This window comes from Burkholderia sp. Bp8963 (assembly GCF_003854275.1).
In the GTDB taxonomy this organism is placed as follows: Bacteria; Pseudomonadota; Gammaproteobacteria; order Burkholderiales; family Burkholderiaceae; genus Burkholderia.
In genome coordinates this window covers 1-55663 of record NZ_QTQP01000015.1, presented here as the reverse complement: position 1 = coordinate 55663, position 55663 = coordinate 1, and the positions used below count along the sequence as shown (strand labels likewise).

The window sequence follows — 55663 nt, the reverse complement described above, 5'->3', positions numbered from 1 at the left end:
CGGGCGTCGCGTCTTCCGGCGCGGCGGGCATGTCGGGTGCCGCGAGCTGGCCGTGCCACAGCAGCTCGATCTGCGTGCCGTTCGGTTCGGTCTGCACGAGCCGCGCGGGCAGCCAGCCGAGCGACGGCGCGAGCCACATGTCGATGCGCCGCGTGTCGCCCTCGTGGCGCGGCAGGCGCATGAAGTGCCGCGTCGCGATGAAGCCCGCGGCGGTCTGCACCTGTTCGTCGCCGATCACCGCGATCGGCCAGGTCTCGCCGCTGTTGTTGTCGATGACGAAGAACTGCTGCGTGACGCCCGGCCTGTACTTGTCCGGGTTGCCGCGCAAGAGGCCCGCGAGCTGCATCAGCATGCTGAAGCGGTCCTGCGCGCCGTCGGGCAGCGGCACGTTGTTCGGCGTGCGCGTGAACACGACCTGCCGGATCTCGCGGTTGAAGATCGCGATGTCCTCGGGACGCTTGCCGCGCTGTTCGACGTAACGGTCGGGCGCAATGCCGAACGCGTCGATGCGGCCCTGGCTCCGGTAGCGGAACGGGCCGACGAACGGCACGGGCATCGTCACCGACAGTTCGTACGTCTGCCCGTCGGTGCGCCAGTGGATCGTGCCCGTCGAGTTCTGCATGCCGTTGTAGAACGTGTCGTATTGCAGGTCGCCGGATGGCGGCACCGCATATTTGACGCCGTTCGACGCGGGGCCTGCCGTCGCGGCGCCGCTCGCGCCGCCGGCGGAGGCCGCCGACGTGCCGGATGCGCCGGATGCGCCGGATGTGCCGGATGCACCGGATGTGCCCGATGCGGCACCGGGTGCGGACGCGGCCGGCGGTTCGCCTTCCGCGGCGGTCTGCGTCGACGTGAGGACCGGTTCCTGCTGCGCCGGGCGCGATTGCGCGACCGGCTTCGCGGGTGCCGCCGCGGTCGGCTTTGCGACGGGGGGGGCGACCGGCTTTGCGGCCGGCTTCGGCGAGGGCGGCGAGGGCGGCGCCGGTTGCCGCTCGATCGCCTGCGGTTTCAGCAGCTCGATCTGCACGGGCACCTCGGCGGGCGCGGGTAGCGTGAACGGTTCGCGATGACGCGTGAACCAGAACGCGGCGAGCACGTGCAGCACAAGCACCACGACGAGCGCGACGCCCGCGCGCAGCCAGCGGCGGGGCACTGCGTAGCGGGGGTGGGTGTCGGTGTGCGGCATCGGCTGGCGGCGAAGGGTTGGGGCGGTCGGCGCGCTTGCGGCGCGCAGCGTGCGTGCCGGGGCGCGGGTCTCGTCAGGATTCCGACCGTCGGATGCGCCGCGCGTTCGCGACGCGTGGTGCGCGGGTGCGCGGGTGCACGTCAGGCGTCGCGCGCGTCCGGACTATAGCCGAGTTCGTACGACAGTTTCTGCGCGCACTCGCGCAGCGCGGTGTCGATCTCGCCGCCCCATGCAATGTCGAACGTGCCTTCGTGGCCGAGCGCGAGGATCGCGAGCGCGAGTTCGCCGACCGCATCGAACACCGGCATGCAGAACGCATGGATCGTCGGCAGCAGCATTCCCTCGACGCGGGCGGCCTGGTGCGTGCGCACGTCCGCGAGCACCGCGTCGACCTCGGCGCGCGTGCGCGGCCCGCCGTGATGCGGCGAGCGGCGCGTATCGGCGAGCTCGCGCTCGATCATCGCGGCGGTCTTGCCGGGCGGCAGGTACGCGGCGAACAGCAGGCCCGTCGCGGAGCCGAGCAGCGGCATCACGTCGCCGAGCTTCAGCGACGCCTTCGCCGGATGGCTCGATTCCATCCAGTGCACGATTGTCGGTCCCTGGTTGCCCCACACCGCGATGCCGACCGTCTGGTCGAGCCGGTCGCGCAGTTCCGTGAGCGCGATCCGCGCGAGCTTCACGCCGTCGACGCGCGCGAGGCGCGCAAGGCCCATCTGCAGCGCGAAGCCGCCGAGCTCGTAGCGGCCCGACACGGGATCCTGCGACACGACGCCGAGCCGCGAGAAGCTGACGAGGTAGCGGTGCGCCTTCGCGGGGCTCATGCCCGCGCGCTGCGCGAGATCGCGCAGCATCATCGCGCGCGGCTCGCTCGTCAGCACGTCGAGCAGGCGAAAGCCGACCTCGATCGACTGGATGCCGGAGCGGACCTTCTCGCCGCCGTCGCCGGCAGCATCGTCGGCGGTGTCGGATTCGGCGAGATCGTCGTCTGGGAGCTGGCTGGCGGACATGGGGCAACGGCGCGCGGCGCGCGATCAGGAGGCAGGGTTCGATTTGGCCGCGGCGCACACGCTGGCGGCGCACCGCGCGGATTCACCATCGTAAAATAGATTCCTTCCATCGTCACTACAACGGCAGATTCCCCTTATGAAACTTGCTTCGCTGAAGGACGGCACGCGCGACGGCCAGCTGATCGTCGTGTCGCGCGACCTGCACACCGCGGTGATCGCCGACACGATCGCGCCGACGCTGCAGCGTGTCCTGGACGACTGGGCGTTCTACGCGCCGCAGCTGCGCGACCTGTATGACGCGCTGAATCATGGCCGCGCGCGCCACGCGTTCACGTTCGATCCGGCCAACTGCATGGCGCCGCTGCCGCGCGCGTTTCAGTGGGCGGACGGCTCCGCGTACGTGAACCACGTCGAGCTCGTGCGCCGCGCGCGCGGCGCGGAGATGCCGCCGGAATTCTGGACCGATCCGCTGATGTACCAGGGCGGCAGCGACGATTTTCTGGGGCCGCGCGACGACGTCGTGTGCCCGTCCGAGGAATGGGGCATCGACTTCGAGGCCGAAGTCGCGGTGATCACCGGCGACGTGCCGATGAGCGTGTCGCCCGACGACGCGCTGAAGGCCGTGCGGCTCGTCACGCTGGTGAACGACGTATCGTTGCGCAACCTGATCCCGGCCGAGCTCGCGAAGGGCTTCGGGTTCTTCCAGAGCAAGCCGGCGACCGCGTTCGCGCCGGTCGCGGTGACGCCGGACGAACTCGGCGAGCACTGGCGCGACGGCCGCGTGCACCGGTCGATGATCGTCCACTGGAACGGCAAGAAGGTCGGCCAGCCCGACGCGGGCACCGACATGGTGTTCCACTTCGGCCAGCTGGTCGCGCACGCGGCGAAGACGCGCAACCTGCGTGCCGGCTCGATCGTCGGCTCGGGCACGGTGTCGAACAAGGATGCGAAGCGCGGCTACTGCTGCATCGCCGAGAAGCGCTGCCTCGAGACGATCGAGCACGGCGCGCCGCAGACGCCGTTCATGCGCTATGGCGATAAGGTGAAGATCGAGATGTTCGACGACGCCGGCAAGTCGATCTTCGGCGCGATCGAGCAGTCGGTCGCGCCGCCCGACGGCGCCGCATGACGTAACGTGACGTCAAGCACCGCAACGCGCGCGGGCGCAACCCGGTTGCGGCCCGCGCGCCGGGTTTCGCCCGATGTTTGCCCGCGCGGGCTTGGCTACACTCGATCCATGGGTTTTCCGCAAGGAGCTTCGCATGTCCGATCTCGCCGTCTACAGCGGCTATGAAGCACTGAAGGTGCGGCGCCAGCCGCACGGCATCCTCGAAATCGTGATGAGCGGCGAAGGCGCGAACAAGAGCGGCCTCGCGACCGCGAACGAGCGCATGCACCGCGAACTGGCCGACATCTGGCGCGACGTCGATCGCGATCCCGACACGCGCGTCGTGGTGATCCGCGGCGAAGGCAAGGGTTTCTCGGCGGGCGGCGATCTCGGCCTCGTCGAGCAGATGGCGAACGATTTCGACGTGCGCGCGCGGGTCTGGCGCGAGGCGCGCGATCTCGTCTACAACGTGATCAACTGCAGCAAGCCGATCGTGTCCGCGATGCACGGGCCGGCCGTCGGCGCGGGCCTCGTCGCCGGGCTGCTCGCCGACATCTCGATCGCCGCGAAGAGCGCGCGCATCATCGACGGCCATACGCGGCTCGGCGTCGCGGCCGGCGACCACGCGGCGATCGTGTGGCCGCTGCTGTGCGGAATGGCGAAGGCGAAGTACTACCTGCTGCTGTGCGAGCCGGTGAGCGGCGAGGAGGCCGAGCGGATCGGCCTCGTGTCGCTCGCGGTCGACGACCACGACCTGCTGCCGAAGGCCTACGAGGTCGCGGAGCGTCTCGCGCACGGCTCGCAGACGGCGATCCGCTGGACCAAGTACGCGCTCAACAACTGGCTGCGTTCGGCCGGGCCGACGTTCGACGCGTCGCTCGCGCTCGAATTCATGGGCTTCGCGGGCCCCGACGTGCAGGAGGGCATCCGTTCGCTGCGCGAGCGCCGCCCGCCCGATTTCCCCGGCGGCGCGCCGTTCTGACGCGCGCTATGATCGATCCAGGGCGGTCGTGCGATATGGCCGCCACGCTCACCCAGTCAACCAGGATGCCCGCATGACCACCGATACCACCGGCTCCAATCCTTTCTCCGGCTTTGCCGGCTTCAAACCGGCCGACATGGTCGACCGGATGTGGGACATGATCCGGCTGTCGCCGTTCGGCGCGATGGCCTCGATTCCCGGCGCCACGCAAGGGCTGCCGCCGTCGCTGGCGAGCATGTCCGACATGATGGCGCCGCTCACGAGCGTCGAGGAACTCGACAAGCGCATCACCGACCTGCGTGCGGTCGAGCAGTGGCTGAAGCTGAACCTCGGGATGCTGCAGTCCGCAATCCAGGCGCTCGAGGTGCAGCGCGCGACGCTCGCGACGCTGCGCGCGTTCGGCGCGTTCGCGCAAAGCTCGATGTCGGCCGCCGAGGATGCGGCCGTCGCGGCGGCGAAGGCCGCGTCGGCGCCGCTCGCCGACGCACCGCGCGCGCCGCACGCGGGGCCCGCAGCCGCATCTGCGTCCGCAGACACCCCGCCCGGCGCGGATGCCGCCGAGCAGAACCCGACCTTCGATCCGACCGGATGGTGGAACCTGCTGCAGACGCAGTTCAACCAGCTCGCGAGCCTCGCGATGACGCAGCCGGGCGTGCAGCCCGCCGCCGCGCCGGGTGCGGCGCAGCCCGATCCCGCTGAACCGGCCGACCCGGCGGATCCGCCGGCAGCGCCGGCAGCGCCGGCAGCGCCGCGCAAGCCCGCCGCGAAGCGCGCGAAGCCGGCCGGCTCGGCCGCGGCGCGCGCGGCGGCCGCGTCGACGCCCGCGAGCCGTCCGCCGAAGCGCTCGACGTGACGGCGCGGCGATCCATGTAGCAGGTCGATCGATGCGGCTCGCGCTCGTACTGATGGGAGGCGGCGCGCGTGCCGCGTATCAGGTCGGCGTGCTGAAGGCGCTGGCCGAGATCGCGCTCGAGGCCGATCCGCAGCGGCGCACGCTGCCGTTCGCGGTCGTGTGCGGCTCGTCGGCCGGCGCGATCAACGCGACGTCGATCGCGAGCCACGCTGACGATTTCCCGCATGGCGTGAGTCGCCTGCTCGAATTCTGGGAGCACCTGCGTGCCGACTACGTGTACCGCACCGACTGGCTCGGCATCGCGGCCGCGGGCGGGCGCTGGCTCTCGACCGTGAGTTTCGGCTGGGCCGCGCGCCGCTCGCCGCGCGGGCTGCTCGACAACGCACCGCTCGCGCATCTGCTGCAGCGCGAGCTGAGCTTTCACCGGATCGAGCAGATGCTCGAGGCGCGCCTCCTGCACGCACTGTCGGTGACGGCGCTCAGCTATTCGAGCGGCCGGCATCTCACGTTCTACCAGGCGGCCGAACCGATCCAGGCGTGGCGGCGCGCGCAGCGCACCGCGCGGCTCGTCGACCTGTCCGCGTCGCATCTGCTCGCGTCGTCGGCGATTCCGTTCGTGTTTCCGGCCGTGCCGCTCGTGCTCGACGGCCAGATCGAATACTTCGGCGACGGCTCGATTCGCCAGATCGCGCCGCTGTCGCCGGCGATCCACTTCGGCTCGGACGCGATCGTCGTCGTCGGCGCGGCCGATCCGCGGCCCGAGATCCCCGCCGCAAACGGCGCGGGCCTCGTGCGCGGCTACCCGTCGCTCGCGCAGATCGGCCAGCAGGTGCTCGCGAGCGTGTTCCTCGACTCGATCGGCTCGGACATCGAGCGGATCGAGCACATCAACCGGATGATCACGCACCTGCCGCATCAGGTCGAAGTCGACAGCGGCTGGCGGCACGTCGACGTGCTCGCGATCGCGCCGTCCGAGCGCATCGAGCTGATCGCCGCGAAGCACCTGAAGCAGCTGCCGCTCTCCGTGCGCGGGCTGCTTGGCGCGGTCGGCGGCAGCCAGCCCGCGGGCGCGTCGTTCGCGAGCTACCTGCTGTTCGAGGCCTCGTTCGCGTGCGAGCTGATCGAGCTCGGCTACCGCGACGGCCGCGCGCAGCGCGACACGCTCGCCGGCTGGATCGCGCGTGCGGACGGCGCGAGCGCGTCGCCGGCCGACGGGCCGACGGCCGGGGAAATGCGGGTCTGACGTGTTCCGGTTGGGTTTCGGTTGCGTGTCGATTACGATTCGGTTTCGTGTCGGTTACGTGCGGGTTGCGTTTTCGCGACGTGTGGCCGCGACGCATCGCCGCACGGCGGCTGTCGGGAACCGACCGGGCGCCCGTCTCGGAACCGTCACGCACGCGTGCTATCATGGCCGCCGCCGAATACACCATATCGAGCAGCCCGCCGGCAGCGGCGCCCCGCACGGGGCCGCGGACGGGCTCGCCAATGAAGCCGGCCAGTGGCCGGCCCCCACTCAGGCACGCGCGGCCCGTTCCGTTCGAGCGGAGCATGGCACGCAGCTTGCCCCACGGCGGCTTACGCGCCGCGCGGCTGAACGGATGCGAATCGCGCATCCGGGGGCCGGTTTCATGCGTAAAATTAGAGTCTTGGTTGCAAAAAGCGCATCGGCATGCGCATTGGCTGCAACGGTCACATTTGAGAGAAGTCGCATTGCGCAGAACAGGGGTGGGACCATCATGAACACCATGCTTTATCCGGAACTTTACAAGTCGCTCGAAGCCGTCCGCTGGGACATGGAGAAGGACATTCCGTGGGACAAGTTCGACGCTTCGCTGCTCACCGACGAGCAGGCGAAGACGATCAAGATGAACGCGATCACCGAGTGGTCGGCGCTGCCCGCTACCGAGATGTTCCTGCGCGACAACCAGCACGACAGCGACTTCTCCGCCTTCATGAGCGTCTGGTTCTTCGAAGAGCAGAAGCACTCGCTCGTGCTGATGGAGTACCTGCGCCGCTTCCGGCCCGAGATGATGCCGACCGAGGAGGAGTTGCACGCGGTGCGCTTCCAGTTCGATCCGGCGCCGCCGCTCGAGACGCTGATGCTGCACTTCTGCGGCGAGATCCGCCTGAACCACTGGTACCGCTGCGCGGCCGAGTGGCACACCGAGCCGGTCATCAAGCAGATCTACGAAACGATCTCGCGCGATGAAGCCCGCCACGGCGGCGCGTACCTGCGCTACATGAAGAAGGCGCTGAACAATTGCGGCGACGTCGCACGCGCGGCATTCGCGAAGATCGGCGTGCTGATGGCGTCGGCGCGCCGCACCGAGAAGCCGCTGCACCCGACCAACCTGCACGTGAACCAGGCGCTGTTCCCGCGCGACACCGTGCAGTCGCGCCTGCCCGATCCGGAGTGGCTCGAGCGCTGGCTCGACGAGCAGATCCGCTTCGACGGCGAGTGGGAGAAGAAGGTCGTCGAACGCATCCTGCACAACCTGTCGATCCTGTTCGAGCGCACGTTCGCGACCGCGCAGGAACTGAACCGGTACCGTAAGGAAGTCACGGGCCGTCTGCAGTCCGAAGGCGGCCCGTCCGCCGCGCAGCCGGCCTGACGTCCGGTCGCGCGTGGCCGGGCCGGTGCCGGCCATGCGTCACAGGTCGTGCATCGCCGGCTGTGTATCACCGGCCGTGCATCACCGGACTCGTTCTGCGGCCGCATATCGCGCCGGCCGCTCCCCGGTCTGCATGACACGAAGCCCGTCCGGCCGGTCCGACGGGCTTTTTCTTGGGTGTGCGCGCCGCGCACGCCGTTCGTTTCCGCCTTTCGCCCCATCATGCCCGCTACCTTCGAACGTAAGCTGATCACCCGCGACGCGCTCGCCGCCCTGCGTGCGTCGCTGCCGTCGCCCGTCGTGTTCACGAACGGCGTGTTCGACATCCTGCACCGCGGCCACGTCACCTATCTCGCCGACGCGAAGGCGCTCGGCGCTTGCCTGATCGTCGGCGTCAACAGCGACGCGTCGGTGCGGATGCTCGGCAAGGGCGACGACCGGCCGATCAACCGCGAGGACGACCGCATGGCGCTGCTCGCGGCGCTCGAGAGCGTCGACTTCGTCGTGAAGTTCGAGGAGCAGACGCCGGTGTCGCTGATCGAGGCCGTCCATCCGGACATCCTCGTCAAGGGCGGTGACTACGACATGGATACGCTTCCGGAATCCGCGCTGGTGCGCGGCTGGGGCGGCCGTGCGCTTGCGATCCCGTTCGAGCACGATCGCTCGACCACCGCGCTGCTGAAGAAGGTGCGCGCGCAGCAGCCGTAACGGGGCGGCGTGCGGCGATACGTGCCGATACGCGCAATGCACGGCAATCCGCAGTAATCCGCAGTAATCCGCAGTAATCCGCGCGGCGGTGCGCGGCAATATGCAGCGTTATGGCGCAGAGGCTCCGAGCGGCTCGGCCGCTACCGCCGGCGCTGCGATCGGCCCGCCGCTGACGGCCTGATCGGAAGCTTGCGCGAGCGGCGTCACGCGCAGCGCGTCGGGCCGCACCTGCCGCGACAGGATCCCCGGCTCGCGCGGACCGGCCGCGGGCTGCGGCCCGAGCACCTCGCGCGTCACCACGAGCGCGAGCATGTTGGCGAGAAAGAGAACAGCGATCAGCCAGCGCAGCATCGTCGATACTCCTTTCCGTCGTCCAGTCAGGCCAGCCGTAACGCCGGCCGTTCAGTTCGCGCGGTCCGCGGCGCATCAGGCGGCGCGCGTCCCGTTTCAGCCAGTCGCAACCGTTTCCGCGGCGATCAGCGCCAGTCCGGAGAGGATCAGCGCATCGTGGCGCGTATATGGCACCGTCAGCGCACGCGCGACCTCGTCTGCCGCGCCGCCCGCGAGCACGAGCCGCACCGGCGCCTGCCACGCGTCGTTCAGATCGCGCCACGCGCGTTCGATCAGCCCCGCTTGCGCGTACAGGCAGCCGGCCGATAGCGAGCGCGGCGTATCGACCTGGAACGGTTCCGACTGTGCGCCGGCAAGCAGGCCGCTTGCGATGTCGGTCGTCAGCGTCGGCAACTGCGCGGTGTGCGTGCCGAGCGAGCGCATCATCAGCGCCCAGCCGGGCGCGATCAGCCCGCCCGTGAAGCGTCCGTCCGCGCGCAGCGCCTCGAGTGTCGTCGCGGTGCCGAACGTCGCGATCAGCAGGTGCTCCCCCGGAAACGCCGCGTGCGCGCCGATCAGGCCGGCCCAGCGGTCGCTGCCGAGCTGGTCGGGCGTCGTGTAGCCGTTGGTCACGCCGCCCTGCGCGGCGCACGCGCGGATCGTCGTGCGCGGCAGGCCCGGCCAGTACGTGTCGAGCAGCGCGTCGAGCCGCGCGGCGACGTCCGCGCCGGCGACATTCGAGATCCACGCGCCGCGCGGGCGCGGCATGTGCGCCCAGTCCGGATCGGCGCCGCCGTCGCGCGCATGGCCGAACGCGCCCGTTTCGACCAGCGTGCGTTGCGCGTCCGCGAGCGCCCACTTGATCCGGCTGTTGCCGGCATCGATCAGCAGGTGCGATGCGCTCATCGCGCGTCGCGCAGCGACACGTCGCCGGCCGCGATCGCCTGGATGCCGGCGGGCGTGTCGAGCAGCAGCTGGCCTGTCGCGTCGACGCCGGTCGCGATGCCGCGCGCACGCTCGACACCTTGCTCGATCAGCACCACTTCGCGGCCCGCGTAAGCGTGCAGCGCGTGCCAGCGCGGCAGGAACGGCGCGAGCCCGTCGCTCGCGAACTGTGCGAGCGCGGGCGTGAGCGCGTTCAGCGCTGCGGCGAGTGTCTCGGTGAGGTTCGCCGACGCCCATGCGGACGACAGCGCGGCGGGCGGCAGCGCGCCTGCCTGCGACGCTTCGCGCGCGCGCTGCGCGTCGACCTGCGCGGCGACGGCCTCCGCGCCGCGCACGTTGATGCCGAAGCCGATCACGACGGCCGTCGCGTCGGCGGTCGTCCAGACCGTTTCGATCAGGATCCCCGCGAGCTTGCCGACGAGCTGCGTCGAGCCGGCATCGGTGGCCGTCAGCAGCACGTCGTTCGGCCACTTGAGCGCGATGCTGGAGCGCCCGTCGAGCGGCAGCGCGGCGAGCCCTTCGGCGAGTGCGACGCCGATCGCGATGCTCAAGCCGCCGAGCGCGTCGACGGGGCGCGGCACGATGCAGCCGACCGAGCACAAGAGCGCGTTGCCCGGCTGCGCGAACCACGGCCGGCCCTGTCGGCCGCGGCCCGCCGTCTGCTCGAACGCGACTCGCACGAGCGGCGCGGGCAGCGCGCTCGCGGTGCGCGGCAGCGCCTTCAGGCGGGCGGCGAGGTCGGCGTTGGTCGAGCCGGTCGCGGCGACGATGTCGAGCGGCCACGCACGCGGCGTGGCGTCCAGGTGCGCCTCGAGGCGGCCGCGCGCGATCTGCGCGCCGTCGGTGTCGGGCGTGTCGGGGGAGGTCGGGGCGTTCATGGCGCCTATTGTAGCGACAGGGGGGCGGGGCTGCGTCGGGAAATACCGGGGAGTGCGGTGGCGCCGCAGCGTGCTCCTGAGTTGCGACAGGTCCGATCGATCTGGCCGCTTTAGCGCCGGGGCGGGGCGGGGCAAGTCATGCGCACCGGCGCGCCGCCGAGCCGGATGGCACCTGATCCGGCCCGTCATTTGCTGCACAAACGGGCTTAAACGAACATTATTGGTAAGGATTTCGAACTTGTCTGATTGATTCTCCTCTCTTGCTCGCGCAAATTGGCGCACGGGGATACTCACCCATCCATCGAGAAAGGAGATCCGGATGAATAGCGAGCAGAAGGCACAGACCCATCTCTTTGCCACTATCGGTTCACTTACGGCGCGCGGCGGTCGGGTGACCAAGGCCACCGGCGGCCTGACAGTCGTCGGGCTTGCCATTGCCCGTGTTGGCGATATCGTGACCTACGAGGATGGCAGCGAGGCCGTCATTACGGACGGTGCGGGAGCACATGCAGTCGGCGGCGGCAAGCCGTTTGCGTTGGTGGGAAGCCGATTGAGCAACGGCGACTGCATTGCCGAAACGCTCCAGCGCTCGTGGGGAATTCATGTGCCGGCGGGCAAAATCGTCGACGGTTTGTTCGACCCGACCTACGTGCCACCACCCGCTGCTCCGCGCTATCGACTGGCGGTGCGAGGGGCGACGACAGCGCGGGGCGGCGTGTTGCGCGAGGCGACCGGCACGTGGGAAACCGGTGTCCGGCTCGGCAAGGCCGGCGTTTTGGGCGATCTGGTCCACTATGCGGACGGCTCGACCGCGCGAATTTCAAGCGGCCTCGGGCTGGCCGATCACAGCAACTTCGAACCGCTGGCTTTCGTCGGAAGCGAACTGGATAACGGCGACACCATTACGGACAGCCCGGAGCGTGAAGGCATGGCGTTTGCCAATGTCTTCACGGTTGTGAAGCGTTCGGCAGTGACACGCAGAGGGGTGGCCGGATGATCCGCTATTTCCTTGCTAGAGGTGACCGGGGCGGCAGCGCGGTGATTACCGAAGGTCTCGAAAATGTGACCTGCTCGAACCCGCCGCCGAGCGTAAATATCGCCACGCTTTACATGAAAACCTACTGTACGGCCTGCAATCAGGCGGGGTTTATCGCCCCGAAGGGGCCGCGCTGGCCTGGCACCGGACCGAACGGCAAGCCGTGGGCGCTGAGTGGCGATATCAACGTCTGCGGCTGCAACCCACCGCCAGTCTTCTACGCTGAGCGTGGCATGACCATGTCCTTCACGGCCGAGCAAGCGACGGAGCTAATGGGGCGAAGCCGAAGCGAAGTCCACCCGTCACCGCCAATTGGTGCCGAACACGACGAGCAATACGTGTTGCGCAACGCCGATACCGGCCGACCATTGGCACGCATGCGGTATCGCATCCACGCCGAATCGGGGCAGGTGTTCAGTGGCGTCACCGACTCCACCGGCCACACCCAGCGCGTGACGACAAGCGGCGCAGAGAACCTGAGAATCGACATTATCGAGAACAACAATGCCTGAGCATGATTACGAATATGTAACCGTTCACGACTCGGCCGTGACGAACACCACACCGGGCTCGACAGTTGAAATCTTTCTGTCGCTCAGTGGGCCGCCGATCTGCGAAAATATGACCGATGCCGAATTTCGCAAAAAGGTTCTAACGTTGCGTGACGAGGCTTTGAAAATAATCGCGCAACGAATTCATGAACTGGTCGCCTGGGAGGCGCCAGCGCAAGCCAGAGTCAAGGAGTGGTTCGGGAAAACTGACGAGACAATTCGCACAACCCTGTTAAATGGTCTGGCGGAACTAGCAAAGGTAATGAAGGGGTAAACGGCCAGGAACTTTGTTCGCTCCGATCCGCGGCTCGACAGGGCATTAGGATGCATGCCTAACACCAAAAATCTGGCTGGCGAGGTCGCCCACGTTTGTGGCCCGGACACGGCAACACATACGATATCAATAAACCCGAAGTTCTGTGAGCTGCCAGAACGAAGCGCGGGTACACTTGATTCAATGCAACAGACGATTGTTCACGAGTGCACCCATTTTACCGATACGTTTGGCTCGCTTGACTACAAAAATACGTATGGACAGTTCCTCAGTAGGCGCCTTGCAAAAAATGAGCCGGAGATGGCGATCAGGAATGCGGACAATATTGCCTGGTATATTCTTTACGTTGATTAGTTTTGCTGCATTGTGCGTTTCGGGTAAGGCTTCCGCATGTAGTTTTGCGTTGCAGTATGGCGGCAAGATCCAGCATGGCATTACAACAATTTCGAACGCCGATCGAGTCGCACTTGCAGAACTGCTGGTGACGGTCCGTGATAGCGTGGCTAAAGACGGACCTGTCGTCATCTATGGATTCGCAGACGACAACGAACATCATGCGGAAACCATTGCGTATCGCCGGGCGGAAGCTGTCAGGGAATATCTGTTGAGTCTTGGAATTTTGCGGGATCGAATAAACATCGACACGAAAATCTGGCGAAGCGATTCGCTCGTTCCCCCGAGCGAACGTAACCAGATCGAAGTCGAGTTTGTCCCCGCGTGTTCGCCAAGCGGCTGCGAGAGCCCTTGTGACGCAACCGTGCCACGGCGATGAGTTGAAGACGAGGATCGCACATATGGCGCGGTCATTTGTTTCGGCGTCACGTCTTCGCTTTCGTCTGCTAAACGCAGCGCCATAACACGCCATCCCCCGTCCACATCTTGATATTCCCCACCGGCGAGACTACGTTCGATATATCCGCTCTGGCGGCGTGCTGCGCGGCGTGTGCCGGTTGCACACGCCGCGTTTCGACGGGGTTGCCCGCTGCAACGCAGGCGAACCGCCGCGCCAGTCCGTTCTCGTCGTTGCAGCATCGAGGGAAATGACGATGAGCAAGCTTCATTCGTGTTCGAACCTGTCCAGCCTGTTCGAGCGCTTCCACCGCAAGACGACCCAGATCTCCGAAGACGTCCGGCAGCCAATGATGCGGGCGTGCCGCCGGCTGTCGGCGGCGATCGCGTCGGGATGGTCGGCGGTTCGCTCCGTTACGTCGCATTCGCACCGGCACTGACGCGGCAGACCGTTTCAAAGGAGGTCGCCATGGAACTTCACATGCATTCGCACCATTACGAGCGCCGCATTCCGGTGTGGCGTGCAGCCGTGATCGGCGGGTGCGTAGCCGGCGCGGTCTTCCTCGTCATCCAGGTCGTCGCGGCGGGAATCATCGGACATGACGCGTGGGCGCCGCTGCGCATGATCGCGGCAATCTACTTCGGCGACGACGCGCTCGCGCCGTCGACCACGGTCGAGGTGTGGATCCTGCTGGCAGCGCTCGGCGTGCACTTCGCGTTGTCGATCGTCTTTGCACTGATCCTCGCCGTGATCATCGCGTGTTTCAGCCTGGATTCGAGTGTCGCGATGGCCAGCGTGACGGGGGCCGTATTCGGCGTGGCGCTGTACGTCGTCAACTACTACGGCATGACGCAACTGTTCCCGTGGTTCGCCGACGCGCGCGGCTGGGTGAGCGCACTGGATCACGTCGTGTTCGGGCTGATCGTGTCCGACGCATACCTGCGCCTGGAAAAGCACGAGGTGCCCCCGGGCGCGACGGACGGCAGCGTTTGAACGAAACCCGAAGCCTCGCATCCCGCCGACACCGCGCCGGATGCCGGCACTGCAACCGCGCAGAGCCGGCTCCTGCAGGCTGCTGAAAAACCGACCATCACGCGCTGCACGTCGCTCGCATTGCGGCATCTGCGCCGCGCACGCAGCACCCGTCACGGCGCGATGACCGGATGCTTCAGCGCGTGCGCGGTTTCGATCCACTGCGCGTGGAATTCGTCCGCATCCGGCTTGAGACCCAGTTCGCCGTTGCGATACGCCATCGCGAGCGTCTGCACCGCTTCGGGCAGTTCATGCTCGGCCGCGCGCCGGTACAGCGCGAGCGCACGTGCGTCGTCGCGCGGCACGCCGCTGCCGTCGCGATACGCGTTGGCGAGCATGAAGTCCGCGGCCGGAATGTCCGCGTGCGACGCGGCCTCGAACCAGCGCGCCGCCTGCACGGGATCGGCGGCGACGCCGTAGCCGCTGCGGTAGATCAGCCCGAGGTAATACGCGGCGGCAGGATCGCCATGTTCGGCGGCGGCGCCGAGCAATGTGCGGGCGCGCGCATAGTCCTTCGGCAGCCCGCCGCTGCCGAGCAGCAGTGCCTTGCCGAGCGCGAGTTGCGCGCGCCGCGCGGCCGGCGCCGCGATCGCGCCGTCCGCTTGCGCGGCGGTCTCGAGCCAGCCGCGCCCTTCGTCGCGCAAGCCGGGCTCGCGCGCGTCGACGAGCGCGACGCCGAGCGCCGCCTGGGCGTCGGCGGACCCGTCGCGCGCAAGGTCGCGCAGCCGCGCGAGCGCGCGCGGCTCGCCGGCCTGCGTGACCATCGCCTGCCATTCCTCCAGCTGCGCGGCGCTTGGCGCGGGGCCGGCGCCGCGCCAGCCGGTCGCCGCGGCGGCAGCGGCGACGATCGCCGCCGCCGCCGCCGCGAGCAGCACGGCGGGCGGCAGCTTCATGCGCAGCAGGCGCCGCGCGGCCGGCGCGAAGCCCGCCTCGGCGGGCCGCATCGTGCGGATCGGTTGCATCGCGTGTCTCATTGCGTCAGGTCGATCTCGTAGGTGGCGAGGTTCTTGCCCGAGCCGTCATCCGCCGCGACCTGCGTAATGCCGGCGACGCCCGCCGCTGCCGCGTCGGCGATGCGGTTCGGCGCGGACGCGAACTGCACGTGCGCGACCGAGCTCGCGAGCTTCGTGAAGCGCCAGCTGCGCGCCGCGCCGTCCGCGACGCGGGTGAGTGCGCCGTGCTTCTTGATGTACGCGATCAGCACGTCGCGGTTCGCGTCCGGCGACGCGAAGATCGTCTTGCTGCCGTCGAGGCCCGGGAAGTTGCCGCCGCCGCTCGCGCGATAGTTGTTGGTCGCGACGATGAACTGCGCGTTCGGGTCGAGCGGCGCGCCTTTGTACGTCAGGTGTTTGATCCGGCTGCCGACCGGCTGCGTGACGTCGATCTCGTACGCGAGGTCCGCCGACGTGAACATGTCGAAGTTGTAGCCGGGGAAGCTGCTGACGAGCTTCTGCACGGTCGCCTGGGTCGGGTCGATCGTGTTGAAGCGCTTCGCGGCGGTCTCGAGCCAGTTCTTCACGTCGCCGCCGCTCACCTTCACCGCGTAGACGGTGTTCGGGTACAGGTACAGGTCGGCCGCGTTGTTGATCGCGAGCGCGCCCGGCGCGACGTCGGTGAAGTCGTTGCCGCCGCCGAAGCCGCTCTTGAACGGCGCGCTGACCGACAGCACCGGCAGCGATGCGTACTGCGGCAGGTTCGCCTGCACGTAGGTGCGCACGTAGTCGGCCTGCGCCTCGTTGACGATCTGGATCGCGCCCGGATCGCCGACGTCGGCGAAATACGAGTTCATCCGGTAGTCGGTCGAGCCGATCGGCGTCTTCACATAGTTGATCGTCGCCTGGTGCTCGGCGGCGATCGCGGCTGCGACCGACGGGTCGGCGGCGACATAGCTCTTGTCCGCGTTCTGGATCGCGCGCGCCTCGACGGTCGTTTGCGACTTGTCGACGCGCCACGTCTTGCCGTCGAACGCGAGGCCGAGCTTGATCACGCCGAGGTGCTTGCCCCAGTAGTTCGCCATCACGGTCGGCACGCCGTTGACGGTGCCCTTCACCTTGTCGACGCCCGGCAGGTTGAACTGCGGCACCGTGCTGTTCGCATCCGGGAACACCTGGTGCGAGTGGCCGATCAGCATCGCGTCGATGCCCGGCACGGTCGACAGCCACCAGCTGCCGTTTTCCATCGTCGGCGAATAAGCCGAGTTGTCGAGGCCGCCGTGCGAGATCGCGACGACGAGGTCCGCGCCCTTCGCGCGCATCTCGGGGATGTACTTCTCGGCCGCTTCCTTCAGGCCGGTCGTGTACACCTTGCCGTCGAGCCAGCGCTTGTCCCAGCTCATGATCGCGGGCGGCGTGAAGCCGATGATGCCGATCTTCACAGGCGCGCTGACCGTCTTGCCGTCCGGCGTGGTCGCGGTCACGGTGCGCGTGAGGATCGTGTACGGCGTGAAGAGCGGTGCGTTGGTCTTCGCGCTGATCACGTTCGCGAGCACCTGCGGGAACGCCGGGCCCGCGCACTTCTTCTGCTGCGCGGGCGCGGGCAGGCCGTCGACGTCGAACGTGTTGCCGGTCACCTGCGACAGGTACGGCAGCCCGTAGTTGAATTCGTGGTTGCCGATCCCGCCGCCATCGAATTTCGCCGCGTTCATCACCTTGTAGATCGCGAGCGTCTGATCGCAGCCGATCGGGTTCACGAGCGCCTGGTAGTCGGCGAGCGCGGTGCCCTGGATCGTGTCGCCGTTGTCGAGCAGCAGCGTGTTCGTGTACTGCGCACGCGCCTGCGCGATCAGCGTCGCGACGCGCTCGAAGCCGAGCGAGTTGTCCGTAGCGAGCTTGAAATAGTCATACGACAGCACGTTCGTGTGCAGGTCGGTCGTCTCGAGCACGGCGAGGGTCGCCTTCGTGCCGGCAGGCGCTTGCGCCTGCGCCGGCGGGGCCGGCGGCGCGGTCACGTCGTCACCGCCGCAGGCGGCGAGGAAGGCGAGGCCCGCGAGCGCGACAGCGGCCGGCACGCGATGGCGGGGAAACGGGGGGAGACGCATCGGTTGTCCTGTTCGGTGTTCTGTTGTGTAGTTGTGATTCGTCCTGATCCGCACTGAAGACGGCACATGCGCCGACGGCCTGCTGTGCGGCGCGTGAGAGTATCGAAAGGAAACGTGACGGAGGAATGAAAGCAAGACGACGGCTTTCCGGAAGGTGCGCGGCCGTCCGGCGCCGCGGCCGCCGATCCGGCCCCGGCGGAAATCGTCACGTCGCGGCGGCGGACGGTTCGCTACAATGGCCGTTGTCATTCATTTGCAAACAAGCCGCCTTGGATTTCGACACTCCTCCCGGCCTGTCGGTCGATGCCGGCGGCCAGGGCCCGACCGTGCGCCTGTACGGACAGTGGACCGCGCTCGCGCTGGCGCGCAATCGCGGCGCCGTCGCGCGCCGCGTCGCGGGTCTCGCGAGGGAGCGCGTGCGCGAATGGGATCTGTCCGGCATCGAGCGGATCGACCACGTCGGCGGCCAGGCGCTGTGGCGCGTGTGGGGCCGCAAGCTGCCGGCCGGCATCGCGCTCTCCGACACGCAGCGCACGATCTTCGAGCGCATCGAGCGGCTCGACCGCCAGCGCGAGGCGCCCGAGCGCATCGTGCGGCTTGATCCCGTCACGCGTCTCGGCCGCGCGCTCTTCACGTTCGCCGAGCACCTGCAGGGCGGCATCTCGATGTTCGGCCGCGTGATCCTCGACGCGCTGTCCGTGCTGCGCCGGCCGAAGACGATGCCGTGGAAGGAAACCTCGGCGAACGTGTACAGCGCGGGCGCGCAGGCGCTGCCGATCACCGCGCTCGTCGCGTTCCTGATCGGCATCGTGCTCAGCTACCTGTCCGCGCAGCAGCTGCAGATGTTCGGCGCGAACCGGTATATCGTGAACATCCTCGGCCTGTCGGTGATTCGCGAGCTCGGGCCCGTGCTGTCGGCGATCCTCGTCGCCGGGCGCTCGGGTTCGGCGATCACCGCGCAGATCGGCGTGATGCGCGTGACCGAGGAGCTCGATGCGATGCGCGTGATGGGCATCCCGCACGGGCTGCGGCTGATCCTGCCGCGCGTGCTCGCGCTCGGCATCGCGATGCCGCTGCTCGTGATGTGGACCAACATCATCGCGCTCGCGGGCGGCGCGCTCGCCGCGAAGCTCGCGCTCGGCATCGATTTCAGCTTCTTCGTGCGCTCGCTGCCGGGCGTCGTACCGATCGCGAACCTGTACATCGGCCTCGGCAAGGGCGTCGTGTTCGGGATGCTGATCGCGCTCGTCGCGTGCCATTTCGGTTTCCGCATCAAGGCGAACTCGCAGAGCCTTGGCGAAGGCACGACGACGTCGGTCGTCACGTCGATCACGGTCGTGATCCTCGCGGATGCGGTGTTCGCGATGCTGTTCCAGAACGTGGGGCTCGGATGAACACGTTGAATCAACCGCCAGCGGGCCCTGCGGCAGCCGCTGCCGGGGCCGCCGCTGCCGCCGATGCCACGACGGGCGTTGCGCCGCCGGCCGACGAGTACGTGATCGAGGTACGCAACCTGACGAAGCGCTACGGGCGCAACATCGTCCACCAGAAGCTCGATTTCGACGTGCGGCGCGGCGAGATCGTGTCGATCGTCGGCGGCTCGGGCTCGGGCAAGACGACGCTCGTGCGGCAGATCCTCGGCCTCGAGCGGCCGACATCCGGCACGATCAAGGTGTTCGGCGAGGACACGTCGAAGATCGACGCGGCGACTGCGCGGACCATGCGCAGCCGCTCGGGCATGCTGTTCCAGCAGGGCGCGCTGTTCTCGTCGATGACGGTGTTCGACAACGTCGCGCAGCCGCTGCGCGAACTCGGCCGCGTGCCGGCCGACCTGCTGCACGACATCGTGATGCTGAAGCTCGAGATGGTCGGGCTGCCGTGCAAGCATGCGTCGAAGATGCCGGCCGCGCTGTCGGGCGGGATGGTGAAGCGGGTCGGCATCGCGCGCGCGATCGCGCTCGAGCCGGAGCTGCTGTTCCTCGACGAGCCGACGGCCGGGCTCGACCCGCAGGCGTCGGAAGAATTCGTCGAGCTGATCGCGACGCTGCACCGCACGCTCGGGCTGACCGTCGTGATGGTGACGCACGATCTCGACACGATGGTCGCGCTGTCGACGCGCGTCGCGGTGCTCGCCGACCGCAAGGTGCTCGTCGCGGCGCCGGTGGAAGAGGCCGCGAACGTCGACCATCCGTTCATCCACGAATACTTTCTGGGGCTGCGCGGACGGCGCGCGTTGCAGGCGTTGCCGCCCGAACGCCGCGCGAAGCTGCCGGCGGCGGCCCTCGAACCGGCGCCGGCGAGCGTCGAGCTGTAGCCTGAAGGAACCCGCGAATGGAAAACAAATCGCATGCATTCTGGGCCGGCCTGTTCACGATCGCGCTGACGCTCGCGATCGCGGGCGCCGTGTTCTGGTTCAACGTCGACCGCACCGTGCGGATCCCGTACGACCTGATCGCGCGCACCAACGTCACGGGCCTGTTCCCGGACGCGGCCGTGCGCTTTCGCGGCCTCGACGTCGGCAAGGTGCAGTCGATCGGCTTCGACCGGTCGCGCCCCGGGCAGATCCGGATCCGGATCATGGTCGACAAGGATGCGCCGATCACGCAGTCGACGTTCGGCAGCCTCGGCTTCCAGGGCGTGACGGGCATCGCGTTCGTGCAGCTCGACGACACGGGGCGCGACCTGTCGCCGCTGCCGTCGTCGCCGAAGGCGATCGCGCAGATCCCGATGCACCCGAGCCTGTTCGACCAGATCCAGCAGCGCGGCGACGTGCTGCTGCGGCAGCTCGAACTCGCGGCGAAGAGCGCGAACGAGCTGATGTCGCCGGAAATGCGCGACCAGCTGCGCGCGACCGCGGCAAGCCTGCAGCACGCGGCGGACGGCGTGACGACGCTGTCGAAGCAGCTCGGGCCGGCTGTGGCCGAGCTGCCCGGGACGATGCACGAGGTGAGCCGCACGATGGCGTCGGCGAACACGCTGCTGCAGCCGAACGGCCCGCTCGTCGCGAACCTGAACAAGGCCGGCACCGCGGCCGAGCAGATCGGCGTCGCGCTGAACGAGCTGAACGCGCGCGTGCAGTACGACACGCTGCCGCGCTTCAATGCGCTCGCGGTGAGCGTCGGCGATGCGTCGCGCCAGCTGAAGGACGTCGCCGGTGAACTCGGCCGCAACCCGCGCAGTCTGTTGTTCGGCTCGCCGGGTGCGGCGCCGGGGCCCGGCGAGGCGGGCTTCGTCTGGCCTGGCGCTGCGGCCGGCCACTGATCCATCGAATCCGGAAACCTCATGCAGGAACACGCCATGTCCCGAATCCTTGCCCGGACCCGAGCCCGGCGCCCGGCCGCGGCGGCCGCCGCCGTGCTGACGCTCGCGCTGGCTGCCGGCTGCGCGAGCGAGCGCGCGGCGCTGTCGAACATCCACTACGACCTCGGCCCGGCCGCGCCGGTCGCGACCGCCGGCACGGGCCCCGCGCTGAAGGTGCTCGACGTCGCCGCGCCGGACGCGCTCGATTCGGACAAGTTCGTCTACCGGCTCGCGTACGCGGATGCGCAGCGCACCGCCGTCTATCGCGACAGCCGCTGGACCGCGCCGCCCGCGCAACTGCTCACGCAGCGGCTGCGTGGCGCGCTGTCGTCGCGCGGCGCGGTGCTCGAAGGCTCCGACGGCGTGCGTGCGCCGACGCTCAAGATCGACCTGAACGAGTTCGAGCAGGTGTTCGACGGCGAGTCGCAGAGCCACGGCGCGGTCGCCGTGCGGGCGACGCTGACGCTGGACGGCAAGGTGCTCGGCCAGCGTACGTTCGTGTCGCGCGCGCCGTCGAGCACGCCCGACGCCGCCGGCGGCGCGCGCGCGCTCGCGATGGCGAGCGACGACCTCGTCGCGCAGATCGCCGCGTGGGTCGGCATGCAGGCGTACGCGGGCACCCCGTAATGCGCGGGCCGCGTCCGCGATGAGCGTGTCCGGCTCGCCCCGCGCGTCGTCGCTCGCGCGGCAGGCGTTCGGTGCGTATGCGGCGCTCGTCGTGTACGCGTCGCTGTATCCGTTCGAGGGCTGGACCGCGCTCGGCATCGGCCCGTTCGACTACCTGTTCGCGCCGATGCAGCGCTACGTGACTGCGTTCGACGTCGTCACGAACGTGCTCGGCTACATGCCGTTCGGCGGCCTCGCGGTGCTCGCGCTGCATCCGCGCTGGCGCGGCGTCGGCGCGACGCTGATCGCGGGCGCGCTCGGCATGCTGCTGTCGGGGTCGATGGAGGCGCTGCAGACCTATCTGCCGACGCGCGTCGCGTCGAATCTCGATCTCGCGGCCAATGCGCTCGGTGCGTTGCTCGGCGCGGCGCTCGTCGCACCGGCAACCGGCGCGCTGCTCGATCGCGGCGCGCTGCGGCGGCTGCGCTTCGCGTGGTTCGAGCCGGACGGCGCGACGCCGCTGCTACTCGCCGCGCTGTGGCCGTTCGCGATCCTCTTTCCTTCACCGTTCCTGTTCGGCATCGGCGACTGGCCGGCCGAACTGTGGGAGCGCGCGGACGCGTCGATGCAGGACGCGCTGCTCGCGTGGCTGCCGGCCGCGTGGCGCGTGACGGACTGGCCGCAGCGCGTCGACGGCTGGCTGTCCGACTCCGCGTGGGAGGCCGCGCTCGGCGGGCTGATGCTGTTCGCCGCGCTCGCGATCGCGTCGCTCGCGATGCGGCCGCGCGCGCCGCGCGTGCGGCTGCTGATCGCGCTCGTCGTCGCGACGCTCGTGCTGAAGGCCGGCGCGACCTACATGCAGTCGACGACCGGCCTCGTCGTCATGTGGGCGACGCCCGGCGCGCGGCTCGGCATCGAGCTCGGCTTCGCGGCCGCGCTCGTCGCGCTCCACGTGCCCGGCACGTGGCGGGCGGCGCTGGCCGCCGCCGCACTCGTCGCCGGCGTCGCGCTCGTCAACCTGCTGCCCGTCAATCCGTTCTTCGACTTCACGCTGTCGGGCTGGCGGCAGGGCCGCTACGTGCACTTCAACAGCCTCGCGCGCTGGCTCGCATGGATCTGGCCCTATGCGGCGCTGATCTGGCTCGGGCTGCGCGTCGAGCGCGCGTGGCTGCCGGTCGCGCCGCGCCGCTGACGGGCAGCCGCGCGCGTCGCTCGCTATAATCGTCCGCACCATTCACCTGCCACTGCCGGTCCGGCATCGCCGCCGGGCCGCCTGCCGTCACCGATCATGGATTCCTACTACCAGCACCACGTCTTCTTCTGCCTGAACCAGCGCGAGCCTGGCGCCGAGCGCCCGAGCTGCGCGCAATGCGATGCGCAGACCATGCAGGAATACGCGAAAAAGCGCGTGAAGGAGCTCGGCCTCGCGGGGCCCGGCAAGGTCCGCATCAACAAGGCCGGCTGCCTCGACCGCTGCGAGGAGGGGCCCGTGATGGTCGTCTATCCGGAAGGCACCTGGTACACGTACGTCGATCGTGCGGACATCGACGAGATCGTCGAATCGCACCTGCGCGACGGCAAGGTCGTCGAGCGCCTGAAGATCTGAGCGAGCCGGCCCGAATGAACGTACATACGCAGAAATCGCTGATCGCCGGCCCCGTCGGGCAGATCGAGATCGCCGTCGACCTGCCGGACGCGGTGCGCGACGGCAGCATCGCGCCGCGCGGCATCGCGCTCGTCGCGCATCCGCACCCGCTGTTCGGCGGCACGATGGACAACAAGGTCGCGCAGACGCTCGCGCGCACGCTCGTGCAGCTCAACTACGTCGTGTACCGGTCGAACTTCCGCGGCGTCGGCGCGACCGAAGGCGCGCACGACAACGGTGCGGGCGAGGCCGACGACCTGCTCGCGGTGCTCGCGCACATGCGCGCGCAGCCGGCCTATGCGGACCTGCCGCTCGTGCTGGCCGGCTTCTCGTTCGGCACCTTCGTGCTGTCGCATGTCGCGAAGCGGCTGCGCGACGCGGGGCAGGCGATCGAGCGGATGGTGTTCGTCGGCACGGCCGCGAGCCGCTGGCAGGTTGCCGACGTGCCAGACAACACGCTCGTGATCCACGGCGAGACCGACGACACGGTGCCGATCGCGTCCGTCTACGACTGGGCGCGGCCGCAGGAACTGCCAGTCGTCGTGATTCCCGGCGCCGAGCATTTCTTCCACCGCAAGCTGCATGTGCTGAAGCGCATCGTGATCGACGCGTGGCGCTAGCCCAAGTGCCGGCGCGGCGCGACGGCGCGCAGTCCGGCCGCGTGCGCACCGGCGTCGCACCGGTCCGCTCGCTCCCCATTTCGCGTTCCGCCGCGTGGCGACTTGCACGTCGCCTGCACGCGCCTTTCGCGTTCCTTCGATAGTCGTCCTGCGCATCCTGGCCACGCTATCCTCGCGTCGCCGGCATGCAACGGCGCGGCGCCGCGTTCACGAAAACGCCTGCCGCGGCCACGTATAATGGCCGCATTTCGCGTCGCCCGCGGCCCGGCCGGGCCCATGCGGCGCTCGGTTGGCCGCTCGCGCGCACACGCCGCGCGGGCCGCGAACCGAACGCGTCCGCACGAGTCCAACCGGCGCGTTTCGCATCGCCTGACGGTCAGGCGCATGGCCGGAACGCCCGCCGCCTTGCCATTCAACCGTGCGCGTCCCGCGCCGCACTTTCTGCCATCAGCCTGAATCGATCATGCGTTTGTCTCCCCAAGGCCTCAAGTCCCTCGCATCCTCCACTGCCTTCAGCGCCGCCGCGCGCAACGTCGCGCTCGGCGTGATGCTGCCCGTCGCGCTCGCGTCGACGATCGTCGCCGCCGAGGCGAAGCCGGCCGCCAAGGCCAAGGCCGCGCATGCGGCGCCGGCCGCCGCGCCCGAAGCGACTGGCGCACCCGCGACCTACATGCCGGGCGCGGTGCCGCCGCCGGGCGTCAACGCGCGCTCGTGGGTGCTCGTCGACGCGACGAGCAACACGGTGCTCGCGTCGGGCAATGCGGACGAGCGTGTCGAGCCGGCGTCGCTGACGAAGCTGATGACGGCCTACCTCGTGTTCGAGGCGCTCGACAAGAAGAAGATCTCGATGGAGCAGATCGTCACGCCGAGCGTGGCTGTGCGCCGCGTCCGCACGGACGAGTCGCGGATGTTCATCGAAGCGGAGAAGCCCGTGTCGGTGCACGACCTCGTGTACGGGATGATCATCCAGTCGGGCAACGACGCCGCGATCGCGCTCGCCGAACTCGTCGGCGGCAGCGAAGGGCAGTTCGTCAACATGATGAACGACGAGGTCAAGCGCCTCGGCATGAAGGGCACGCACTTCGCCGACGTGAACGGCATGCCCGACCCGAACCACTACACGACGGCCGGCGACCTCGCGACGCTGTCCGCGCACCTGATCCGCGATTTTCCGCAGTACTACAGCATCTTCTCGGAGAAGGAATTCAAGTACAACAACATCCGCCAGGGCAACCGCAACCGCCTGCTGTGGCTCGACCCGTCGGTCGACGGCCTGAAGACGGGCCATACGCAGGCGGCGGGCTACTGCCTGATCTCGTCGGCGAAGCGGACGATGCCGGGCTCGGCGGATGCGCCGCGCCGCCTGGTGTCGGTGATGATGGGCGAGACGAAGGAAAGCGATCGCACGCAGGACAGCATGAAGATGCTGAACTACGGCTACAGCGCGTTCGATGCGGTGCGCCTGTTCAAGGGCGGCCAGGCGATCTCGACGCCGCGCATCTACAAGGGCAAGGAGAACGCCGTGCAGGTCGGCGTGCAGGCCGACCAGTGGGTGACGGTGCCGCGCGGCCTCGGCGACAAGGTCAAGCCGGAAGTCGAGGTGAACGCGCCGCTGATCGCGCCGCTCGCGCAAGGCCAGCAGGTCGGCACCGTGAAGATCGTCGCCGACGGCAAGACGCTGTCGCAGTTCCCGGTCGTCGCGCTGCAGGCGGTGCCGGAAGCGGGTATCTTCGGCCGTATCTGGGACTCGATCCTGCTGATGTTCAGCAAGAAGAAGTAAGCGGAAACAGGCGCTGGCCTTTGTTTCGACGACTTCATCCCCATCTGGTATCGCCATGAGCCAAGCCGAATTCGAACCGATCGTCTACCTGAGCGTCTCGTCGCAGGAAGAACTGGTGCCGCTGTCGCAAGCCCGTATCCCGGTGCTCGACCGCGGGTTCATTTTCGGCGACGGCGTGTATGAGGTCGTCCCCGTCTACGCGCACGACGGCGCGCACGTGCCGTTCCGGATCGCGCAGCATCTTGCGCGGCTCGAGCGCAGCCTGAAGAAGATCGGCATTGCCAGCCCGCACGACGACGCGGGCTGGCGAGCGCTGATCGAGCGCGTGGTCGCGGCGAACGCCGATGGCCTCGGCGCGGGCGACGCGCTCGTCTATATTCAGGTGACGCGCGGTGTCGCGAAGCGCGGCCACGCGTTCCCGGCCGGCGCGGTGCCGACGGTCTTCGCGATGACGAGCCCGCTGCGCGTGCCGTCCGCGGAAGAGCGCGCGAACGGCGTGCGCTGCGTGACCGCCGAGGACCGGCGCTGGCTGCATTGCGACATCAAGTCGACGTCGCTGCTCGGCAACGTGCTGATGGCGCAGCACGCGGTCGAGCACGACGCGTTCGAGACGCTGCAGCTGCGCGACGGCTACCTGACCGAAGGCTCGTCGTCGAACGTGTGGATCGTGAAGAACGGCGAGCTGCTCGCGCCGCCGCGCAGCAACAGGATCCTCGAGGGGATCCGCTACGCGCTGCTCGAGGAGCTGGCCGACGAATGCAACATCCCGTTCGTCGCGCGCGAAATCAGCGAAGTGGAGCTGCGCGCGGCCGACGAGATCATGATCACGTCGGCGACGAAGGAAGTGCTGCCCGTCACGTCGCTCGACGACCTGCCGGTGAATGGCGGCAAGCCCGGCCCGGTATTCGCGGCGTTGTATGAAGCGTACCAGCGCGCGAAGGCGCGCGAGTTTGAACAGTTTGACCTAACCCGGAGAAAGTGATGAGCGAACCGTCCAAAACCGTCGAGCTGACCGGCGCGATCGATACCCGGAAGGAATCGCTGCTGGAGTTCCCGTGCGATTTCCCGATCAAGATCATGGGCCGTGCGCACCCGGAGTTCAAGGACACGATCTTCAAGGTCGTGAGCGTCCACGACAACGAAATCGACCTCGAGAAGATCGAGGAGCGCGCGTCGAGCGGCGGCAACTACACGGGCCTGACGATCACCGTGCGCGCGACGAGCCAGGAGCAGCTCGACAACATCTACCGTGCGCTGACCGGCCATCCGATGGTCAAGGTCGTGCTCTGACCCCCTCCCTTCCCATTGCGCTCACGCGGCGGCGGATTTCTCCGCCGCGCGACGCGCGTCCAGTTCGTCGCACAGCAGTCGGAATTCGGCGACTTCCTGCAGGATCCACGTCCTGAACGCCTGCACGCGCGGCGCGCTCAACAGCGGCGGCGGACACACGAAGAAATAGTTCCACGGGCTCGGCCCGTCGATGTCGAACAGGCGCACGAGGCGCCCCAGCCGCAGTTCGTGCACCGCGAGCGAGCGCCGCACGAGCGCGATGCCCTGGCCGTCGATCGCCGCCTGCAGCAGGTTCGACGAATCCTGGTACAGGATCCCGCGCTTCGGCTCGGTCAGCGTGTCGAGGCCCGCCGCGTCGAACCACGGCCGCCACAGCTCGTCATCCGAGCGCAGCAGGTTGTAGTGGACGAGATCCGCAGGCGTTTGCGGCAGCTTGCCGCCGTTCAGCGTTGGCGAGCAGGCCGGGAAGAACATTTCGTCGAGCAGCGGCTCCACGTACAGCCCCGGGTAGGTGCCGAAGCCGAAGCGGATGGCGAGGTCGACGTCGTCGCGCGCGAAATCGGTGACGGCGTTCGTCGACTGCAGCTCGACGTCGATCTCCGGATGCCGCTCGATGAACGAGCCGATGCGCGGCGTCACGAAGCGCGCCGCGAACGACGACAGCATCGAGATCACGAGCCGCCGGTCGCGGTCGCTCGCGCGGACTTCGCGCGTCGCCTCGACGAGCATCATCAGCGCGGTGCGGACCTGCTGCGCATAGCGGATCCCGGCGTTGGTCAGGCACAGGCGCTTGCCGTTGCGGGTGAAGAGCGGCACGCCGAGCTCTTCCTCGAGCGCACGTACCTGGTGGCTGACGGCACCGTGCGTGACGAACAGTTCGTCGGCGGCGCGCGAGAAATTCTCGTGGCGGGCGGCGGCCTCGAACGCGCGAATGGCGTTCAGCGCGGGGAGCTGGCGCAAGTCCATTTGCTAATTTTCCTCACATCGTCGTGAAAATTGGTCGTTTGGTCAGACGCTTGGAGATGACTACGATTGTAGCCATCGAAGCGTTTTTTGGCGGAGCGGATCATGCAAGAAATTTCTTCAAGCATCACGTTTGAAATCCCCCCTGGCGAAACCGTCCCGATGAGGGTGCAGCGCAGCACCCGGCTGACGGTGCAGTGCGGACCGGTCTGGGCGACGCGCAGCAACGACGTCGAAGACTATTTCCTGATCGACGGCGAAACGCTGAAGCTGCGCCGCGGCGAGCGGCTGTGGCTGAGTGCGGAAGGCGGGCAGAGCGCGTGCGTCGCGTTCTCGGTCGCACGGCCGCCGAAGGAAGTCGCGCTGACGGGCCTCGCGCGCCTGCGCGACCGCGCGCTCGCGCTGCTCCAAGACGGCTGGCGCACCGTCTGAGCCGGTTGCGCCGGGCGGACCATCGATCCGTCCCTTTCCAATGCCGGCGAGACCCATGGGATTTCGGTAAACTACCGCCCATGTCCGTCTCGCCGGTTTTCATCGTGTCTACGCCTGCCGCCGTCCCCGATTCGCCTGCCGCCACTGCGGCCCAGCCGGTCACGATCCGCTGGCGCGGCGCGGAGCCTTACGACGCGAGCTTCGACGCGATGCGCGCGTTCACCGATGCGCGCACCGCGGACACCGCCGACGAGATCTGGCTGGTCGAGCATCCGCCCGTCTACACGCTTGGCCAGGCGGGCGATCCGGCCCACTTGCTGGTCGCCGACAGCGGCATCCCGCTCGTCAAGGTCGACCGCGGCGGGCAGATCACGTATCACGGCCCCGGCCAGATCGTCGCGTACCTGCTGCTCGATTTGCGCCGGCGCAAGCTGATGGTCCGCACGCTGGTGTCGCGGATCGAGGAGGCCGTGATCGAAACCCTCGCGGCGTATAATCTCGCTTCGGTCCGCAAGGCGGGTGCGCCGGGCATCTATGTGGCGTCCGGCCTGCACGAGGGGGCGAAGATCGCGGCCCTCGGCCTGAAGATCCGCAACGGTTGCAGCTATCACGGGCTGAGCCTGAACGTGAAGATGGATCTGCGCCCGTTTCTCGCAATCAATCCGTGCGGCTATGCCGGACTGGAAACCGTCGACATGGCGAGCCTCGAGGTCGCAGCCGACTGGAACGACGTCGCGCACACGCTGGTGCGTCGTCTGATCGCCAACCTCGACGGCCAAACCGCGGCTGCGAAAGCGCCGCAGGCACTGGAACAATCGAATGACTGACCTTACCGCTTCTCCCGCCCCGGCCGATCCGGCCTCGTCGAGCCCCGCCTACGATCCGACCGCCAAGCAGAAGGCGCAGGCGAAGACCGCGCGCATTCCGATCAAGGTCGTGCCGATCGAGAAGCTGAAGAAGCCGGAGTGGATCCGCGTGAAGGCGGCAACCGGCAGCTCGCGTTTCACCGAGATCAAGACGATCCTGCGCGAGCACAACCTGCACACCGTGTGCGAGGAAGCGAGCTGCCCGAACATCGGCGAATGCTTCGGCAAGGGTACCGCGACGTTCATGATCATGGGCGACAAGTGCACGCGCCGCTGCCCGTTCTGCGACGTCGGCCACGGCCGTCCCGATCCGCTCGACGCTGACGAGCCGAAGAACCTCGCGCGCACGATCGCCGCGCTGAAGCTCAAGTACGTGGTGATCACGAGCGTCGACCGCGACGACCTGCGCGATGGCGGCGCCGGCCACTTCGTCGAGTGCATCCGCGAAGTGCGCGAGCAGTCGCCCGAGACCCGCATCGAGATCCTGACGCCGGACTTCCGCGGCCGTCTCGACCGCGCGATCTCGATCCTGAACGCCGCGCCGCCCGACGTGATGAACCACAATCTCGAAACGGTGCCGCGCCTGTACAAGGAAGCGCGCCCGGGCTCGGACTACGCGCACTCGCTGAAGCTGCTGAAGGATTTCAAGGCGCTGCATCCGGACGTCGCGACGAAGTCGGGCCTGATGGTCGGCCTCGGCGAGACCGAAGAGGAAATCCTGCAGGTGATGCGCGACCTGCGCGCGCACGACGTCGACATGCTGACGATCGGCCAGTACCTGCAGCCGTCAGAGCACCACCTGCCGGTGCGCGCGTATGTGCATCCGGATACGTTCAAGATGTACGAGGAAGAGGCGTACAAGATGGGCTTCACGCACGCGGCCGTCGGCGCGATGGTGCGGTCGAGCTATCACGCGGATCTGCAGGCGCATGGGGCGGGCGTGGTCTGAACGCCTGAGCATCATCGCTTCGTCGTCGGACGAACCCGGTAGAGCCCGCAGCGATGCGGGCTTTTTATCGTTCAAACTTCATTTGGCCATTCGGCAACGGAAATGACCGCAGCCCCAGCGTGGGCAGCGTCATCGCACCGGTTGCGTCGATGTTGTAGTCGTACAGGCCCTTGCTCGGCGTGTCGATCGTCGCGTCGCCAGGGTGCTCGTCGCGGTGCGCGTTGGGCGCGTAGACCAGATGAAACGTCAGTTCGAACGTCGCGGTGTCTCTGCTGTTGCCGCTCGAAGTAAATACGCTCAGCGGCAGCCTTCCCGACACCTTCACGGATTCCGGCAATCGTCCGTCGCCGGCGGCCCCGACCGAAAGGTCGCATCGCCGTGACGAGCCGTAAGCGAACACCGATGAGCGTTTGCAGCTGTCGAATCGGTAGACGACGACCGAAGCCGTCGCGGTTGGCGCCGCTTCGAGGCTTTTGACGCCAAAGGTCGAGATGGTGACGGCTGTCTGGGTCACACCGCATGGATCGAGAACCGTACCGTACGCGTTTGCAGAAACCCGGCTGAACGAATGCTGGCTCGCCTGCGCATTCGCGCGAAGTGGCGAGGCCAACAGAATGACGACCCACGCCGCGGCAGCCGGCCGACCCACGGCATTCGCGAAATCGGCGCACAGCGAGGCACAAAGAGGACTTGTCACGACACACGCTTCCGGTTTCGCTGCTCCTGCAGGCTGACACCCGCGATGGCGACGCGAGCTTCCCGCGTGATGCAACTATCGGGCCGGGCCAGCGAACATGCCGCTCCCGGCGTGTCGGCGGGGCGCCCGGCGACGGCCGGACCGGGCGAATGTTGCGGCTTTGAATCGTGGCGTCGTCAGTTCCGGGCGCATGCAACGACCTCGCATGCCCACGCACGACAATCGCCACCCGACCGGACGCGCAATCCATTCCAGCATGGAAAGCAAAGCTGAAACGGCATCGATAGCTTCGCAGGATAAGTTCGCTCCCGCCGCGCGCAAACCTCCTATAGTCGGCTCTCCCGTTGAATCGCCAGAATGCCGAAGGAGAGCCGCATGCCCCGTTTCAGCCTCATCCGCCGCGCCGTCGTTGCGCTCACCGCCTTTGCCGCGCTCGGCGCGGCGCATGCCGAATCGCGCGAAGTCGTGATCGCGTACCAGGACATGGTCGTCCCGTGGCGCTATGCGCAGGCGAGCGGCGAGGTCGAGAAGGCGACCGGCTACAAGGTGACGTTCCGCAAGCTCGACAGCGGCGCCGACGTGATCCGCGCGCTCGCGTCCGGCTCGGTGCAGCTCGGCGAAGCGGGCTCGAGCCCGATCGCGGCCGGCCTGTCGCAGGGGCTCGACATCTCGCTGTTCTGGATTCTCGACAACATCAACGATGCCGAGGCGCTCGTCGCGCGCAACGGCTCGGGCGTGACGAGCGTCGCCGCGCTGAAGGGCCGGAAGATCGGCGTGCCGTTCGTGTCGACGTCGCACTTCCATACGCTCGTCGCGCTGCAGGCGGCGGGTGTCAATCCGAACGACGTGAAGATCGTCAACCTGCGTCCGCCCGAAGTCGCGGCCGCATGGACGCGCGGCGACATCGACGCGACCTACATCTGGGATCCGGTGCTCGCGAAGGTCAAGCAGTCGGGCACGGTGCTGACGACGTCGGGGCAGGTCGCGAAGCAAAGCGGCAAGGCGACGTTCGACGGCTTCGTCGTGAGCCGCAAGTTCGCGCGCGACAACGCCGAGTTCGTCACGCGCTTCGTCAAGGTGCTCGCGGCGGCCGACGCCGACTACCGCGCGCACGCGAACGCATGGAAGGTCGGCACGCCGCAGGTCGCGGCCGTCGCGAAGGTGTCCGGCGCGAACGCGCAGGATGTGCCGGCGAGCCTCGCGCTCTATGCATTCCCGACGCCGGCCGAGCAGGCGTCGCCGACCTGGCTCGGCGGCGGCGCGCAGGCGGGCGCCGCGAAGTCGCTCGCGGCGACGGCCGCGTTCCTGAAAACGCAGGGCACGATCCAGACGGTGCTGTCCGACTATTCCGTCGGCGTCGATCCGCAGTTCGTGCAGAAGGCCGCGCGCTGAGCGGCGACCTGTCGCGGAGGAATCGATGAGCACGCTCGAAGTCCGTCAGGTGTCGGTCGCCTATCCGGGGGAGCGCGGGCGTCCGACGACGCAGGCACTCGCGCGGGTCGACCTGACGCTCGAATCGGGGGAATTCGTCGTTGCGCTCGGCGCGTCCGGCTGCGGCAAGACGACGTTGCTGAACTGCATGGCCGGCTTCGTCGCGCCGACGACCGGCGACGTGCGGGTCGACGGCGTGCCGGTGACGGGGCCCGGCGCGGATCGCGGCGTCGTGTTCCAGAAGTACGCGCTGCTGCCGTGGCTCGACGTGCTCGACAACGTCGCGCTCGGGCTGCGCTTCGCGCACGTGCCGAAGGCCGAGCGCACGCGGCGCGCGCGGGAGATGCTCGCGCTCGTCGGGCTCGAGCGCTATGTGCATGCGCGCGTGTACGAGCTGTCGGGCGGGATGCAGCAGCGCGTCGGCATCGCGCGCGCACTCGCGAGCGATCCGCGCGTGCTGCTGATGGACGAGCCGATGGGCGCGCTCGACGCGATGACGCGCGGCACGATGCAGGCGCTCGTGCTCGACGTATGGGCACGCACCGGCAAGACGGTGTTCTTCATCACGCACGACGTCGAGGAGGCGCTGTTTCTCGCAACGCGGCTCGTGGTGATGACACCGGGGCCGGGCCGCATCGCCGAAACGTTCGAGCTGCCGTTCGCGCGCCGCTATGTCGACTCGCGCGACGCACGCGCGGTGAAGTCGTCGCCGGAATTCATCGCGTGGCGGGAGCGGCTGATCGCGTATCTGCATCGCGATGAGGCAGGCGGAGAGGCAGGCGGAGAGGCAGGCGGAGAGGCGGCCGGGGAAGCGCGCGCAGAAGCGGTCGGGGAAGCCGCATGATCCGCGAGCGGGCGCGGCAGGGCGCGTCCGTCGGGCGCGGTCGGAACAGCTTTTTGCAGAGGCAGGACTTCATGAGCACGCAGGATTCGTGGGCGGCCGATCGCGCGGTCGCCGGTTTCGAGCAGGACGATCGCCCGGCGCAGCCGCATGCTGCTGCACGGCCAGTGCGGCTCGCGCGCGCGACGCGCCGCTACCGGCTGCCGGGGCAGGGGAAGACGGGCGTGCTGAGCGCGGCGACGGTCGCGGCGCTGGCCGCGCTGTGGTGGGTGGCGACGCACCGTCAATGGTTGCCGCCGCTGTTCCTGCCGGCGCCGGAAGCGGTGTGGGCGGCGTTCGTCGATGCGTGGAACGGCCGCATCCAGGGCGGCCTGCCGCTGTCCGAACACCTGCTGTGGAGCGCCGCGCGCGTGTTCGGCGCGTTCGTGCTGGCGACCGCGCTCGGCGTGCCGGCGGGGATCCTGATGGGCGTGAGCCGCATCGCGCGCGGCATCCTCGATCCGCTGCTCGAGTTCTACCGGCCGCTGCCGCCGCTCGCGTACCTGCCGCTCGTCGTGATCTGGTTCGGGATCGACGAGACCGCGAAGCTCGTCGTGATCTTCCTCGCCTGCTTCGCGCCGGTCGCCATGGCGGCGCGCGCGGGCGTGCGGGCCGCGACGGTCGAGCAGATCAACGCCGCGTATTCGCTCGGCGGCAGCTTCGCGCAGATCGTCCGGCACGTCGTGTTGCCGGCCGCGCTGCCTGAGATCCTGACGGGCCTGCGGATCGCGATCGGCTTCGGCTGGACGACGCTCGTCGCGGCCGAGATGGTCGCCGCGACGGCCGGGCTCGGGCAGATGGTGCTCAATGCGTCGAGCTTCCTGCGCACCGACATCGTCGTGATGGGGATCCTGATCATCGGCGCGATCGCGTGGCTGTTCGATCTCGCGATGCGCTGGGTCGAGCGGCGCGTTGTGCCGTGGAAGGGGCGGGGCTGAGCGTCGGCGCGCAAAGGTGGGGCAGGGTCCGCTCGGCGCGCGCTAGCGCTTGAGCGCCGATGCCACGATGCACGGCATCGGCACGCACAGCTCGCCGGCGTCGTTCCGGTAAGGCTCCGTGTCGCGCGCGACCGCACTTTCGATCTGCGCCAGCGCATCGGGGGTTTGGGCGTTCAGTACCGCGGCCATCCGCACGCCGCCCCGCATCAGCATATGAAAGGGGGTCTCCGGCGCACGCAGCATCAGCGTCTGTTCGATCTCCTGCACCTGCGGCTCGACGAAGCCGGCGTCCAGCAACGCGCGAGCCGATTCGTCCGGATCGCTGAAGCGGAAGAACGGCGGCCCGGGCGGCAACGGAACGTCCATCGTCCCGTGCGCCGCGACCGCGGCGAGGACCATGCGGAATCCGACCGCCCTGTCCGGTGAAGCCCAGACGCTGAAGGCGATCCTGCCGCCGGGCTTCAGCACGCGGAACACATGCTCGAGTGCGCGTTCGGGGTGCGGAAAGTGCAGCATGCCGAACGCGATGCCGGCTGCGTCGAAGCACGCGTCCGGAAACGGCAGGTTTTCCGCGTCGCCGACGCGGAATTCGAGATCGGGATGTAGATGTTTCGCCTGCGCAACCATCGTCGCCGAAAAATCGACGCCGACGACCTTCGCGCCGCGACTCGCTGCTGCAGCGGCCAGATAGCCGGGGCCCGACGCGACGTCCAGAAACTGCGTGTCGCGCTGCACCGCGAGTGCGTCGAGCATCGCGTTGCTCGATTGCACGGTCAGCTTGCCGAAGTACGCGTGATACGACTGCGCGACCCGTTCCCAGCCGAGGTGCTCGAAGGTGCCGAAGTCGATCTGTTCCATGTTCGCGAGGGCGTTCGCCGCCCAACCATTCCGGGCCGATGCCGCGTCGCATGCGAAGGTCGTGCCATCCGCGGCCCGGCGCGCCGTGCGCATCGACGGCCGCCGACAATCCCCGAAAAACGTTTCGCGCCTGCAACGGGCGCGGGCGTCCGTCGCAACGCCCGCCCGTCATCAATCCCCGATCGCCATCCCTTCGCGCCGCGGGTCCGCGCCGCCGAACCAGATCGTGCGCCCTTCGACGTTCAGCCGCTGGATCCCCTGCAGCCCGGAGTTCATCTCGACGACCTGCACGTCGTGCCCGCGGCTCTTCAGCGCGTCGACGAGCGTGTCCGATACGCGGCCTTGCTCGAGCTGCGTCGGCCCGTTCATCGACCCGAAGTTCGGCAGCGCGATCGCCTGCTGCATCGTCATCCCCCAGTCGAGCACGCCGACCAGCGCCTTCGCGACGTGGTTGATGATCGCGGGCCCGCCTGCGGAGCCGACGATCATCGTGACCTGCTTCGTCTTCTTGTCGAACACAAGTTCCGGCGCCATCGCCGAGCGCGGCCGCTTGCCGGGCTGCACGCGGTTCGCGACCGGCCGGCCGTTCTCGCTCGACACGAACGAGAAGTCAGTGAGCTGGTTGTTCAGCAGGAAGCCGCGCACCATCAGCCGCGAGCCGAACGCGTCCTCGACGCTCGTCGTCATCGACAGCGCCTGGCCGTAACGGTCGACGATCGCGATGTCGGACGTCGACGGCAGCCCGGGGCTGCGATCGTCGGCCATCGCGAGCGTCGCGCCCTGCGGCGTGCCGGCCTGCGCGGTGCCCATGCTGCCGTCGCCGATCAGGCGCGCGCGCTGCGCGAGATAGGTCTTGTCGGTGAGGCTCGCCCAGCTGCCGCCCGGCAGCGACGCGAAGTCCGGATCGGCGACGTAGCGCGCGCGGTCCGCATACGCGAGGCGCCCGGCCTCGCTGAACAGGTGCGCGGCGAACGGCGTCGGTTCGAAGCCGACATCGTTGCGCACGGGCTTCTGCGCGCCGATCTGCTGCCAGTCGGGCATCGCGTCGATGATGCCGAGCATCTGCGCGATCGCGAGGCCGCCCGACGACGGCGGCGGCATCCCGCAGACGACCGAACGGCGGTAGTCGGCGCACAGCGGCTCGCGCACCTTCGCCTTGTAGCGCGCGAGATCCTGCACCGACAGCAGGCCCGGGTTGGTCGGGTGCTTGCGCACCTTCGCGACGATGTCGCGCGCGATCGCGCCCGTGTAGAACGCGTTCGCGCCATGATCCGCGACCTGGCGCAGCACGACCGCGAGCGGCGGGTTCTTCAGGATCGTGCCGGCCGGCTTCGGCGTGCCGTCCTTGTTGTAGAAGTACGCGCGCGCGGCCGGATCCTTCATCAGGTAGCGGTCGTTCGCGATCAGCATCGCGAGCCGCGGGCTGATCGTGAAGCCGTGCTCGGCGAGCCGGATCGCCGGCTGGAACAGCCGCCGCCACGGCAGCTTGCCGTGCGCGCGGTGCGCGAGGTCGAGCATCCGCAGCACGCCCGGCGCGCCGACCGAGCGCCCGCCGACGACGCCTTCGTAGAAGCTCATCGGCTGGCCGGTCGGGCCGTAGAACAGGTGATCAGTCGCGGCGGCCGGCGCGGTTTCGCGGCCGTCGTACGCCTGCGTCGTCTTGCCGTCGAAGTAGAGCATGAACGCGCCGCCGCCGAGGCCCGACGATTGCGGCTCGACGAGCGCGAGCACCATCTGCGTCGCGATCGCCGCGTCGATCGCGGTGCCGCCCGCCTTCAGCATCTCGTAGCCGGCCTGCGCCGCGAGCGGGTTCGCGGCGGCGATCAGGTAGTGCTGCGCGGTCCAGCCCGGCTTGTCGGCCCAGCCCGACGACAGCTCGGGCGCGTGGAACGCGGGCAGCGGTGCGGCGGCACCCGACGCGGCGGCGACGGGGACGACGCCGCCTGACGGCACGGACGGGGACGTGCAGCCGGCATTGAATGCGACGAGCGCGATGGCGGCGATCAGCGTCCAGCGACGCGAATGCGGACGAATCCGGTCGAACATTGAACCCTCGGCGGCAGTGAATTCGAAGGGGGCGGCGGTCTTTCCGCAACGGGCTGTCGGCGCAGGCGGCGCGCTATTGTCGCTGCGCTCCAGGCGGATTGTCACCCGGCCGGAAACCCTGAAGCAGCGCGTCGGGCCCGCCCCGGCCGGTCTTTCCGGCCTGTTCGAGGATGAACTCTATGAACGTCGAGGTCGCGCGCGTGTGGTGCCGGTTCGGCATGTAGAGCATGTACATGTGCGTGCCGAAGATCGACAGCCGGTACGCGTCGAGTGACGTGACGACCGTGCCGCGCCGCACGTCGTCGTGCACGACGTAATCAGGCACGATGCCGACGCCGATCCCCGCGAGGATCGCCTGCCGCAGGAACAGGAAGTTCTCCGAAATCAGCGTGGGCTCGAGCAGCACCTCGTGGCGCTCGTCGCCGAGATACGCGGCGACTCGCAACTGCCGGCCGATCACGGTCGCGGTGATCACCGGCGCGTCGGTCAGCGCGTCGAGGCTCGCGGGCATCCCGTGCGCGGCCGCGAACGCAGGCGACGCGCAGGCGACGTAGCGCACCGCGCCCATGTCGCGCGCGACGAGGTTCTGCGGCGGCTCGGACTTCACGCGAATCGCGATGTCGACCTCGTCGCGCATCAGGTCCTCGATGCGGTTCTCGAACACGACGTCGAGCACGATGCCCGGATGGAGCCGCTTGAACGCGAGCAGCCATTCGGACATCACGAGCTGTCCGTAGCCGCTCGGCACCGACAGCCGAACGCGGCCCTGCAGATCCTGGCCGAGCGTCGTCACCGATTCCTGCGCGGCGAGCAGTTCGTTGCGGATGCGCCGGCCGTGCTCGTAGAGCTTCAGCCCGATCTCGGTCGGCTCGATGCGGCGCGTCGTGCGCCGCACGAGCTGCTGCCCGATCGAGCGCTCGAGCTGGTTCAGCCGGTAGCTGACGTTCGCGCGGCTCATCTTGAGGCGTTGCGCAGCCTTGCTGAGATTGCCCGCGTCGAGGATCTCGACGAGCAGCGTCAGCGCATTCAGGTCCATGCCCGGGTCTCCTGATCCGTCCCGCTTTCCGTTCTGCGCTTTTCGTCCTGTTAGCGGTCGGCGAGCATTCAATGTCAAGTCAGATTTGACAGCTTGTAAAAGCGCACTGGAATTGTCAATGAATCTCGATCAATCGAAAATCGAGCCATGCCCGGCGTACAGCCGGATCTTGTCCCGCTTCGTGCGGGACGGGGGCGGACGCCCCGGCGCCACCCGCGTTGCCGCGACGCACGCACCCGGCGCCGACGCGCCTGCCGCCGCGTCAAGGAGACACGATGAACTCACCCGCTTCCCCCGATAACCCGATTGGCCCGGTCACGCGCGAACGGCGCGACAAGGTGCTCGTCGTCACGATCGACCATCCTCCCGTCAACGCACTGTCCGCCGACGTGCGGCGCGGCATTGCCGACGCGATCGACGCCGCGCAGCGCGACGCCGCGATTCACGCGGTGCTGATCGTCGGCGCCGGCCGCAACTTCATCGCCGGCGCCGACATCCGCGAATTCGGCAAGCCGCCGGTGCCGCCGTCGCTGCCGGACGTGTGCGAACGGATCGAGTCGAGCGCGAAGCCGGTCGTGGCCGTGCTGCACGGCGCGACGCTCGGCGGCGGCCTGGAAATCGCGCTCGCCGCGCATTACCGGCTCGCGGTGCCGGGCGCGAAGCTCGGGCTGCCCGAAGTGACGCTTGGCCTGCTGTCAGGCGCGGGCGGCACGCAGCGCGCGCCGCGGCTGATCGGCGCGCAGGCCGCGCTCGACCTGATGCTGACCGGCCGCCATGCGAGCGCGGACGAAGCGCTCGCGCTCGGCCTCGTCGACCGTCTCGCGCACAGCGACGACACGCTCGCCGAAGGGCTCGCGTACGCGCAGGAACTGCTGTCGCTCGGCGCGAGCGCGCGGCGCACCCGCGACGCGCACGGCCTCGCGGATCACACGGCCGCGCGAGCAGCGATCGACGCGGCGCGCGCCGACATCGCGAAGAAATCGCGCGGGCTGTTTTCGCCGGCGAAGATCGTCGACGCGGTCGAGGCCGCGCTCACGCAATCGTTCGATGCGGGGATGAAGCTCGAGCGCAGCCTGTTCCTGCAATGTGTCGACAGCCCGCAGCGCGCGGGCCTCGTGCACGCGTTCTTCGCGGAGCGCGAAGCGGCGAAGGTGCCCGAGGCGCGTGGTGCGACGGCCCGCGCGGTCGAGCGCATCGGTGTCGTCGGCGGCGGCACGATGGGCGCGGGCATCGCGGTCGCCGCGCTCGACGCGGGGCTGCCGGTGACGATGATCGAGCGCGACGACGCGGCGCTCGCGCGCGGCCGCGCGCACGTCGGGAAGGTGTACGACGGCCTCGTCGCGAAAGGCCGCATGACGCCCGCCGCGCAAGCCGCACGGCTCGCACGCTTGAACGGCAGCACGTCGTACGACGCGCTCGGGCAGGCGGACGTCGTGATCGAGGCCGTGTTCGAGGACCTGGCGGTCAAGCAGGCCGTGTTCGCCGAGCTCGCGCGCGTGTGCAAGCCGGGCGCGGTGCTCGCGACCAACACGTCGTATCTCGACATCGACCAGATCGCCGCGAGCATCGACCGGCCGTCCGACGTGATCGGCCTGCATTTCTTCTCGCCGGCGAACATCATGAAGCTGCTCGAGATCGTCGTGCCGGCGCGCGTGAGTCCGGACATTGTCGCGACCGCATTCGCGCTCGCGAAGCAGCTGAAGAAGACGCCGGTGCGCGCGGGCGTGTGCGACGGCTTCATCGGCAACCGCATCCTCGCCGTCTATCGCACCGCAGCCGACTACCTGATGGAAGACGGCGCGTCGCCGTACCAGATCGACCGCGCGGTGCGCGAGTTCGGTTTCCCGATGGGGCCGTTCCAGGTCGTCGACCTTGCGGGCGGCGACATCGGCTGGGCGAGCCGCAAGCGCCGTGCGCCAACGCGCGACCCGCGCGCCCGCTACGTCGGGATTTCCGACCGGCTGTGCGAGCGCGGCTGGTTCGGCCAGAAGACGGGGCGTGGCTATTACCTGTATCCGGACGGTGCGCGCACCGGTGCACCCGATCCGGAAGTGGAGGCGATTGTCGCCGTAGAACGCGCGAAGAGCGGCGTCGCGCCGCGCACGTTCACCGACGACGAAATCCTGCGCCGCTATCTCGCCGCGATGATCAACGAGGGTGCGAACGTCGTGCACGAGAAGATCGCGCTGCGCCCGCTCGATGTCGATGCGGTGTTCCTGCACGGCTACGGCTTCCCGCGCCATCGCGGCGGCCCGATGCACTACGCGGACACGGTCGGCCTCGCGAACGTGCTGGCCGATATCCGCGCGTTCGCGAAGGAGGACCCGCTGTTCTGGAAGCCGTCGCCGCTGATCGTCGAGCTCGTCGAGCGCGGCGCGAACTTCGCCAGCCTGAACCGCGTCGACTGAACGTTCTCACGAATTCAATACGGATACCTGATGGATCTCGATTTCACTCCCGAAGAGGAAGCGTTTCGCGCCGACGTGCAGCGCTTCCTGCAAGAACGGCTGCCCGAGCGCATTTCGCGCAAGGTGAAGGGCGGCCTGCGCCTGACCCGCGACGACATGCGCGAATGGCACGCGACACTCAACGCGCGCGGCTGGCTCGCGAGCCACTGGCCGCGCGATTACGGCGGCCCCGGCTGGAGCGTCGCGCAGAAGTTCCTGTTCGACAACGAATGCGCGCTCGCGGGCGCGCCGCGCATCGTGCCGTTCGGCGTGAACATGCTCGGCCCGGTGCTGATCAAGTACGGCAGCGAAGCGCAGAAGCGCCACTGGCTGCCGCGCATCCTCGACGGCACCGACTGGTGGTGCCAGGGCTACTCGGAGCCGGGCGCGGGCTCGGACCTCGCGGCGGTGAAGACGAGCGCGGTGCGGGGTGTCGACGCGCAGGGCGACCACTACGTCGTCAACGGCCAGAAGACGTGGACCACGCTCGGCCACTACGCGAACATGATCTTCTGCCTCGTGCGCACCGCGACCGACGTGCGCAAGCAGGAAGGCATCAGCTTCCTGCTGGTCGACATGAACTCGCCCGGCGTCGACGTGCGCCCGATCGTCACGCTCGACGGCGAGCATGAGGTGAACGAGGTGTTCTTCACCGACGTGCGCGTGCCGGCCGAGAACCTCGTCGGCGAGGAGAACCGCGGCTGGACCTATGCGAAATACCTGCTGACCTACGAGCGCACCAACATCGCGGGCGTCGGCTTCTCGACGGCCGCGCTCGACCGGCTGCGCGCGGTCGCCGCGAAGGTGCGCAAGAACGGCCGGCCGCTCGCCGACGATCCGTATTTCGCGGCGCGCATCGCGCGCGTCGAGATCGAGCTCGAGAACATGAAGACGACCAACCTGCGCGTGCTCGCCGCGGTCGCGGGTGGCGGCGCGCCGGGCGCGGAAAGCTCGATGCTGAAGATCCGCGGCACGCAGATCCGCCAGGAAATCACGTCGCTGATGCGGCGCGCGATGGGGCCGTATGCGCAGCCGTTCGTCGACGAAGCGCTCGACGCCGATTACGACGGCGAGCCGGTCGGCCCGGACGAAGCCGCGAGCGCCGCGCAGCAGTATTTCAACAACCGGAAGCTGTCGATCTTCGGCGGCTCGAACGAGATCCAGAAGAACATCATCGCGAAGATGATGCTCGGGCTGTAACGAGGGACGCGACGATGGATTTCCAGCACACAGAAGACCGCCGGATGCTGGCGGATACGTTGAACCGCTTCATCGCCGAGCAGTACGCGTTCCCGGTGCGCGATCGCATCGCGCAGTCGGCCGAAGGTTTCGATCGTGCGATGTGGCAGCGCTTTGCCGAACTCGGTACGGTCGGCGCGCTGTTTGCCGAAACCGACGGCGGGTTCGGCGGCGCGGGCTTCGACATCGCCGTGGTGTTCGAATGCCTGGGGCGCGGGCTCGTCGTCGAGCCGTTCCTCGGCGCACTGCTCGCGGGCCGCGCGCTGTCGCTCGCCGGCGGCGCTGCGCATCGCGACCGTCTTGCCGCGCTGATCGACGGCAGCGCGAGCGCCGCGTTCGCGCATGACGAGCCGGGCTCGCACTACGAACTGACGACCGTGCGCACGCGCGCCGAACGCTCGGGCGACGGCTGGGTGCTGACAGGCGCGAAGGGCGTCGTCGACCAGGCCGCGCAGGCGGCGTTCTTCGTCGTCAGCGCGCGCGTGTCGGGTCACGACGACGATGCGGCCGGCATCGGCCTGTTCGTCGTGCCGGCCGACGCGCCGGGCGTATCGCTGCGCGATTACAAAAAGATCGACGGCGGCCGCGCGGCCGAAGTGCGCTTCGACCGCGTCGTGCTGCCGGCGGACGCCGCACTTGGCGCGCACGACGGTGAAGCGGGCACCGAGCTGCTCGAACGCGTGCTCGGCTATGGGCTGCTCGCACTGTCGGCGGAAGCGCTCGGCGCGATGGACGTTGCGAAAGAGTACACGCTCGACTATCTGCGCACGCGCAAGCAGTTCGGCTTGCCGATCGGCAGCTTCCAGGCGCTGCAGCACCGGATGGCCGACCTGCTGCTCGAAGTCGCGCAGGCACGCTCGGCCGTGATCAACGCGGCCGCGCAGCTCGATGCGCCGCGCGTGGTGCGCGAACGCGCGCTGGCGGCGGCGAAATACAGCATCGGCCGGATCGGCACGCTCGTCGCCGAGGAAAGCATCCAGCTGCACGGCGGGATCGGGATGACGTGGGAGCTGCCGCTGTCGCACTACGCGAAGCGCCTCGTGATGATCGATCACCAGCTCGGCGACGAGGATCACCATCTCGCACGCTACATCGCGCTGTCGAAACAGTAAAAACGAACCACGCGAACGGAGGAGACAAGGATGACGAACGAATCGCGCGCATTGCCGCTGGCCGGCGTGAAGGTGCTCGATTTCTCGCGCGTGCTCGCGGGCCCGTGGTGCGCGATGGTGCTCGCCGATTTCGGCGCGGAAGTGATCAAGGTCGAGCATCCGGCGCGCGGTGACGACACGCGCGACTGGGGCCTGAGGATCGGCGACACCGAGACGACCTACTTCAACAGCGTGAACCGCAGCAAGCGCTCGATCTGTCTCGACCTGCAGACCGACGAAGGGCGACGGCTCGCGCGCGAGCTGGCCGCGCAGGCCGATGTGGTGCTTCACAACTTCAAGTTCGGCGGCGCGGAAAAGCTCGGGCTCGGCTACGACGCACTGGCCGAACTGAATCCGCGCCTCGTGCACTGCGCGATCTCCGGCTACGACCGTTCGGGCGCCGAGGCCGCGCGGCCCGGCTACGACCTCGTCGTACAGGGCGAAGCCGGGCTGATGGCGTTGAACGGCGAAGCTGGCCAGCCGCCGCTGAAGTTCGGCGTCGCGGCGGTCGACCTGTTCACTGGCATGTATTCGGCGCAGGCGATCCTCGCCGCGCTCTACGAACGTCATGCGACGGGGCGCGGGCGGCGCATCGAGATGGCGCTGTTCGACTGCGGGCTGATGATCACCGCGTATTACGGGCTCGACGCGCTGCTGATGGGCGAGGATCCGCCGCGCTACGGCAACGCGCACCCGTCGATCGTGCCGTACGGCGTGTTCGACGCGGCCGACGGGCCGCTCGTGATCACGGTCGGCAACAACACGCAGTTCGCACGTTTCTGCGATGCGATCGAGCGGCCCGATCTCGCGGCCGACACCAGATACAAGACCAACCTCGGCCGCTCGGAAAACCGCGCCGACCTGTTGCCCGAGATTCGTCGTGAACTCGCGAGCCGGTCACGTGCGACGTTGCTCGCGGCGCTCGCCGATGCGGGCATTCCGTGCGGCGAAGTGCTCGGGCTGCACGAAGCGCTGAAGTCGGAACGTGCGACGAGCGCGGGGCTCGTCACGCGGCAGCTGCACCCGGTCGCGGGCGGCGTCGACGTGCTTGCACCGCCGTATCGGTTCGACGGCGCGCGGTTGCCCGTGCGCGGCGCGCCGCCGGTGCTCGGTGCCGATACGGGTGCGGTGCTCGGCGGCTGGCTCGGGATGTCGGCCGACGAGGTCGCGCGGCTGCGTGCGGATCGCGTGGTCTGAGCGCACGCCCACGCATGGGCACGACGCATCACATTGCACCGCCGCGGCGCGGGCGGATCGGTAGACGCGCCATCCATCCACAAGACAACCCTCGCGCAACGACGCGGTGGAAATGGAGACACCATGGAGCTTTCCGTCATCGAATCAGTCACGGCGCGCCGTGACTACCAGCAGCTCGTGCGTGCGCGGCGCCGCTTCAGCTTCACGCTGACGGCGCTGATGATTGCCACGTACTACGGCTTCATCCTGCTCGTCGCGCTCGCGCCGCACGTGCTCGCCGCGCCGCTGTACCGCGGCGCGACGACGACGGTCGGGATCGCCGCGGGCGTCGCGATCATCCTGGTCGCGATCGGCCTGACCGCGTGCTACGTGCTGCGCGCGAACCGTGCGTTCGACCGCCGCGTCGACGCGCTTCTGCAGCGTTCGTGACGGAGGCCGACATGCGACGTTCCTCGATCGCGCCTGGCGCGCTTGCCGTTCCCGCCGTGCTCGTTTCCTCCGCCGCGCATGCGGTATCGGTCGCGGGCCCGATGCCCGACAAGGTCGAACTGAACCCGGTCGCGATCGGGATGTTCTTCGCGTTCGTGTTCGCGACGCTCGCGCTCACGCGCTGGGCTGCGCGCCGCACGCGCTCGACGCGCGACTTCTACACGGCCGGCGGCGGCATCACCGGGCTGCAGAACGGGCTCGCGATCGCGGGCGACTACATGTCGGCCGCGTCGTTCCTCGGGCTGTCCGGGATGGTGTTCATGTTCGGCTTCGACGGGCTCATCTACTCGATCGGCTTTCTCGTCGGCTGGCCGTTCGTGATGTTCCTGATCGCCGAGCCGTTGCGCAACCTCGGCAAGTTCACGTTCGTCGACGTCGTCGCGTACCGCTTTGCGCAGCGGCCGATCCGGCTGCTGACGTCCGCGAATTCGCTGACCATCGTCGTGCTGTACCTCGTCGTGCAGATGGTCGGCGCGGGCAAGCTGATCCAGTTGCTGTTCGGGCTGTCGTACGGCACGGCCGAGCTGATCGTCGGCGTGCTGATGGTGGTCTACGTGTTCTTCGGCGGGATGACCGCGACCACCTGGGTGCAGGTGATCAAGGCCGTGCTGCTGCTGTGCGGCGCGACGCTGCTCGTCCTGCTCGCGCTCGCCGAATTCGGCTTCAGCGTCGACGAGATGTTCCGCCGCGCGGTGGCCGTGCATCCTGGCGCGCTGTCCATCATGGGCCCCGGCAAGCTGATCCGCGATCCGGCCAACGCGCTGTCGCTCGGCATTGCGCTGATGTTCGGCACGGCCGGCTTCCCGCACATCCTGATGCGCTTCTTCACGGTGCCGAACGCGAAGGAGGCGCGCAAGTCGGTGCTCTATGCGACCGGCTTCATCGGCTATTTCTACCTGCTGACCTTCGTGATCGGCTTCTCGGCGATCGTGCTGCTCGCGCAGCATCCCGAGTTCTTCAAGCTCGGCGCGAACGGCACGTTCAACCTGACGCACGACCTGCTCGGCGGCTCGAACATGGTCGCGGTGAAGCTCGCGCAGGCGGTCGGCGGGAACTGGTTCTACGGCTTCATCGCGGCCGTCACGTTCGCGACGATTCTCGCGGTGGTCGCGGGCCTGACGCTCGCCGGCGCGACGACGATCTCGCACGACCTGTACGCGCAGATGTGGGCGTGCGGCAAGCCCGACGAACGCGTCGAGATGCGCATCTCGCGCGCGGCGACGATCGCGCTGTCGGCGGTCGCGATCGGGCTGTCGATCCTGTTCGAGCACGTGAACGTCGCGTTCATGGTCGGCCTCGTCGCGGCGGTGGCCGCGAGCGCGAATTTCCCGGTGCTCGCGATGTCGATCTTCTGGCGCGGAATGACGACGCGCGGCGCGGTGCTCGGCGGCAGCCTCGGCCTCGTGTCGGCGGTGGCGCTCACGGTGCTGTCGAAGTCGGTGTGGGTCGACGTGCTGCACCACGCGCACGCGCCGGTGTTTCTCGACAACCCGGCGCTCGTGTCGGTGCCGCTCGCGTTCATCGGGATCGTCGTCGGCTCGCTTGCGGATCGCGGCGAGCGCGCACGGCGCGAGCGCGAGGCCTTCGCGCAGCAGGAGTTCTACGCGCAGACGGGCGTGCTGGCCGGCCGCGCCGTGCAGCACTGATTCATCTGACAAATGAGCGCATCCGTCCGGATCGCCGGACGGATATTTTCCGGAAATCCGGAATCCCGGATTTTCTTGCCTGCCGCATGATGGGAAATACAATGAAAACAATGGTTTGAGGGGTTCCGGAAACCTGGCATCGACCTTGCGATATAAAGCGCACGGCCATCCCCCGGCCTGACTATTAAACCAAGGAGACAATCGATGACCACTGCCTTCCTCCCCCTCCGGATGTCCTGAGGCATCGCTTGTTGCGGCACGGCAACCGCGCGGGCGACTGCAATTCCCCTGGCATTCGCTCGCGCGCGTGACGCCGCTCCACCGGCTCATCTACCCTTCATCAGGAACCATCGTGAAGAAGAAACCCTTCTACAAAGTGCTCTATGTGCAGGTGATCTTCGCCATCATCGTCGGCGTGATCCTCGGCCACTACTATCCGGCCCTCGCCACCGAGATGAAGCCGCTCGGCGACGGCTTCATCAAGCTGATCAAGATGGTGATCGGGCCGATCATCTTCTGTACGGTCGTGACCGGCATCGCCGGCATGGAGGACATGAAGAAGGTCGGGCGCGTCGGCGGCAAGGCGCTGCTGTACTTCGAGATCGTGTCGACCTTCGCGCTGATGCTCGGCCTCGCGGCCACGCACATCCTGCGTCCGGGCGTCGGCTTCAACATCGATCCGGCGACGCTGAACGGCAAGGAAGTCGCGTCGTACGCGGCGAAGGCGCACGGGCAGTCGACGGTCGACTTCCTGATGCACATCATCCCGAACACGATGGTCGACGCGTTCGCACAGGGCGAGATCCTGCAGATCCTGCTGGTCGCGCTGCTGTTCGGCAGCGTGCTCGCGCACCTCGGCGAGCGCGGCAAGGTGGTCACCGACTTCATCGACGGGATCACGCGCGTGCTGTTCGGCATCGTGCACATCGTCACGAAGCTCGCGCCGATCGGCGCGTTCGGCGCGATGGCGTTCACGATCGGCAAGTACGGCGTCGGCTCGCTGGTGCCGCTGCTCAAGCTGATCGGCACGTTCTACCTGACGTCGGTCGTGTTCGTGCTCGTCGTGCTCGGCACGATCGCGCGCATCACGGGCTTCTCGATCATCCGCTTCGTCGGCTACATCAAGGAAGAGCTGCTGATCGTGCTCGGCACGAGCTCGTCGGAAGCCGCGCTGCCGCAGCTGATGGAGAAGCTCGAGAAGGCCGGCTGCTCGCGCTCGGTCGTCGGCCTCGTCGTGCCGACCGGCTACTCGTTCAACCTCGACGGCACCAACATCTACATGACGATGGCCGTGCTGTTCATCGCGCAGGCGACCAACATCGAGCTCACGTGGATGCAGCAGCTCACGCTGCTCGCCGTTGCGATGCTGACGTCGAAGGGCGCGAGCGGCGTCACCGGCGCGGGCTTCATCACGCTCGCCGCGACGCTCGCGGTCGTGCCGACCATCCCGCTGTCGGGCATGGTGCTGATCCTCGGTATCGACCGTTTCATGAGCGAATGCCGCGCGCTGACCAACATCGTCGGCAACGGCGTCGCGACGGTCGTCGTGTCCGCGTGGGAGAAGGAGCTCGACCGTGCGAAGCTGCGCCAGGCGCTGAGCGGCGGCGGCGAAGTCGCCACGACCGAGACGGCCGGCGTCTGACGCCATGAAGGAGCAGGCGGCGGCGCCGCTCGCGGGCCGCGCGCCGAATTACAGCGGCGGTGGCGGTGGCAGCGGTATCGGCAGCGGCACCGGCGGCAGCGGCAGCGGCAGGGCAGATGCGGACGGCTATGACACAATAGCTGATCCGCATCGCCAGGAAGCCGTCACCGTGAAGCGCCGCCTGCTCATCCTCGTCGCGCTCGCTACCGCGCTCGCCGCGGCCTGTGCGCTGACGTGGACCGTCACGTGGCGGCGCGGGATCGACGAGCTGCAGCGCAATGCCGCCGTGCGCGTCGATCGCACCACCAGCGCGCTCAAGAGCACGCTCGACCGCTACGAATCGCTGCCGTACCTGCTCGGCAGCCACCCGCTCGTGCAGGACCTGCTCGCCGAGCCGAAGCGCGCCGACTACGCGGCGCGCGCCAACCGCTACCTCGAAGACCTCAACCAGCACGCGCACGCGACCGTCACCTACCTGATCGGCGCGGACGGCCTGTGCGTCGCCGCGAGCAACTGGCGCGCACCCGACAGCTTCATCGGGATCGGCTACCGTTTCCGGCCGTATTTCATCGACGCGATGCACGGCCAGGTCGGCCGCTTTTTCGGGATCGGCACGATCTCGCGCGATCCCGGCTATTACATCTCGCAACCCGTGTGGCGCGACGGCCGGATCGTCGGCGTCGTCGTCGTGAAGCTCAATCTCGAGTGGTTCCAGGGCGCGGACGCGTCCGAGCCGCTCGTCGTCACGGACGATCACGGCGTCGCGTTCCTGTCGTCGGTGCCCGCGTGGAAATACCACACGCTGCGGCCGCTGACGGGCCCCGTCGCCGCGTCGATCTTCGAAACCCGCCAGTACGCGCAGCAGCCGGTCGCGCCGCTGCCGCTGCGCGTCGAACAGCCGCTCGGCGCCAACGCGCAGATCGTGCGCATCGGCGAGGGCCGCCGCGCGCCGCGCTATCTCGCGACGCAGCGCCGCATCGGCGAGCCCGACTGGACGCTCGTCACGCTTGCGCCGATCGCACCCGTCGACGCGGATGCGCGCAACGCGACGATCGTCACGGGCTTCGGCTTCGTGTCGGTCGCGCTGCTCGCGTTCTACTGGCGGATGCGCCGCGCGCGCGTGCGCGAGATGATTCGCGGCCGCGCGCTGCTGCAGCAGGCGTATGCGGAGCTGAACCGGCGCGTCGAGGAGCGCACGGCCGACCTGTCGGAGGCGAACGAACAGCTGCAGAAGGAAGTCGGCGACCGGATCCGCGCGGAACAGGAACTGCGCGCCGCGCACGACGAACTGATCCAGGCGAGCAAGCTTGCCGCGCTCGGCCAGATGGCGGCGGGCATCACGCACGAGCTGAACCAGCCGCTCGCCGCGCTGCGCAGTTTTTCCGACAACACGCGCGTGCTGCTCGACCGCGGCGAGCAGGCGGCTGCGCGCGAGAACCTCGAGGCGATCGCCGCGCTCACCGAGCGGATGGGCAAGATCACCAACCAGCTGAAGCTGTTCGTCGGCCGCGCGCGGCCGCGCAACGAACAGGCGCTCGTCGTGCGCGCGCTGCGCAGCGTGCTGGCGCTGCTCGACGAACGGCTGCGCGGCGTCGCGCTCGTGCTGACGCTGCGGGATGCGGCCGTGTCGTCCTTATCGTCCTTATCGTCCGTTTCGCCCACGCCGGACGCGCCGCTCGCGCCGCTCGATCTCGCCAACGACCATCCGGAACTCGTCGCGCGCTGCGAGGACCTGCGTCTCGAACAGGTGCTGATCAACCTGCTCGGCAACGCGCTGGACGCGGTGGCGGGCACGGCCGCGCCGCGCATCGAAGTCACGGTCGTCGTATCGGGCGCGACGCTCGCGATCCAGGTGCGCGACAACGGTCCGGGCATCCCGCCCGACCTGCTGCCGCGCCTGTTCGAGCCGTTCTTCACGACGAAGGAAATGGGCCGCGGGCTCGGTCTCGGGCTCGCGATCTCGTCGTCGATCGCGAGCGACGCGGGTGGCTCGCTGACTGCGCGCAACGCGCCGTCCGGCGGCGCGCAGTTCGTCTTGACGTTGCGGCGCGCCCGCACGCATCATCCGGACTCCGTGTCGGGGCAGACGGGTTTGCACGAAGCGCCCGTCGCGCACCGGACTGAGGGAAAATCGGCGTGAACCGACCCGCGCACGCGTTGCCGTCGCGCGGTCCGAGGGCCACGGAGCCCATCAGGAGCAAGTGAGTACGATGGCCAACCGGCTGCAAGTGATCTATATCGAAGACGACGCGCTCGTGCGCCGCGCGGGCGTGCAGAGCCTCCAGCTGGCGGGTTTCGACGTGACCGGCTTCGAGTCGGCCGAGGCCGCCGAGAAGGCGATCGTCGCCGACGCCGCCGGCGTGATCGTCAGCGACATCCGCCTGCCCGGCGCGAGCGGGCTCGACCTGCTTGCGCAATGCCGCGAGCGCGTGCCCGACGTGCCGGTGATCCTCGTCACCGGCCACGGCGACATCTCGATGGCGGTGCAGGCGATGCGCGACGGCGCGTACGACTTCATCGAGAAGCCGTTCGCGGCCGAGCGGCTGATCGAGACGGTGCGGCGCGCGCTGGAGCGGCGCGAGCTGGTGCTCGAGAACCATGCGCTGCGCCGCGAGCTGGCCGAGCAGAACGTCGTTGCGCCGCGGATCATCGGCCGCAGCCCGGCGATCGAGCAGGTGCGCAAGCTGATCGCGAACGTCGCGCCGACCGATGCGTCGGTCCTGATCAACGGCGACACGGGCGCCGGCAAGGAGCTGATCGCGCGCAGCCTGCACGAGCTGTCGCCGCGCCGCGACAAGCCGTTCATCGCGGTGAACTGCGGTGCGCTGCCCGAGCCGATGTTCGAATCCGAGATGTTCGGCTACGAGCCCGGCGCGTTCACGGGCGCGGCGAAGCGCCGGGTCGGCAAGCTCGAATACGCTTCCGGCGGCACGCTGTTCCTCGACGAGATCGAAAGCATGCCGCTCGCGCTGCAGGTGAAGCTGCTGCGCGTGCTGCAGGACGGCGTGCTCGAGCGGCTCGGCTCGAACCAGCCGATCCGCGTGAACTGCCGGATCGTCGCGGCCGCGAAGGGCGACATGAGCGAACTGGTCGCGGCCGGCACGTTCCGGCGCGACCTGCTGTACCGGCTCAATGTCGTGACGATCGCGCTGCCGCCGCTCGCCGAGCGCCGCGAGGACATCGTGCCGTTGTTCGAACACTTCATGCTCGACGCAGCCGTGCGCTATGACCGCCCGGCGCCGGTGCTGACCGACCGGCAGCGCGCGAGCCTGCTGCAGCGCGACTGGCCCGGCAACGTGCGCGAGCTGCGCAACGCGGCCGACCGGTTCGTGCTCGGCGTCGCCGACATGCCGCAGGACGCGGCGGGCAGCGACGACGACGCGAACGAGCAGACGCTGAAGGAGCGCATCGAGCAGTTCGAGCGCGCGGTGATCGCCGAGGCGCTGAACCAGACGGGCGGCGCGGTCGCGGCGACCGCCGACCGGCTGCACGTCGGCAAGGCGACGCTGTACGAGAAGATGAAGCGCTACGGGCTGTCGGCGAAGGGCGAAACGGACCGCTGAAAAGAAACGGACCGCAGAACCGGTGCTGTCCGGTCATGCGGTCCGTCTCAGGGTCTTTCTTGCGGCCCTTCTTGCGGCGAGGCGCGCGTCGCGCACCGCCGGCCCGTATCGGGCGAGGCGCTCAGGCGGCGTTGCCGAGCGCCTTCTTGAGCAGCGCGTCGAGCTCCGCGAACTGCGGCGCGCCCACATAGCGCTTCAGGATCTTGCCGTCCTTGTCGACGACGAAGGTCGTCGGCGTCAGCTGCACGTTGCCGAACTGCTTCGCGACGCTGCCGTCGTCGAGCGCGACCTTGAACGGCAGCTGGCGCGTCTGCGCATAGTTCGCGACGTACATCGGCGGATCGTAGTTCATTGCGACCGCGACGAATTCGAGGCCCTGTCCCTTGAAACGATTGTAGGTATCGACCATCTGCGGCATTTCCTGCATGCAGGTCGCGCAGCTCGTCGCCCAGAAGTTGACGAGGTAGACCTTGCCCTTCAGGTCGCCGGTGGTCGAGACCTTCTGGCCCGACAGCAGCGTGAACGTGGCGTCCGGCACGCTGGACTTGCCGTTGAACGCGAAGAAGCCGGCCACGGCGATGGCGGCCACGACGACGATCGCCGCGACATAGCGGATCGGGCTCGCGCGGCGGCTGGAGGAGGGAGGCGTGGAGTTCATCTGCGGTGCTCTCGGAGTCGGTCGGGGGACGCCGGACATTGCCAGGGACGTCGAAATTCGCCGCTCATTTTAGCGCGAATGCGGCGCACGCACCGGTGGTCGCCACACATCCCGGCGTTCCCGTTCGACGCATAATGCACGCTTTGCCCGCTCCGATCTCCGTCATGCCGAAGGAATTTGCCGCGCCGCTGCGTCCCCTTTTTCGTCCGCTGCGGCGCTTCGCCGCACTCATGTGCGCGAGCGCCGTGCTCGTCGCGTGCACGCCGTCGTACGACTGGCGCACGCTGCACAACGACGCCGGCTACACGATCGACCTGCCCGCGAAGCCGACCGTCGACGAGCATCCGGTAACGATCGGCGGCACGCCGATGAAGATGCGGATGCAGGCGGCACACCTGGATGGCGCGGTATTCGCGGTCGGCACGGTGATGCTGCCGGATGACCGCGACGAGACCCGCCGCGCGGCGCTCGACTACCTGCGCGAAGGCCTGTCCCGTAACCTGGGCGGCGCGTCGCAGACCGCCGCGGTGCCGGTGCCGCTCGCGGCCGGTGGCGCGGTGAATGGGCTCGAGCTGCGCGTGGCCGGTGCGGCGGCCGCGCAGGACCGCGCGCACAAGACGATCGTCGCGCGGTTCGCGGCGCGCGGCCGGCATGCGTACCAGGCGGTCGTGATCTCCGACGCGCCGGTCGCGCAGGAGCAGCTCGACCAGTTTTTCGGCTCGCTGAAGCTCGACTGAAGCGGGCCGGCGAGGGCGCTTCAGAGTGCGGCGAGAACTGAAAGTTCCTTCGCAGCATTCGACGCTAATCGCCGGATTTTGCGGGAATTTTTCGGCTATCCACAGTGCATGTGGATAACTTTGTTGAAAAGTTCGCGCACGATGCCCGCCGCCCGCGCCGGAAGGCCTTCCGGCCGGTTTTTACGCGTTCGGGCCGCTTTCGAAAAGTCAATAAAAACAAGGGTATGCGCAAGACGCATCCCGCAGGATGCGGTGCGATGCCGGCGGGGCCCGGATGCGCGGAATTGTGCATAAGTCAAGTCTTGACAGCCGGAATTTGTCCTCAGAGCGCGGTTAGCGCGCGCCGGTAGCGGATTGCCTCGGCGATCTGCGCGGCGCTCGGCAGCGGATCGCCGGCAAGGTCGGCGATCGTTCTCGCGACCTTCAGCACGCGGTAATACGCGCGCGCGGACCATCCGAACCGCTCGCCGGCCTCCCTCAGCAGGCGCTCGCCTTCGTCGGTCGGCCGGCACAGGTCGTCGGTCTCGCGTCCGGTCAGCATGTGATTGGTCTTGCCCTGGCGGTCGAGCTGCAGCGCGCGCGCCCGAGCAACCCGCTCAGCGACCGCGGCGCTCGGCTCGCCGGGCGCCGACGCCCGCGCCGCAAGTTCGGCCGGCGTCAGCGCGGGCAGGTCGATCTGGATGTCGATGCGGTCGAGCAGCGGCCCGGACAGCTTGCGCAGGTAGCGCGCGGCGACGTCCGGCGAGCAGCGGCAGCGGCCGGACGGATCGCCGAGCCTGCCGCACGGGCACGGGTTCATCGCGGCGATCAGCTGGCACGCGGCGGGGAAATCGGCCTGCATCGCCACGCGCGAAATCGTGATGCGGCCCGCTTCGAGCGGCTCGCGCAGCATTTCCAGCACGTGCCGGTCGAATTCCGGCAGCTCGTCGAGGAACAGCACGCCGAGGTGCGCGAGCGTGATCTCGCCCGGCTGCGGCGGATTGCGGCCGCCGACCAGCGCCGCGGCGCTCGACGAGTGATGCGGCGAGCGGAACGGCCGCTGCCGCCACTGTGCGGGCGAGAAACCGACGCGGCTCGCCGACAGCAGTGCGGCCGACGTCAGCGCTTCGTCGTCGGTCAGCGGCGGCAGCAGCCCCGGCAGCCGCGCGGCCAGCATCGACTTGCCCGCGCCGGGCGGGCCGACCATCAGCATGTGATGCCCACCGGCGGCCGCGACTTCGAGCGCCCGCCGCGCGCCGCGCTGGCCGATCACGTCCGCGAGGTCGGGGGCGGCCGACGCCGGCCGGCCGTCGAGGCACGGCGCGGCAACGGGCGACAGCCGCCCGTCCGGTGCGCCGGCCAGGTGCGCGCACAGCGCCGGCAGGTCCGGCGCACCGAAGACGGTCACGCCCGGGACCAGCGCCGCTTCGGCGGCGCTGTCGAGCGGCAGGTACAGCTCCGGCTCGCGGGGCCGGGCGGCTGAATCCGCCGGATCGGCCGTGGCCGTGTGCCGGTCGCGTGCGGCGCCGCACGCCATCGCGAACGCGCCGCGCATCGGCCGCAGCGCGCCGGTCAGCGACAGCTCGCCCGCGAATTCGCGGCCGGCCAGCGCGTCGGCCGGGATCTGGCCGTTCGCGGCGAGGATGCCGAGCGCGATCGGCAGGTCGAACCGGCCGGATTCCTTCGGCAGGTCGGCGGGCGCGAGGTTGACGGTGATGCGCCGGACCGGGAACTCGAAGCCGCAGTTCTGCAACGCGGCGCGCACGCGCTCGCGGCTTTCACGGACTTCGAGATCGGGCAGGCCGACGATCGAGAACGACGGCAACCCGTTGGCGAGGTGGACTTCGACGGTGACGTCCGGCGCGCGGCCGGCCGCCGGTGCGCGGCTGCGCACCAAGGCAAGCGACATGGCGAGGCTCCTGCTGAGCGGGCGGGCAGCCTCGGGGGCCGCCTGCCACGGATAAGGGGAGTGATCGGTGCGCGCTTGCCGGCGTGGCGCGGATGAAAGAACGACGGGACGACTACTGGAGCGGGATCATTGCATCCGGGTACATCAGGGCGGGCGTGAACGAGCCGCATGAGGGCCCCCGCATGAGGGCCCGCTCACGCCGGTGCATCAGCCCTGTATATCAGGCCTGATGCGCAGCCCTTTACATCAAGCTTGCGAAGCGAGCTTCTGCTCGAGTTCCGCGACGCGCTTTTCCAGCTCCTCGAGGCGCACGCGGGTGCGGGCGAGCACCTGCGCCTGCGTGTCGAATTCCTCGCGGGTGACGAGATCGAGCTTCGAGAAGCCTTGCGACAGCATGGCCTTCACGTTGCGCTCGACGTCCTTGGCCGGCGAGTTTTTCAGCAGGTCGCTGACGCGCGACTGCAGGTCGTTGAAAACGTCGCTGGGTTGCTTCATGTGATTCCCCTTCATTGCACAAAAAATGTGCATCTTCAGTTGCGTACGTGCCCATGATGCACGCATGACCGGAAATGGTGCGTGCGAAGCGCGATTTCCGGGCATGGCGCCCGCATGGGTGAAAGTCCCGGCGTTGCGGGACGTGCGTGCACTCTAGCAACGTTCCTCGCCCGGCGCCAGCAAACCCGGCCCGCGTTGGCCATTCGGCCGGGCTCCGCCGCCTTTTCGCAGGAAATGCGACCCCCGCAACGCGGGTCGATGCACGGCTCGGGCCGACTTGGCATGCGAGTTGCTGAGGAGAGTCCGCTACACATCCAACCAATTCGACGGGACAACCCAGCGAGAGGACTTCATGAAACTCATTACCGCAATCATCAAGCCGTTCAAGCTCGATGAGACGCGCGAAGCGCTCTCCGCGCTCGGCGTCTCGGGCATCACGGTAACGGAGGTGAAAGGGTTCGGGCGCCAGAAGGGGCACACCGAGCTGTACCGGGGCGCCGAATACGTGGTCGATTTCCTGCCGAAGATGAAGATCGAGGCGGCCGTGTCCGACGATCTCGTCGACCAGGCGGTGGAAGCGATCGAGCGGGCGGCACGCACCGGCAAGATCGGCGACGGCAAGATCTTCGTCACGCCGATCGAGCAGGTGATCCGGATCCGCACCGGGGAGACGGGCGCGGACGCGCTGTAACAGACAAGACAAGCGACAAGAGGAAAACCAAGATGCGCAAACTTCTGATGTCCCTGCTGATGGCCGGCTCGCTGATCGCGGCCGGCGTTGGCCCCGCGCTCGCGGACGACGCGGCATCGGCCGCGGCTGCTTCCGCGCCTGCCGCATCGGCACC

General features: G+C 68.6%; 54 protein-coding genes and 1 pseudogene (1 of these 55 cut by a window edge). 40 read left to right on the top strand and 15 right to left on the bottom strand.

The annotated features are described in order from the left end of the window. Positions 1 to 1186, bottom strand: partial view of a DUF3108 domain-containing protein gene (locus tag DID96_RS15010; RefSeq protein WP_124600084.1) — the 5' portion only. 191 nt of this gene lie to the left of the window's left edge; only the first 1186 of its 1377 coding nucleotides appear in the window; the start codon lies at positions 1184 to 1186; its stop codon lies beyond the left edge, outside the window. Positions 1187 to 1326: 140 nt separating this feature from the next. Further along, entirely contained in the window at positions 1327 to 2193 is an 867-nt protein-coding gene (locus DID96_RS15005; protein ID WP_124600083.1) for an IclR family transcriptional regulator, read from the bottom strand. 136 nt (positions 2194 to 2329) lie between these two features. Here DID96_RS15005 and DID96_RS15000 point away from each other — a divergent pair, with 136 nt between their 5' ends. The 6 genes from DID96_RS15000 (at position 2330) to rfaE2 (ending at position 8456) form a co-directional block, all read left to right on the top strand. Continuing rightward, positions 2330 to 3322 (top strand): fumarylacetoacetate hydrolase family protein, encoded by a 993-nt coding sequence (locus DID96_RS15000; RefSeq protein WP_124600082.1) that lies wholly within the window; start codon positions 2330 to 2332, stop codon positions 3320 to 3322. A 133-nt stretch (positions 3323 to 3455) separates the two neighbouring features. After that, positions 3456 to 4283 carry an enoyl-CoA hydratase/isomerase family protein gene (locus DID96_RS14995; protein WP_124600081.1) on the top strand — a complete coding sequence of 276 codons (828 nt, stop codon included), beginning with the start codon at positions 3456 to 3458 and terminating at the stop codon, positions 4281 to 4283. Between the two features lie 73 nt (positions 4284 to 4356). Next, positions 4357 to 5136 (top strand): PhaM family polyhydroxyalkanoate granule multifunctional regulatory protein, encoded by a 780-nt coding sequence (locus DID96_RS14990; protein WP_124600080.1) that lies wholly within the window; start codon positions 4357 to 4359, stop codon positions 5134 to 5136. Between the two features lie 31 nt (positions 5137 to 5167). Then, a complete protein-coding gene (locus tag DID96_RS14985) occupies positions 5168 to 6379 on the top strand; it encodes a patatin-like phospholipase family protein (RefSeq protein WP_124600079.1) in 1212 nt (403 codons plus the stop codon). A 493-nt stretch (positions 6380 to 6872) separates the two neighbouring features. After that, positions 6873 to 7748 (top strand): ferritin-like domain-containing protein, encoded by an 876-nt coding sequence (locus DID96_RS14980; protein WP_124600078.1) that lies wholly within the window; start codon positions 6873 to 6875, stop codon positions 7746 to 7748. A 222-nt stretch (positions 7749 to 7970) separates the two neighbouring features. Beyond that, complete coding sequence (gene rfaE2 / locus DID96_RS14975; RefSeq protein WP_124600077.1) at positions 7971 to 8456, top strand: D-glycero-beta-D-manno-heptose 1-phosphate adenylyltransferase; 486 nt, start codon at positions 7971 to 7973, stop codon at positions 8454 to 8456. A gap of 108 nt (positions 8457 to 8564) precedes the next feature. Here the strand turns inward: rfaE2 and DID96_RS14970 are convergent, their stop codons facing one another. The 3 genes from DID96_RS14970 to DID96_RS14960 all read right to left on the bottom strand — a co-directional run bounded on the left by DID96_RS14970 (position 8565) and on the right by DID96_RS14960 (position 10609). Then, positions 8565 to 8807, bottom strand: coding sequence for a hypothetical protein (locus tag DID96_RS14970; protein WP_124600076.1), 243 nt, complete (start codon positions 8805 to 8807; stop codon positions 8565 to 8567). A gap of 96 nt (positions 8808 to 8903) precedes the next feature. Further along, positions 8904 to 9692, bottom strand: coding sequence for a type III pantothenate kinase (locus tag DID96_RS14965; protein WP_124600075.1), 789 nt, complete (start codon positions 9690 to 9692; stop codon positions 8904 to 8906). Further along, a complete protein-coding gene (locus tag DID96_RS14960; RefSeq protein WP_124600074.1) occupies positions 9689 to 10609 on the bottom strand; it encodes a biotin--[acetyl-CoA-carboxylase] ligase in 921 nt (306 codons plus the stop codon). The genes DID96_RS14965 and DID96_RS14960 overlap by 4 nt, the downstream gene beginning before the upstream one ends. Positions 10610 to 10928: 319 nt before the next feature. Between DID96_RS14960 and DID96_RS14955 the strand changes: the two genes are divergently transcribed. The 7 genes from DID96_RS14955 to DID96_RS14930 all read left to right on the top strand — a co-directional run bounded on the left by DID96_RS14955 (position 10929) and on the right by DID96_RS14930 (position 14253). After that, complete coding sequence (locus tag DID96_RS14955; protein ID WP_124600073.1) at positions 10929 to 11606, top strand: PAAR domain-containing protein; 678 nt, start codon at positions 10929 to 10931, stop codon at positions 11604 to 11606. Continuing rightward, positions 11603 to 12157 (top strand): hypothetical protein, encoded by a 555-nt coding sequence (locus DID96_RS14950; RefSeq protein ID WP_124600072.1) that lies wholly within the window; start codon positions 11603 to 11605, stop codon positions 12155 to 12157. Before DID96_RS14955 ends, DID96_RS14950 begins: the two co-directional genes overlap by 4 nt. Then, entirely contained in the window at positions 12150 to 12470 is a 321-nt protein-coding gene (locus tag DID96_RS38910) for a hypothetical protein (protein ID WP_260463904.1), read from the top strand. The genes DID96_RS14950 and DID96_RS38910 overlap by 8 nt, the downstream gene beginning before the upstream one ends. 54 nt (positions 12471 to 12524) lie before the next feature. After that, positions 12525 to 12824, top strand: a complete 300-nt coding sequence (locus tag DID96_RS38905; protein WP_260463903.1) for a M35 family metallo-endopeptidase — start codon at positions 12525 to 12527, stop codon at positions 12822 to 12824. Next, entirely contained in the window at positions 12727 to 13242 is a 516-nt protein-coding gene (locus DID96_RS14940; protein ID WP_124600071.1) for an OmpA family protein, read from the top strand. The genes DID96_RS38905 and DID96_RS14940 overlap by 98 nt, the downstream gene beginning before the upstream one ends. 274 nt (positions 13243 to 13516) lie before the next feature. Further along, positions 13517 to 13699 carry a hypothetical protein gene (locus DID96_RS14935; RefSeq protein WP_124600070.1) on the top strand — a complete coding sequence of 61 codons (183 nt, stop codon included), beginning with the start codon at positions 13517 to 13519 and terminating at the stop codon, positions 13697 to 13699. Positions 13700 to 13728: 29 nt separating this feature from the next. Next, positions 13729 to 14253 carry a hypothetical protein gene (locus DID96_RS14930; RefSeq protein WP_124600069.1) on the top strand — a complete coding sequence of 175 codons (525 nt, stop codon included), beginning with the start codon at positions 13729 to 13731 and terminating at the stop codon, positions 14251 to 14253. Positions 14254 to 14405: 152 nt separating this feature from the next. Here DID96_RS14930 and DID96_RS14925 read toward each other — a convergent pair whose 3' ends face one another. After that, positions 14406 to 15254, bottom strand: a complete 849-nt coding sequence (locus tag DID96_RS14925) for a tetratricopeptide repeat protein (RefSeq protein WP_124600068.1) — start codon at positions 15252 to 15254, stop codon at positions 14406 to 14408. An 8-nt stretch (positions 15255 to 15262) separates the two neighbouring features. Then, positions 15263 to 17329, bottom strand: coding sequence for a bifunctional 2',3'-cyclic-nucleotide 2'-phosphodiesterase/3'-nucleotidase (locus DID96_RS14920; protein ID WP_124600067.1), 2067 nt, complete (start codon positions 17327 to 17329; stop codon positions 15263 to 15265). A gap of 269 nt (positions 17330 to 17598) precedes the next feature. Between DID96_RS14920 and DID96_RS14915 the strand changes: the two genes are divergently transcribed. The 10 genes from DID96_RS14915 (at position 17599) to DID96_RS14870 (ending at position 26570) form a co-directional block, all read left to right on the top strand. After that, positions 17599 to 18723, top strand: a complete 1125-nt coding sequence (locus tag DID96_RS14915) for an ABC transporter permease (RefSeq protein ID WP_124600066.1) — start codon at positions 17599 to 17601, stop codon at positions 18721 to 18723. Beyond that, positions 18720 to 19643, top strand: a complete 924-nt coding sequence (locus tag DID96_RS14910) for an ABC transporter ATP-binding protein (protein WP_124600065.1) — start codon at positions 18720 to 18722, stop codon at positions 19641 to 19643. The genes DID96_RS14915 and DID96_RS14910 overlap by 4 nt, the downstream gene beginning before the upstream one ends. Positions 19644 to 19660: 17 nt before the next feature. Then, a complete protein-coding gene (locus tag DID96_RS14905; RefSeq protein ID WP_124600064.1) occupies positions 19661 to 20590 on the top strand; it encodes an MlaD family protein in 930 nt (309 codons plus the stop codon). Between the two features lie 21 nt (positions 20591 to 20611). Then, the gene (locus DID96_RS14900; protein WP_409333779.1) at positions 20612 to 21256 is read left to right on the top strand and encodes an ABC-type transport auxiliary lipoprotein family protein; all 645 of its coding nucleotides are present in this window, start codon (positions 20612 to 20614) and stop codon (positions 21254 to 21256) included. A 19-nt stretch (positions 21257 to 21275) separates the two neighbouring features. Continuing rightward, positions 21276 to 22427, top strand: coding sequence for a VanZ family protein (locus DID96_RS14895; protein ID WP_124600062.1), 1152 nt, complete (start codon positions 21276 to 21278; stop codon positions 22425 to 22427). Between the two features lie 96 nt (positions 22428 to 22523). Then, entirely contained in the window at positions 22524 to 22841 is a 318-nt protein-coding gene (locus DID96_RS14890) for a ferredoxin (protein WP_034208488.1), read from the top strand. A gap of 14 nt (positions 22842 to 22855) precedes the next feature. Further along, positions 22856 to 23500: an alpha/beta hydrolase gene (locus tag DID96_RS14885; protein WP_124600061.1), complete on the top strand. Its 645-nt coding sequence runs from the start codon at positions 22856 to 22858 to the stop codon at positions 23498 to 23500. Positions 23501 to 23963: 463 nt separating this feature from the next. Next, positions 23964 to 25280 (top strand): D-alanyl-D-alanine carboxypeptidase family protein, encoded by a 1317-nt coding sequence (locus DID96_RS14880; RefSeq protein ID WP_124600060.1) that lies wholly within the window; start codon positions 23964 to 23966, stop codon positions 25278 to 25280. A gap of 55 nt (positions 25281 to 25335) precedes the next feature. Further along, complete coding sequence (locus DID96_RS14875; RefSeq protein ID WP_124600059.1) at positions 25336 to 26262, top strand: D-amino acid aminotransferase; 927 nt, start codon at positions 25336 to 25338, stop codon at positions 26260 to 26262. Continuing rightward, complete coding sequence (locus DID96_RS14870) at positions 26262 to 26570, top strand: YbeD family protein (protein WP_059926184.1); 309 nt, start codon at positions 26262 to 26264, stop codon at positions 26568 to 26570. The genes DID96_RS14875 and DID96_RS14870 overlap by 1 nt, the downstream gene beginning before the upstream one ends. 21 nt (positions 26571 to 26591) lie before the next feature. Here the strand turns inward: DID96_RS14870 and DID96_RS14865 are convergent, their stop codons facing one another. Then, on the bottom strand, positions 26592 to 27536 hold the full coding sequence (locus DID96_RS14865; RefSeq protein ID WP_124600058.1) for a transcriptional regulator GcvA: 945 nt from the start codon (positions 27534 to 27536) through the stop codon (positions 26592 to 26594). A gap of 102 nt (positions 27537 to 27638) precedes the next feature. Here DID96_RS14865 and DID96_RS14860 point away from each other — a divergent pair, with 102 nt between their 5' ends. From DID96_RS14860 to lipA, 3 genes are all read left to right on the top strand, one after another. Continuing rightward, on the top strand, positions 27639 to 27965 hold the full coding sequence (locus DID96_RS14860; protein ID WP_124600057.1) for a DUF2917 domain-containing protein: 327 nt from the start codon (positions 27639 to 27641) through the stop codon (positions 27963 to 27965). 80 nt (positions 27966 to 28045) lie between these two features. Further along, complete coding sequence (gene lipB / locus DID96_RS14855) at positions 28046 to 28792, top strand: lipoyl(octanoyl) transferase LipB (protein WP_124600056.1); 747 nt, start codon at positions 28046 to 28048, stop codon at positions 28790 to 28792. Then, positions 28785 to 29780, top strand: coding sequence for a lipoyl synthase (lipA, locus tag DID96_RS14850; protein ID WP_124600055.1), 996 nt, complete (start codon positions 28785 to 28787; stop codon positions 29778 to 29780). The genes lipB and lipA overlap by 8 nt, the downstream gene beginning before the upstream one ends. 64 nt (positions 29781 to 29844) lie before the next feature. Here the strand turns inward: lipA and DID96_RS14845 are convergent, their stop codons facing one another. Continuing rightward, entirely contained in the window at positions 29845 to 30477 is a 633-nt protein-coding gene (locus DID96_RS14845) for a hypothetical protein (protein WP_124600054.1), read from the bottom strand. Positions 30478 to 30852: 375 nt separating this feature from the next. On the opposite strand from DID96_RS14845, the gene tauA reads away from it, so the two are divergent. From tauA to DID96_RS14830, 3 genes are read left to right on the top strand one after another with little or no spacing between them, the layout of a single operon-like run. Continuing rightward, a complete protein-coding gene (tauA, locus tag DID96_RS14840) occupies positions 30853 to 31869 on the top strand; it encodes a taurine ABC transporter substrate-binding protein (protein WP_124600053.1) in 1017 nt (338 codons plus the stop codon). A gap of 25 nt (positions 31870 to 31894) precedes the next feature. Then, the gene (locus DID96_RS14835) at positions 31895 to 32752 is read left to right on the top strand and encodes a taurine ABC transporter ATP-binding protein (protein ID WP_124600052.1); all 858 of its coding nucleotides are present in this window, start codon (positions 31895 to 31897) and stop codon (positions 32750 to 32752) included. Beyond that, the gene (locus tag DID96_RS14830) at positions 32752 to 33726 is read left to right on the top strand and encodes an ABC transporter permease subunit (RefSeq protein ID WP_124600169.1); all 975 of its coding nucleotides are present in this window, start codon (positions 32752 to 32754) and stop codon (positions 33724 to 33726) included. The genes DID96_RS14835 and DID96_RS14830 overlap by 1 nt, the downstream gene beginning before the upstream one ends. A 42-nt stretch (positions 33727 to 33768) precedes the next feature. Here DID96_RS14830 and DID96_RS14825 read toward each other — a convergent pair. The 3 genes and pseudogenes from DID96_RS14825 to DID96_RS14815 form a co-directional block, all read right to left on the bottom strand. Then, positions 33769 to 34587 (bottom strand): annotated as a pseudogene (locus DID96_RS14825) (class I SAM-dependent methyltransferase); the annotation flags it as partial. Positions 34588 to 34755: 168 nt separating this feature from the next. Continuing rightward, positions 34756 to 36630, bottom strand: a complete 1875-nt coding sequence (ggt, locus tag DID96_RS14820) for a gamma-glutamyltransferase (RefSeq protein WP_124600050.1) — start codon at positions 36628 to 36630, stop codon at positions 34756 to 34758. 73 nt (positions 36631 to 36703) lie between these two features. Continuing rightward, positions 36704 to 37666, bottom strand: coding sequence for a LysR family transcriptional regulator (locus tag DID96_RS14815; protein ID WP_124600049.1), 963 nt, complete (start codon positions 37664 to 37666; stop codon positions 36704 to 36706). A gap of 275 nt (positions 37667 to 37941) precedes the next feature. On the opposite strand from DID96_RS14815, the gene DID96_RS14810 reads away from it, so the two are divergent. The 9 genes from DID96_RS14810 to DID96_RS14770 all read left to right on the top strand — a co-directional run bounded on the left by DID96_RS14810 (position 37942) and on the right by DID96_RS14770 (position 51040). Further along, on the top strand, positions 37942 to 40074 hold the full coding sequence (locus tag DID96_RS14810; RefSeq protein ID WP_124600048.1) for a 3-hydroxyacyl-CoA dehydrogenase NAD-binding domain-containing protein: 2133 nt from the start codon (positions 37942 to 37944) through the stop codon (positions 40072 to 40074). A gap of 30 nt (positions 40075 to 40104) precedes the next feature. After that, positions 40105 to 41313, top strand: a complete 1209-nt coding sequence (locus DID96_RS14805) for an acyl-CoA dehydrogenase family protein (RefSeq protein WP_124600047.1) — start codon at positions 40105 to 40107, stop codon at positions 41311 to 41313. 14 nt (positions 41314 to 41327) lie between these two features. Then, positions 41328 to 42464: an acyl-CoA dehydrogenase family protein gene (locus DID96_RS14800; protein ID WP_124600046.1), complete on the top strand. Its 1137-nt coding sequence runs from the start codon at positions 41328 to 41330 to the stop codon at positions 42462 to 42464. Between the two features lie 30 nt (positions 42465 to 42494). Further along, on the top strand, positions 42495 to 43700 hold the full coding sequence (locus DID96_RS14795) for a CaiB/BaiF CoA-transferase family protein (protein WP_124600045.1): 1206 nt from the start codon (positions 42495 to 42497) through the stop codon (positions 43698 to 43700). Between the two features lie 123 nt (positions 43701 to 43823). Further along, entirely contained in the window at positions 43824 to 44129 is a 306-nt protein-coding gene (locus DID96_RS14790; RefSeq protein WP_048023901.1) for a DUF485 domain-containing protein, read from the top strand. A gap of 11 nt (positions 44130 to 44140) precedes the next feature. Beyond that, positions 44141 to 45835 (top strand): cation acetate symporter, encoded by a 1695-nt coding sequence (locus DID96_RS14785; protein WP_124600044.1) that lies wholly within the window; start codon positions 44141 to 44143, stop codon positions 45833 to 45835. A 352-nt stretch (positions 45836 to 46187) separates the two neighbouring features. Beyond that, positions 46188 to 47477 carry a dicarboxylate/amino acid:cation symporter gene (locus tag DID96_RS14780; RefSeq protein WP_124600043.1) on the top strand — a complete coding sequence of 430 codons (1290 nt, stop codon included), beginning with the start codon at positions 46188 to 46190 and terminating at the stop codon, positions 47475 to 47477. Between the two features lie 4 nt (positions 47478 to 47481). Further along, the gene (locus DID96_RS14775) at positions 47482 to 49617 is read left to right on the top strand and encodes an ATP-binding protein (protein ID WP_124600042.1); all 2136 of its coding nucleotides are present in this window, start codon (positions 47482 to 47484) and stop codon (positions 49615 to 49617) included. Positions 49618 to 49687: 70 nt separating this feature from the next. After that, positions 49688 to 51040 (top strand): sigma-54 dependent transcriptional regulator, encoded by a 1353-nt coding sequence (locus tag DID96_RS14770; RefSeq protein WP_124600168.1) that lies wholly within the window; start codon positions 49688 to 49690, stop codon positions 51038 to 51040. Between the two features lie 121 nt (positions 51041 to 51161). Here the strand turns inward: DID96_RS14770 and DID96_RS14765 are convergent, their stop codons facing one another. Next, positions 51162 to 51698 (bottom strand): TlpA disulfide reductase family protein, encoded by a 537-nt coding sequence (locus DID96_RS14765; protein ID WP_124600041.1) that lies wholly within the window; start codon positions 51696 to 51698, stop codon positions 51162 to 51164. A 164-nt stretch (positions 51699 to 51862) separates the two neighbouring features. Here DID96_RS14765 and DID96_RS14760 point away from each other — a divergent pair, with 164 nt between their 5' ends. Continuing rightward, complete coding sequence (locus DID96_RS14760) at positions 51863 to 52435, top strand: hypothetical protein (protein ID WP_124600040.1); 573 nt, start codon at positions 51863 to 51865, stop codon at positions 52433 to 52435. Positions 52436 to 52757: 322 nt separating this feature from the next. Here DID96_RS14760 and DID96_RS14755 read toward each other — a convergent pair whose 3' ends face one another. Further along, positions 52758 to 54323: a YifB family Mg chelatase-like AAA ATPase gene (locus DID96_RS14755; RefSeq protein ID WP_124600039.1), complete on the bottom strand. Its 1566-nt coding sequence runs from the start codon at positions 54321 to 54323 to the stop codon at positions 52758 to 52760. A 246-nt stretch (positions 54324 to 54569) separates the two neighbouring features. Beyond that, complete coding sequence (locus DID96_RS14750; RefSeq protein WP_124600038.1) at positions 54570 to 54818, bottom strand: accessory factor UbiK family protein; 249 nt, start codon at positions 54816 to 54818, stop codon at positions 54570 to 54572. A 352-nt stretch (positions 54819 to 55170) separates the two neighbouring features. Here DID96_RS14750 and DID96_RS14745 point away from each other — a divergent pair, with 352 nt between their 5' ends. Further along, complete coding sequence (locus DID96_RS14745; protein WP_006398175.1) at positions 55171 to 55509, top strand: P-II family nitrogen regulator; 339 nt, start codon at positions 55171 to 55173, stop codon at positions 55507 to 55509. The last annotated feature ends 154 nt before the right edge of the window (positions 55510 to 55663 follow it).

What these genes read in the sequence shown, in the direction of transcription:
- DID96_RS14835 (WP_124600052.1), top strand. Translation starts at nt 31,895, where the DNA reads ATGAGCACGCTCGAAGTCCGTCAGGTGTCGGTCGCCTATCCGGGGGAG.
- DID96_RS14995 (WP_124600081.1), top strand. Translation starts at nt 3,456, where the DNA reads ATGTCCGATCTCGCCGTCTACAGCGGCTATGAAGCACTGAAGGTGCGG.
- DID96_RS14815 (WP_124600049.1), bottom strand. Translation starts at nt 37,666, where the DNA reads ATGGACCTGAATGCGCTGACGCTGCTCGTCGAGATCCTCGACGCGGGC.
- DID96_RS14920 (WP_124600067.1), bottom strand. Translation starts at nt 17,329, where the DNA reads ATGCGTCTCCCCCCGTTTCCCCGCCATCGCGTGCCGGCCGCTGTCGCG.
- DID96_RS14925 (WP_124600068.1), bottom strand. Translation starts at nt 15,254, where the DNA reads ATGCAACCGATCCGCACGATGCGGCCCGCCGAGGCGGGCTTCGCGCCG.
- DID96_RS14900 (WP_409333779.1), top strand. Translation starts at nt 20,612, where the DNA reads ATGCAGGAACACGCCATGTCCCGAATCCTTGCCCGGACCCGAGCCCGG.
- ggt (WP_124600050.1), bottom strand. Translation starts at nt 36,630, where the DNA reads ATGTTCGACCGGATTCGTCCGCATTCGCGTCGCTGGACGCTGATCGCC.
- DID96_RS14870 (WP_059926184.1), top strand. Translation starts at nt 26,262, where the DNA reads ATGAGCGAACCGTCCAAAACCGTCGAGCTGACCGGCGCGATCGATACC.
- DID96_RS14890 (WP_034208488.1), top strand. Translation starts at nt 22,524, where the DNA reads ATGGATTCCTACTACCAGCACCACGTCTTCTTCTGCCTGAACCAGCGC.
- tauA (WP_124600053.1), top strand. Translation starts at nt 30,853, where the DNA reads ATGCCCCGTTTCAGCCTCATCCGCCGCGCCGTCGTTGCGCTCACCGCC.
- DID96_RS14775 (WP_124600042.1), top strand. Translation starts at nt 47,482, where the DNA reads ATGAAGGAGCAGGCGGCGGCGCCGCTCGCGGGCCGCGCGCCGAATTAC.
- DID96_RS14905 (WP_124600064.1), top strand. Translation starts at nt 19,661, where the DNA reads ATGGAAAACAAATCGCATGCATTCTGGGCCGGCCTGTTCACGATCGCG.
- DID96_RS14950 (WP_124600072.1), top strand. Translation starts at nt 11,603, where the DNA reads ATGATCCGCTATTTCCTTGCTAGAGGTGACCGGGGCGGCAGCGCGGTG.
- DID96_RS38910 (WP_260463904.1), top strand. Translation starts at nt 12,150, where the DNA reads ATGCCTGAGCATGATTACGAATATGTAACCGTTCACGACTCGGCCGTG.
- DID96_RS15000 (WP_124600082.1), top strand. Translation starts at nt 2,330, where the DNA reads ATGAAACTTGCTTCGCTGAAGGACGGCACGCGCGACGGCCAGCTGATC.
- DID96_RS14935 (WP_124600070.1), top strand. Translation starts at nt 13,517, where the DNA reads ATGAGCAAGCTTCATTCGTGTTCGAACCTGTCCAGCCTGTTCGAGCGC.
- DID96_RS14785 (WP_124600044.1), top strand. Translation starts at nt 44,141, where the DNA reads ATGCGACGTTCCTCGATCGCGCCTGGCGCGCTTGCCGTTCCCGCCGTG.
- DID96_RS14800 (WP_124600046.1), top strand. Translation starts at nt 41,328, where the DNA reads ATGGATTTCCAGCACACAGAAGACCGCCGGATGCTGGCGGATACGTTG.
- DID96_RS14795 (WP_124600045.1), top strand. Translation starts at nt 42,495, where the DNA reads ATGACGAACGAATCGCGCGCATTGCCGCTGGCCGGCGTGAAGGTGCTC.
- lipA (WP_124600055.1), top strand. Translation starts at nt 28,785, where the DNA reads ATGACTGACCTTACCGCTTCTCCCGCCCCGGCCGATCCGGCCTCGTCG.
- lipB (WP_124600056.1), top strand. Translation starts at nt 28,046, where the DNA reads ATGTCCGTCTCGCCGGTTTTCATCGTGTCTACGCCTGCCGCCGTCCCC.
- DID96_RS14760 (WP_124600040.1), top strand. Translation starts at nt 51,863, where the DNA reads ATGCCGAAGGAATTTGCCGCGCCGCTGCGTCCCCTTTTTCGTCCGCTG.
- DID96_RS14880 (WP_124600060.1), top strand. Translation starts at nt 23,964, where the DNA reads ATGCGTTTGTCTCCCCAAGGCCTCAAGTCCCTCGCATCCTCCACTGCC.
- DID96_RS14980 (WP_124600078.1), top strand. Translation starts at nt 6,873, where the DNA reads ATGAACACCATGCTTTATCCGGAACTTTACAAGTCGCTCGAAGCCGTC.
- DID96_RS14745 (WP_006398175.1), top strand. Translation starts at nt 55,171, where the DNA reads ATGAAACTCATTACCGCAATCATCAAGCCGTTCAAGCTCGATGAGACG.
- DID96_RS14875 (WP_124600059.1), top strand. Translation starts at nt 25,336, where the DNA reads ATGAGCCAAGCCGAATTCGAACCGATCGTCTACCTGAGCGTCTCGTCG.
- DID96_RS14960 (WP_124600074.1), bottom strand. Translation starts at nt 10,609, where the DNA reads ATGAACGCCCCGACCTCCCCCGACACGCCCGACACCGACGGCGCGCAG.
- DID96_RS14990 (WP_124600080.1), top strand. Translation starts at nt 4,357, where the DNA reads ATGACCACCGATACCACCGGCTCCAATCCTTTCTCCGGCTTTGCCGGC.
- DID96_RS14865 (WP_124600058.1), bottom strand. Translation starts at nt 27,536, where the DNA reads ATGGACTTGCGCCAGCTCCCCGCGCTGAACGCCATTCGCGCGTTCGAG.
- DID96_RS14940 (WP_124600071.1), top strand. Translation starts at nt 12,727, where the DNA reads ATGGACAGTTCCTCAGTAGGCGCCTTGCAAAAAATGAGCCGGAGATGG.
- DID96_RS14985 (WP_124600079.1), top strand. Translation starts at nt 5,168, where the DNA reads ATGCGGCTCGCGCTCGTACTGATGGGAGGCGGCGCGCGTGCCGCGTAT.
- DID96_RS14770 (WP_124600168.1), top strand. Translation starts at nt 49,688, where the DNA reads ATGGCCAACCGGCTGCAAGTGATCTATATCGAAGACGACGCGCTCGTG.
- DID96_RS14910 (WP_124600065.1), top strand. Translation starts at nt 18,720, where the DNA reads ATGAACACGTTGAATCAACCGCCAGCGGGCCCTGCGGCAGCCGCTGCC.
- DID96_RS14750 (WP_124600038.1), bottom strand. Translation starts at nt 54,818, where the DNA reads ATGAAGCAACCCAGCGACGTTTTCAACGACCTGCAGTCGCGCGTCAGC.
- DID96_RS14810 (WP_124600048.1), top strand. Translation starts at nt 37,942, where the DNA reads ATGAACTCACCCGCTTCCCCCGATAACCCGATTGGCCCGGTCACGCGC.
- DID96_RS14955 (WP_124600073.1), top strand. Translation starts at nt 10,929, where the DNA reads ATGAATAGCGAGCAGAAGGCACAGACCCATCTCTTTGCCACTATCGGT.
- DID96_RS38905 (WP_260463903.1), top strand. Translation starts at nt 12,525, where the DNA reads ATGCCTAACACCAAAAATCTGGCTGGCGAGGTCGCCCACGTTTGTGGC.
- DID96_RS14755 (WP_124600039.1), bottom strand. Translation starts at nt 54,323, where the DNA reads ATGTCGCTTGCCTTGGTGCGCAGCCGCGCACCGGCGGCCGGCCGCGCG.
- DID96_RS14965 (WP_124600075.1), bottom strand. Translation starts at nt 9,692, where the DNA reads ATGAGCGCATCGCACCTGCTGATCGATGCCGGCAACAGCCGGATCAAG.
- DID96_RS14930 (WP_124600069.1), top strand. Translation starts at nt 13,729, where the DNA reads ATGGAACTTCACATGCATTCGCACCATTACGAGCGCCGCATTCCGGTG.
- DID96_RS14805 (WP_124600047.1), top strand. Translation starts at nt 40,105, where the DNA reads ATGGATCTCGATTTCACTCCCGAAGAGGAAGCGTTTCGCGCCGACGTG.
- DID96_RS14790 (WP_048023901.1), top strand. Translation starts at nt 43,824, where the DNA reads ATGGAGCTTTCCGTCATCGAATCAGTCACGGCGCGCCGTGACTACCAG.
- DID96_RS14860 (WP_124600057.1), top strand. Translation starts at nt 27,639, where the DNA reads ATGCAAGAAATTTCTTCAAGCATCACGTTTGAAATCCCCCCTGGCGAA.
- DID96_RS14885 (WP_124600061.1), top strand. Translation starts at nt 22,856, where the DNA reads ATGAACGTACATACGCAGAAATCGCTGATCGCCGGCCCCGTCGGGCAG.
- DID96_RS14895 (WP_124600062.1), top strand. Translation starts at nt 21,276, where the DNA reads ATGAGCGTGTCCGGCTCGCCCCGCGCGTCGTCGCTCGCGCGGCAGGCG.
- rfaE2 (WP_124600077.1), top strand. Translation starts at nt 7,971, where the DNA reads ATGCCCGCTACCTTCGAACGTAAGCTGATCACCCGCGACGCGCTCGCC.
- DID96_RS15005 (WP_124600083.1), bottom strand. Translation starts at nt 2,193, where the DNA reads ATGTCCGCCAGCCAGCTCCCAGACGACGATCTCGCCGAATCCGACACC.
- DID96_RS14765 (WP_124600041.1), bottom strand. Translation starts at nt 51,698, where the DNA reads ATGAACTCCACGCCTCCCTCCTCCAGCCGCCGCGCGAGCCCGATCCGC.
- DID96_RS14970 (WP_124600076.1), bottom strand. Translation starts at nt 8,807, where the DNA reads ATGCTGCGCTGGCTGATCGCTGTTCTCTTTCTCGCCAACATGCTCGCG.